The sequence below is a fragment of the bacterium genome, assembly GCA_040755755.1.
Lineage (GTDB): Bacteria > SZUA-182 > SZUA-182 > DTGQ01 > DTGQ01 > DTGQ01.
Window position 1 is genome coordinate 1 of record JBFLZW010000042.1, and the last position, 57,671, is coordinate 57,671.

Genomic DNA, 57,671 nt, shown 5'->3' on the forward strand with positions numbered 1-57,671 from the left:
CCATAAAGTATCTCGACCTTATCTCAATCTTGGCTTATGGTATAAATTTACCAAACATATCGTAGCTATAGCAAATTTTCATCTTCGGGGGCGGCCAAATCCTAACCCTGGCCATGAATGTTTAGTTTATCTACCATACAGATAGGTAAGAATAATTCTGTGCTCTTGCCCTTAACCTATAATTCTATTCCTTAGCTAACTTTATTTTTACCTCAACCTTTGGCTATTTTATTGTTTAGATCAGGTGTAAAAATATTTTTCAAGATTACAATATCTCCTGCTATTCTTGTATCCAATCTGTTTCGGGGTTTTCATTTCGTAACTCCTTATCTGATAAGGGTTATTTTCTAAACTGCGAAATGAAAACCCTGATTTATCACAAAAATCCCTTCAATCAAAGCAAAATAATCCGAAAAATTTCTTGAGAATGTTTTTCTATCTCCTCAATATTGCTATGTTTTTACCCCTATTTTTCCTCACTCTGAATTGCTGTCCGAATGGCAGGTAATTTAAACTGCAAGGCCATTGTGCCTGCGCCAAGTATCAGTGCTTATACCGGCTGTGATCCAGCTCCAGCCCGCCCAGCCCCATATCCCTCATGGCCAGGTCAAGGTCTGACAGGATGCGCATGGTCATGTTTTCGATTGTGCTCACTGTTTCTTCATTGTGAGGCAGGTAACTGATTCTTTCAAACTCCGCTTTTATGCTTTCCAATTCATCCAGAAAATCCTGATGGTGGATAATTTCCGCCCATATCTGGCAGCCGTAGAGGAAAAGCTCAAGAGCGCTCTGAATTCTTTCGTTCAGGTGGTCCATATTCATCAGTCTCCCTTTTCAGAATGAGATGCTGCTGTGGCCGCTTCCAATTGAAATCTGCTCGATCTTCCCGCGTGTATAATCTGCACGATATCTCCTGCCCGCTACCTTATAACTTTCCTCCTTACGATAAAGATATCGGTTTATGCCTTTCTCAGAGCCGGAAACCTGAAGGGGAAAAGTGCCTGACGAAATGAGAAAATGTTTGTCAGACAGGCCGGGTTTTAGTATGATATGAGCACAAAGAGCAGCTTTGTCCGTAAGATAGATACATGATGAGAGGAGTAAAAGAAACCAGAGGAATATGATGAAAACGATTATTCACTTCCTGTTCGAAGCAGGAATGCTCAAAAAAACCCCCAGGACCGGCTATCAGTTTCTCGGCTCAGGGGAAGAGTCCGTGGCCGAGCACACTTTCCGGGTAACCTGCATAGGGTATGTGCTGGCCAGGCTGGCTCAACAGCCGGTCGATGAGATGCGCCTGCTCAAGATGTGCCTTTTCCACGATCTTCCCGAAGCCCGGACCGGAGATCATAACTACGTCAATAAAAAGTATGTGTCCATTGACGAGGAAAAGGCCATTCGTGACATGACCGACCCGCTCCCCTTCGGGGATGAGATGGCTGACCTGATCCGGGAATTTAACGGCCAGGAAACCCTGGAGGCAAAGTATGCCTCCGATGCGGACCAGCTCGATTTTCTGCTTCAGCTCAAGGAATCGGGCGATCTGGGAAACAGGTATGCCGAAGACTGGATCCGGGCGGTTTTCAAGCGGCTGCAAACCGAGGAGGCCAAAGGCCTGGCCAAGGAGATCGTGGTAACCGATTCAAATGCCTGGTGGTTCCAGGACAAGGAAGATCCCTGGTGGGTCAGAGGAGGGAAATAGCTGCTGTGACCTTTTCGAATCTGAAAGAATTTATCGCTGATCTTGAACACCGGGGTGAACTTATCCGGATCAGGGAAGAGGTAAGCGCGGATCTTGAGATTACCGAGATCACCGACCGGGTGTCCAAACGCTCTGGCCCGGCACTGCTCTTTGAGCGGGTCACCGGGCATACGGTGCCGGTACTCATGAACGCTTTTGGCTCCATGAGCCGGGTGGCCAGGGCACTTGGCCTGAAAGGTGAGGAAGAGTTCGGGCAGGTGTTCAGGGAACTGACGGATATCCAGGTGCCCGCAGGCTGGCTGGACAGATTGAGGCTTTTGCCCAAACTGAAGCGGTTTCTTTCCATCGCCCCGAAAATCGTCAAAAATCCTGCCTGCCAGCAGGTCATCTACCGGCAGGAGGAAGCATCGCTTGCCCGCCTGCCGGTTTTGCTGTGCTGGCCCGCAGATGGAGGCCGGTTCATCACCCTGCCCACGGTTTTTACCCGGCATCCGGTCACCGGCAAGCGAAATGTGGGCATGTACCGGATGCACGTTTACGACGAGCGCACCACCGGCATGCACTGGCACACCCATAAGGGAGGGGCGGAGCACTACCGACAGGCAGAAAGCTTGAACCGGCGGCTTGAAGTGGCGGTGGCCATCGGTCCGGACCCGGCAGTCACCTATGCGGCTACGGCCCCGGTTCCTCCCGATATCGATGAAATCCAGTTTGCCTCTTTCCTGCAAAATGCACCCGTTGAAATGGCCAGGTGCCTGACGATCGATCAGGAGGTTCCGGCCAATGCCCAGTTCGTTCTGGAAGGATACGTGGATCCGGGGGAGCGGCGCATTGAAGGCCCCTTTGGCGATCACACCGGCTACTACTCACCGGCGGATTCCTATCCGGTCTTCCATGTGACCTGCCTCACCCATCAGAAAGACCCGGTCTATCCGGCTACCATCGTGGGCAAGCCTCCGATGGAAGACTGCTTTCTGGCCAAGGCCACCGAGCGGATATTTTTGCCCCTGATTCAGGCACAGCTCCCGGAGGTCGTTGAGTTTAACCTGCCCATCGAGGGAGTGTTTCACAACCTGGCCCTGGTTTCCATCCGCAAGACCTATCCGGGGCAGGCCAAAAAAGTGATGTCCGCTCTCTGGGGAATGGGCCAGATGATGTTCACCAAAATCATTATCGTGTTTGAAAGCGATGTGGATGTTCATAACCTTTCCGATGTGCTCTGGAGGCTCGGTAACGATATCGATCCCCGGCGGGATGTGGTCTTTTTCGAGGGGCCGGTGGATGCCCTGGATCATGCCGCCTCAAACCCGCATCTTGGGTCCAAAATGGGCATCGATGCCACCCGCAAAATGCCGGAAGAAGGATACTCCCGCACCTGGCCCGATGTGATCCGGATGGATCCCAAGGTTGTGGAGAAAATAAACCAGTTGTGGCCAATGCTGGGAATTGATTAATCTTCAAGGAAAAAACAAATCAATGGCAACTAAAGACCAAGTACACGACATGTTTCAGACGATTTCGCCCACCTACGACCTTTTAAATTCCCTTCTGAGCTTTAATATCGACAAGTACTGGAGAAAAAAAACCATAGCCGCTCTCAGAGCCCAGTGTCAGCGGCAGGAAAAGCAGGTCATTCTGGATCTGTGCAGCGGCACGCTCGATCTGGCTCTTCAGCTCCTGAAGGAGAGCGGGCCGAAGACCAAAGTGCTCGCTCTGGATTTCAGCTCAAAGATGCTCACCGAAGGAAAGAAAAAGATCCCGCCGGAATATCGGGACAGGATCAGCCTGGTCTGTGCCGATATCGAGCATCTGCCGCTGCGGGATACTGCGGCGGAAGGTGCGGTCATGGGCTTTGGCCTGCGAAACCTGATTGACCGCCGCCAGGGCCTGCGGGAAATCAACCGGGTGCTGAAGCCTTCGGCCAGACTGGCCATTCTGGAATTCTCTCATCCCAGGTCCAGATTTTTCCGGGCCATCTATTATTTTTACTCCCTGCATGTCCTGCCGCTCATTGGCGGGCTGATTTCCGGCAATATCCATGCCTACCGCTACCTGCCCGACTCGGTGCTGAAATTCTATACCCCGGCACAGCTCCAGGAGATCATGCAGGAAGTCGGCTACCGGAAGGTCCGGTTTTCCCTTTTGACCGCCGGTATTGTAGCCCTTCACGTAGGAGAAAAGGACTATGCCCGCTGACCACCCTGCCCCTGTGCCCGCTCCACATCCTGCCGAGCGCATCGTTCTGGCCATGACCGGCGCAAGCGGCATGGTGTATGCCCAAAGGCTTCTGACCCGGCTGCTGGCGTCGGGAGTCGATGTCCATCTGATTATTTCCCGGCAGGGGGCTGCGGTCGCACACGAGGAGCTTGGCCTTGGGCCGGAGTATTTTCGGCAGCTTCCGGTGACCTGCCCGGTCACCTGCCATGATTATCAGGATTTTTCCTCCCCTCTGGCCAGCGGCTCGTTCCACACTCAAGGCATGGTAATTATCCCCTGCTCCATGAACAGCCTGGCAGCCATAGCCCGGGGGCTTTCGATCGATCTCATCCACCGGGCCGCTTCCGTTCACCTCAAGGAGCGGCGAAAGCTCATTGTGGTCCCCCGGGAAAGCCCGGTGAGCAGTGTTCATCTTGAGAATATGCTGATCCTCTCCCGCGAAGGGGCGGTCATTATGCCTGCCATGCCAGCCTTTTACCATCACCCGCAAAACCTCGATGACCTGGTGGAGCATTTCGTCAGCAGAATTCTGGACCAGATCGGCCAGGTATCCCCCCGTGTCGAAGCCTGCGCCAGGGAAAGGAGGAAGGAATATGGCCAGGGTGATTGACCGGACAAAGACTATCCTGGAGATGATCAAGTTCGAGCATACTATCTTTGCCCTCCCCTTTGCCCTCCTGGCCGCTTTTCTGGCTGCCCGCGGGTGGCCAGCACCCCGGCAGATATTCTGGATCCTGGTGGCCATGGTGGGGGCACGCAGCGCTGCCATGAGCTTCAACCGGCTGGTGGATGCTCCCATTGATGCCCAAAATCCCCGCACCCGCGACCGGGCCATCCCTGCGGGGAAAATCAGGCGGGGGGAGGTAATTCTTTTCCTTCTGATCTCCTCGGTTCTCTTCTTTTTTGCTGCCTATAGCCTCAACAGGCTCTGTCTGCTGCTTTCTCCTCTGATATTAGCCATTTTGCTCCTGTATTCGTACACCAAGCGGTTCACCGCCGGTGCCCATCTGGTCCTGGGGCTCTGCCTTGGGCTGTCTCCTCTGGGAGGCTGGATAGCTGTGGCCGGTCGGGCCGACTGGCTGCCGGTAGTGCTTGGGGCCGGCGTGCTGCTGTGGGTAAGCGGGTTTGATATCATTTACGCCTGCCTGGATCATGACTTTGACCGGAAGGCAAAGCTTCACTCCATTCCCTGCACATTCGGCATCCGCGCAGGATTATGGATTTCCATACTCTTTCACCTCGGTGCGGCTGTCTGCTTCCTGGTGCTTTTTCGGATGGCCGGATTAGGTCCTGCCTATTTGACCGGCTATGCGATAACGGTCTTTTTTCTCTTCTACCAGCACTGGATCGTCCGCCCCGATGACCTGTCCAGAGCCAATTTCTCCTTTTTTATCGCCAATGGGATAATCAGTATGGTGCTCTGTGGTTCGGCAATTATCGATATTCTGATTATGGGAAAATAAAGCAACCGCGCCCTGCGGTAAAGTTGCCCTTCGGCCAAAAGTTCAACCCTCTCCCTTCCGAAGAGATAGAAAAGGACTACTGAACCATAATAAAGGAGATATCATGTTTTGGGAAGGGCCAGAGAACAGGAAATCTACCCGTATTCGCTCTAAGATCTTTGTCCGCTATCATCGAGTAATCGACAGTCCGATGCCCCCCGAATTCCGGAAATCCTTTACCAGGGATATCAGCACTTGCGGTCTTTCACTGGAAACCGATGAGCTTCTTCCCGTCGGGTCGGAGGTGAAACTGCATTTTACCCTTCCCGGCCTGAACAAAGAGATTACTGCCTGGGGAAGAGTAGCCCACATTGAAGAGCTGGATTTCAATTCCCGATACCGGATCGGCCTTTCCTTCCAAAAACTGGAAGGGGTCGATCAGGAAGAGATCCACAAGCGAATCGAGATGATGGATATCCTGCGACTGCTGCATCTGGCTCATGAAAACAAGGCTTCGGATCTCCATCTGACCTACGGACGCCCCCCGATCCTGCGGGTATTCGGACGGCTTCAGCCCCTGGAGATGGAGGAACTTGGATCAGAAGACCTGCAGACGCTGATTTACAGCATCCTCAGTGAGGAACAGATCCGGCGCTTTGAAAAGTGGAAAGAGCTGGATTTCGCCTTCTCGCCCAATCCTCATGTCCGCTTCCGGGTCAATGTCCACTTTCAGCGGGGGAACGTCGAAGCGGTCTTTCGGACCATCAGGCCCGATATCAGGTCCATCAATGAGCTTGGCCTGCCCGGCGTTGTGGCTGACCTGGCTGAAAAGCGAAAAGGCATCGTTATTATCGCCGGTCCGACCGGATCAGGGAAAACCACCACCCTGGCCGCTATGGTTGACAAGATCAACCGGGAACGGGAAGCGGTGATCATCTGCCTGGAAAACCCGATCGAATGCCTCCACAAGAATGTCAAATCCATCGTCAAGCAAAGGGAAATCGGCACCGATACCATTTCCTTCTCCATGGCCCTTCGCTGCGCCCTGCGTCAGGACCCGGATGTTATCCTGATCGGTGAGCTTCAGGATGCGGAATCAGCCAGTGTGGCTATTACCGCTGCCGAAACCGGCCACCTGGTGTTGACTTCCATGCATGCTCCGGATTGTGTTCAGGTGCTGGACCGGCTGGTGGGCATGTTCCCCTCCCATCAGCGCACGCAAATCTCCATGCAGTTGTCAAACTGCCTGCTGGGAATTGTCGCCCAGGCCCTTTTGCCCCGAAAGCACGGAGATGAACAGGTGGTGGCCACCGAAGCCCTGATTATTACCGAGGCAGCCAGAAGCATTATCCGGGAAAATAACACCGTCCAACTGCGCTCGATCATCGAGACCGGCGGCAGATACAAGATGCATACCATGCAGGATTCTGTCCGCAAGTTGTACAGCCGGGGCATTATCTCGCTGGAAGCAGCCAGAGAATTTTGCAGCGATCTGGATCTCATGCCTGAATATGCTGATGCGGTCGCTTCCCGAAGAGCCTAGTGATAAGAAGGCAGGAGGCAGGAGGCAGGAGACAGGAGACAGGAGACAGGAGTCAGAATAAAGAATGGTCAATGGCCGGAAAAGCACTGGCCACTGATCACTGACCACTGGTTCGCATCACGTCCCAGGGGAGAATTTCCCGCTCATCGCGCGGCCTTGTGGCATAGAATTCCGGATTGAGATTGACGGCCTGGAACGCTTGTTTCCAGTTCCCTCCGTTTGCATGAGCATGGTTGAGGATTTCTCCAACCCTGCGGTCTGCACGGGCCAGCATTCCCTGAATAAAGGCCCACTTGGGTACATCGGTCAGGACCTGGACATTAGGCATGCTCTTCAGGCGGCCAGCCAGAAACTTCAGCTTGGACTGTAAAACCGAAACCGGCTCCATCGCGCAGCGTTCGAACCGGCTGAGCGGCTTGGGTACAAAGCAGTTCACGTTGACGGTAATCCTGCCCGACAAAACTTTCTGGCCGGCGGTTTGCAGCTCAACATGTCTGATTCTTTTGACCAGTGACAGAATGGCTTCCACATCAGCTTCGGTCTCCGAAGGCAGGCCGATCATGAAATAGAGCTTCAGGTTCGGGATGCCGCGGGCAACGATCTTGTGAACCCGGTCAAAGATAAGCTCATCCGGCATGGCCTTGCCAAGATGCCTGCGCAGCCTTTCGCTGCCAGCCTCCGGGGCCAGGGTGATGGTCTTGTGTCCACTGGCCACCAGGCAATCGAGCATTTCCGGCGTGATCGACTCGGCTCTCAGGGAGCTGACCGAAACCTTCCCTCCTTCAGCCATAACCTGAGAGCAGATTTCCAGAATCCGGGGATGGTCCGTGGTTGAGGCACTGACCAGGCCGATGCGGTCGCGGAAAGAGAGCCCGCGCCGGATGGACGGCAGCAGCGCCTCCGGGCTTCGGGTGCGGTACGGCTTATAAAGGTTGGTCATGAGACAGAAGCTGCAACTGCGTCGACACCCCCGGCTGATTTCGACAAGAAACATGTCACCGAATTCGGTATTCGGGGTCACGATGCGCGTTGTGGTTTCATAGGCGTCAAGATCGGGAACGAGTGCCTGGGAAACCCGGGGCAAAGCGCCTTCGGCAGCCGAAATCCCGGCTATGGTGCCATCGTCATGATAATCCACCCGGTAAGACCGGGGGACATAAAATCCCGCCCGGCCAGCCAGAACCTTGAGCAACTCCTCCCGGCAGCTCCTGCTCCCCTTCCAGGACAGATAAAGGTCGATGAATTCGGGGACAATTATCTCTCCCTCGCCGACCACAAAAAAATCGGCAAAGCGGGCCAGCGGCTCGGCATTGAACCCGGCGCAGGCACCGCCGATCATTACCAGAGGGTCCTGCGGTGTTCTCTCGTTCGCCTCCAGGGGAATCCTGGCCATCTCAAGGACTTTCAGGATGTTCAGATAGTCGTTCTCATACGAGACTGAAAAAGCAACGATGTCGAATTCGTGCAGCATGCGCTGAGTCTCCAGCGAAACCAGAGACTCCTGGGGAGGCAAGGGCTTATCCGGAATAAATACCCGCTCACAGACCGTATCTTCCCGGTCGTTGAGCAGGGCGTAAATGGTCTGGAATCCGAGGTTGGACATGCCGACGTGATAGAGGTTCGGATAGACCAGGGCCACCGAGACCTTACCGCCGGGATCTTTGATAATACTGCCCTGCTCCTGAGAAATCAGGGCCTTGGCCTGCTCTTTCTGCCGCCAGGAAACCAAGATGCTTCAACCGCTCCTTTCAGTCAAGTACTGATATTATGCAAAAATATAAGTTTTACTTGGCATGTAACTCCTGATTAATCCTTTCTGCCAGGAATATCTTCAGAAGGGATTGATAGGGGACATCTCTCTTGTTGGCCAGCATCTTGAGTTCTTCAAGCAGATATTCAGGCAGTCTGATGGATATGGTCTTGGTAGAGGGTTTTAATTTTGGGAAAATTGCTCTCTTTGCCTCTGAATAGTCTAAATATTCAGTAAAATCGTGAGTTGACCAAAATTCAAACTCTTCTTCTTCAGTGTTAAACTTTGGTATTTCTTTCGACTTTCGCATATGTCTGGCTCTCTTTCCGGGTCATATCTCTTGCCATGATAACCCTTATCTTGTTATTTCTTATGGTGAATGCTAAGGATAACAACCGATTATTATTGGTTTTACCTGAAACAAAGTAACGGGTTTCCATCTGTGAGTGCTTCTCGTCTTTCCTGATTATCAATGGCTCATTTAAAAATATCTCCTCGCATTCAAAGTGACTGACCCTATGCTTTTCCCAATTCTTTGTTATATTCCATTCATCCCATTCAAACCCTTCAACCTGAAATACTATATCCATCATTTCTTCACCCTTATATTATCCCGTATATGTCAAATATATACATATTGACTGTTCATGTCAATACGGTAAAGATGATATCTTTATATCATAGACTGGGAATCGCCGATATGATAATCTCATGTCCTGGGGGATACAGAAGATAACTATGAGAAAGGGTTGAGAATATGAAACTTCCTATCTATCAGATCGATGCTTTTACCAGCAAAGTTTTTTCCGGCAATCCGGCAGCGGTATGTCCGCTTGAGCAATGGATTGACGACACCCTGATGCAGGCCATTGCGGAGGAGAACAACTTGTCTGAAACAGCCTTCTTTGTTCCGGCAGAAGGAGGATATCACATCCGCTGGTTTACTCCGGTGGCCGAGATCGGCCTGTGCGGTCATGCGACTTTGGCGGCGGCCTTCGTTATTTTCACCTTTTTTGACCTGCCGGGTCAGGGTAATGAAATTGTCTTTTTCTCCCGAAGTGGCGAGCTTAAGGTCACGCAGCAGAGCCAGGGGATGCTGGCGATGGATTTTCCTTCCCTGGTACCCGCACTGTGCAGCGCCATACCGCAGGATTTGCTGGAAGGGCTTGGCAAAGAGCCCCGGGAAGTGCTCTGCACAGAAGACTTTATGGCCGTCTTTCCCTGTGAAAGTGATATCGGGGAACTCAAGCCTGATATGGAAAAGCTCCGCAAACTTGGCCTGCGGGGGGTTATCATAACCGCACAAGGAGACGAGGCTGATTTTGTATCACGGTTTTTTGCCCCCAGATTCGGTATCGATGAAGATGCCGTCACCGGCTCTGCTCATTGCTCACTTATTCCTTTTTGGGCCAGGAGGTTGAATAAGAAAAGTCTGTATGCCCGGCAGTTGTCACGCCGGGGCGGAGAACTGTACTGCATGGACCGGGGAGACAGGGTCATCATATCGGGACGGGCCGTGAAGTATATGGAAGGAACAATTACGATTTGAAAGAGCCGTGGGCATCCATAAACGAAGCACACTCTCTGCTCTGCCCCACACATCTTGCTGCGGGTTTAGATTGCGGGAGGTGTGATTATAGTTTGACTAATCCAATGGATAGAATGTCTTAAGGCTTGCCAGGACATCATGCGCCCGGATATTTCCCGCTATCCCCATTTCCGCTAAAAGGTCTATGGTCTCGGACAGTGTCAATTTCAGCAAGTTCGAGGCGTCTCTGAGAGTAATCTTCCCTTCCCGGTATGATTGAGCAACATAATATTCAAATCCCATCCGGGCCAATTTCCTCAGCGATTGGGTTTTTTCGATTTTCTCTATTTTAGACACATATTCTATCGCCTGGTCGAGGTCTTCCGGTATTCGCATAGATTTGACTTTCATGGCATCTTCTCCATCAGCAATCTTACTGTGCTGTATTCGTCCTCACTGACAAACTCGGCTCATTGCTCTAATGCCCAAAGAGCAATTTTTTTTTCGATTATCTCATCCCGCAGGAGATGATAGATAATAAGACCAGGCAAAACATATGGGACGCTGTTTATCCTCAGCAGGCGTATGAGCTTTGCATCATCAGTTGGCGACCGCATCGTACTTTCCCTTTCGGAAAAAGGGCAATAAGAGCATCGTCTCCCTTTGTGTATCTTGAGGAATTTTTCAACTACCGTGATCATGTCAGCCGTAATGTTTTTTTCCACGATGAATGCATCGGGGCATTCTTTCTCTTTACCAGCATCAACAACCTCCCTTTGAACTACTTCAGGTATAAATATACTCTCCCTCCTCCCGACAAAATCCTTCAATCCGGCTTTTGTCAGTTTGACGAGACAATCGGCATCCATCAAGAGTTTCATAAAGTTATTGTAGCCAACAGCCTTGGCTGTGTCAATGCAAAACCAGTAATAGATTCATACCCCTGAGTGGTTTTTCGGAGTTTGTTCCAATAGGTACCTGCTCATCTCTCCCAGCCAGGGCTCGATTTCGCCGGGTAATTTTTGCGGATTGGGGTCTTCTATTTTGTCAGGAGTGGTTTTTTCAGGACCGGTCTCTTCTGTCTCATCACCAATATTTTCTCTTCCCTCATGGATGTTTTTTATGGATTCCTGGGCATTGGTGACAAGGCGCGGGGTGAGCAGGACGACCAGTTCTTTCCTCTGATTTTGCGTGGATGCCCTGGAGAAAAGGAGGGTTCCCAGGAGGGGAATACGCCCCAGGACAGGCAGGCGCTCTCTCGCTTTTATTTCCGAGCTCCGGATCAGTCCGCCGATAAAAACGGTTTCTCCCGCCTTGACCATGATTGATGTAGTGACCGAGGTGGTTGTCTTTGTCGGCAGCCCGCTGCTGAGAGAACCGTCACTTACTTCCGGATGGATATCCATGAGGATATTGCCGTCTTCCGTAATATGAGGAGTCAACTGGAGTTGTATGCCGATATCCAGGAATTCGACACTTTGCAGGGTGCTGGTTTCTGTCGATGTCGTCAGGTAATAGCCCAGTTTGCCGCCGATGAGAATCTGAGCGGACTTGCCATCCAGAACCATGATGCGCGGTTTGGCAAGGGTTTTTACATCGTCCTTTTTTTCCAGGGCACTCAGTTTGAGGTAAAAATGGGGCCTGGCAATGCCGAAGAGAAACTGTGAAGAGGTATCTCCGGCCTTGGGGGCTGCAGAGCCCCATGAGCCCGGTGAATTGAATCGGCCATCGGTATTTTGCCCCTGAGAAAAAGTACCGCCCCAGTCGATCCCATAGCTCTGATCCTTGCCGAGGTTGATTTCCAGAATCTGGGCTTCGATCAGGGCCTGTTTGGGGGGAACATCCAGCGAGTGAATCAGGTGCTCCACTGCAGGCAGTTCCTTCTCGGTGCTCTCGACCAGAAGCATCCCTTCCTGGGGATAGGCGGTGATTCTGGCCTTTTCAAAAGACCATTGAACCACTTTGGTTATTTCTTTAAGGTCAGCATAATTGATCCGAAAAACCTTGACCGATTTGGGAGGCTCTTCTTTTTTCTGTGCATCTTCCTTTCCCTGTGCATCTTGCTGGCTGCCCTGCTGATTGCTCTGGCCGCTTTTTTCCTGGCTTGCCTGTACGCTCTTATCCGGACTGAGAATGTAAATCGTGCCTTCTTTGGTCCATACCAGTCCCATAATTCTGGCAATGGCAGTCAGGGTATCCTCCAGGCTGGCCCGCTTAAGATTCAGGCTGATGCGGCCGCTCACTTCAGGGGTGTTCACGATATTGACGTTATACTTGATTGCCAGTGCCTTGAGCAGGGTATTGATATCCATGTCTCGAATAGAGAGGGCAGAATCTTCCCCCTCACCTGCCCCTCTCCCCTGGGGAGGGTGGGTCGGAGCGACTGGGGTGATTTCTCCCTCTTCCGCAGCCCTGCCCGACTCAGGCCCCGTGGTGCACAGAATGATCATGGGCAGGATGATCGTGGGCAGTAGAAGACTGAATCCTTTTTTTATACTCCGCACTCCAATGCTCATCGTTCCTCCTGATCGAGGGTCAGGATGATATCCTGTCCATTCCTCGATAGCAGTGCCTGTTTATCCCGTACCTCCCGCAAGTAGTAGCCCATGATGCTCTGGCCGGGCTTCAGGGGCTGATTGTTGATCACTGCCAGGGGTGAGCCGCCGGTCAAGGTGGCCTCAAGCTTAAGGCCGGGAGGATTTTCACGCGATGCGGCCGATTCCGATTCCGGTTTCCTGGGCGGTCCTTCAGCCGCGGCATTAGTGGCTGTCTGCCGGAGGTTGCCGGCTGGCTGAAACCTGAAGATGTCCCGCTCAACGGTAGCCGGCAACTCCTGATTCGCCTTGAGAATTTTTTCCAGGGGGGGGATGTTGAGCTTTTCACTGAGTATCCGGCTGATCTCGCTCATCGGGGAACCGTTCTCCTCCCGCCCGGCACTGGAAGTATTTTGCACCTTCGTTCCCTGAAGCCGCATTCGCCAGGCGGAAATCCTGTTTTTGATCCTGCCGTTCAATATCAGGACCACGAGCAAGACAGCTCCAAGGACAGCGACCTTGATTCCCTGTGATTTTGAAATTCCTGTTTCCATGATGATCCTGTGGCTCTCCTTTATGAAGGTGGCATGGTAATAAGATCGAACTGGACTTCTTCCAGGTACTGGCTATCGCCAGGCTGGGCTTCGCCAGCCCGCATTTCACCCGGACAGCCTTCGGCCTGCTGAGCCTCCATCGCCAGCGCTTCAGCAGGCTGGGGGGCGGCGGGCCGGGCTTCGATTTTCAGGGAACTGGTTCTGATGCCGGGAACGGACTTTTCAAACATGGCCAGAAATCGATAGAAGGAAAGAAAATCGCCGCTGAGCCTGACCAGGAGTGCGCCCTGCTGGTATTGGTCGGTTTCCGATTTCGTCTGGGGATGCACCAGAATGACCGTGAGCCCGGCTTCCTCAGCCATTCTGCTCAGGCTTTGCATCAGGTCCCAGAGGGGATCGGCCTGAAAATAGCGGACCCTTAAGGCATCGATCTCCTGACTGAGTCTGGCTTTTTCCTCATTGAGCAGGTTCAGCTTCGATTTCAGGGCTTCTGCGGAAAGGTCGCTCACCGAAATGGTTCTGATTTCGGAGCGCAGGGCTTTGAGCCTTCTATTAACCGGCCTCTGAAACAGGAGAACATAGCCGATAATAATCACCGTCCCTGCGGCCGCAAAGACAATATCTATCTGGTGCTGGTTCAGTCGCATACAAGGCCTTCCGAGTAGTTACCTCAGTCTCATGTTTGCTCTATCTCACGATAGGTTAATGCTATTTCAAAGCCGACGAGGGAGCGGTCCTTCTCATCCATATCCGATTTAATCAGCCTGATCTGCTGAAAGGATTTATTCTGTTGAAGGTGGAGGAGGAAATTGCTCAGGCTCTGGTAGGAGCGGCTTATGCCCGATAATTTCAGGATATAGTAATTATGGGTTACTCCACCACCCCCGGTGCTTTCTCTATCGATGGCCTTTCCTCTCTCGACCCAGAGCCCGACAAGTCTGGTTTTCGGGTCCATAGCCTCGGCCAGACTCAGCAGAACCGGAGTCAGGCGCTGGTTATGCACCATACCCAGCAGCGATTCCCTTTTCTGCGCGAGATCCCTGACGTTCTCATAGGCCAGGACCAGTCTGCTCTCTCCCTCTTTTATTTCACGGCTGCTGCGGCGAAGCATGTTTGCCCGGCTTTCCAGCCTCCTGAGATAGCCATAAAAAAAGATGCCCAGAAGGCAAAAGCAGATGACCTGGCAGGTGATAAGAATTGACCATTTCCTGATTCTCAGCCGGTTCATCCGCTCTTCGAGGATTTCGGGTGGAATCAGGTTGATTTGGTGAATATCTGCCATCTTAAGCTCCTCCAGGGCATGCCGCCGGCCGGCCGGGCAGACGATTTTTCATGCCGCGCAGGGTGAGCCCCAGCGCAACTTCAAAAAATGCGGGTACTTCAGCTAATTCATTCAGGATCGATACCCCCGGCCAGGTCGAAACCTGAATTCCGGTTCTCTGCTGAACGAAGCGGTCCAGAAATCGGATCCTTGCTCCCTCACCGAGCAGAAGCGCCCGGTCAATCACCCGCTGCTGGACCAGGGAAACACAATAGGAGAGAACTTTCTGGATTTCCTGGCACAGGTCTTCGAGAATCGGGCTGAGTACCTCGGAGATTACCTGGCGAAGCTCCCGGTCATCGAGAAGAAAGGATGCGGCTTTCTCCTGGCTGAAATCCTGCGGATTTCCAGGATCCACTCCATACTGCTGGAGAATTCTGTCAACCTTTTTTCCTGACAGTCCCAGTGCCTTTCCCACCTTTTCCCGAATGGTATTTACTCCCCAGGCCACCTCCCGTACCACCAGGATCTGCTCATCCACGATAACCATGAGCATGGTAAGATTTTCTTCCATCGAGAAGATAAACTGATCTTTCAGGGGTTCTCCCTGCCGGGCCCATTGGATTGTCCGAAACAGTGAGCAGTAGCGAGGCTCGATGACTGAAGCATCGAGGCCCGCCTGTTTGAAAAGATCGAGGCAATTTACGATATCTTCTCTTTTGCTGGCTATCAGGAGGGCGGCTTTTGATGACCTTTGGTCCGATAAGGGAAGATTGAGGTAGTCTATTACGCCCTTCTCAAGGGGAAAGGAAAGGTAGTTATGGGCCTCCCGAAGGATGGCCTGCTCTATTCCTTCTCCTTCCTTGAGCGAAAATCGAATCGGGATCGTAGTAACCATATGACCCGGCAAGGCAGCCATAACATGGTTTCCCTTCAGTTTTCTCCCGGATAAAACCTTTCGCAGGGCATCGAGAAGCCCCATCCCTTCCTTTCCTTTCCCCTTGACTTCAGCCTGAGCCGCCTCATGGATCGAGAGAAGTTCTCCCTGACATTTCAGTTGCAGGAGCCGTACCCTGTCCGGGAGCATATCGAGGCCGATGGCTGAAAAAACCGTTCTTGTGATCATCAGGGCCTCCTTGAATCCAGATAGTAGACGGTCAATTTGGGGCGAAGGGTGGGATTGTCTGAATAACTGCTGCTGCGGAATGTATATTCATTATTTCCTTCCCGGATGTCCGTCTCCAAAATAAAGCCATAATTTTGGGCCGGATACTTCATCCAGTAGCGGGTCAGGCCGGTAGTCCGCCACTTTTGCCAGCCAAGAGCGGTAAAGATTTTACTGTCTTCATAGCCAGGATCAAAGGCACCTCCAGGGGTTGACCATACAAGGTGTGTATTTTTATTTCGCTCCTTCCAGGTTGTTTCATGGGGCACCCAATCCTGGGTAACCCGGTGAATGCGATAGACATCGGGGATAAAACCACCATCCGGCGGGTCATACAGATACATTGAGAAGAAGCTGGATACAATACGGGCATCCGGAGGTATTGAGCGCTTGCTGAAATTAAATCGAACCAGTGTCCGACATCTTTTTCCCCCCGCTGCCTCGCTGTCCAGGAGAAGTTCAGCTTTGTCGTCATATACACTATCCGGGCTCCCCTCTTTAAGGTAAGTATCGGCCTCTTGGGTATCGCTGGTATATGGCGGCTGGATCGTCAGCCAGTAAACAGTTCTTTGGGCAGATGACCTGGTCTCGCTGATTGCGGCCTGGCTGGTGACAAGTATCTTCTGATGAGGAGCATCCTCGCTCAGGGAAACCGTGTAAGTGCCACCACCCAATGGGATGTTCGTCATTTGCGTTCTCCAGTCCGGATCTTTCTGTAATTGCCACAATCCGTGGGCAAGACCTGCTTGGGCAAGATACAACGACTTCAGCTTTTGGGTCCGGTTAAAGGCAATTGTCGTCTGCACGCCCCGGACCTGGGCCAGAAAAAAACAAATAAGCTCCAGAATAAGCACCGTAACCATGACCATGACCAGGGCAAAGCCGGACTTGTTTCTTACAAGATAACTTTTTTTCTTTTTCAATGGGTAATGCCCTTTAAATAGACCATGGTCCTGAGCCGGACATCCTCTCCATCGGGAGTGGATACACCCAGAACCAGACTGAAACCAGACCTGCCGCTGCCTGATTCCGTTCGGCTGACCTCAAAAGCGGTTACCCGCTCAAGAAGAACCACGGGCTGCCCGCCCCCTCCATATCTTTCCACCAGGCTGCTATTGGGATCAAGGTAATAAACCCAGTACTCGACGGGGTCCTCGTTTATCTGGCCATCTTCATCATCATCCCGGTAATCTCCCTCATCAATCGACCCATCACCGTCATCGTCCTTGCCGGCTATGCCTGGATAGCCGTCATCGTTGATATCTGAAGGGGGATCCTCATCGATAAAGCCATCTCCATTATTGTCCACTCCATCCATACAATCCTCATTCACCTGCCACCACCAGAAAAAGTAAAACCCGTCCTCATCATCGTCATTGGCAGTGCTCTCGTCAACGCTGCCGTCGGCATCGTCATCAACGCCCAAAATCCCCGCTGCCCCGTCGGCAGTGATATCCGCACCCTGATCCTCGTCGACCAGCCCATCTCCATCAGTGTCAATCATGGCCGAGAAAGCCAATACCTCCGGAGGATGGTTGGGGTCCGCACCCCGGAAAGGAAGCAGGAGCCGGTTTGAGGCTCTGGCCCGGCTTGTGATGTGATCCAGAGCCCAGCATGCACTGTGTATCGCTTCACTCTGGTGCCGGCTGTAATCCCATGCCTCCAGGGCTGTCATCAGAACGCGGGAAGTTACTCCGGCCAGAATCGAGATAATGCTCATGGCCATGAGCAATTCCAGCAAGGTCAACCCTGAGTTATCCTTTCCCCTGTGCATGGTCCTTAGTATCCAGCCCCTAGAGCATCCTGAACCGCAAGGTCTCCAGCCTTACGTCTCCAACCTGGAGGGAGATATACTTCAAATCCGGATCCGGATTGGAGTCCCCGTCTCCATCGTGGAGAGAGACCGTCACCTGCCAGGTAATACTCACTCCCAGAATCTGGGTACCACTGGCACTGGCCATGAGATCGAAGTCCTGGGCCAGAATCTCCTCCATCTTGGCCTGAGCAAGGCAGCAATTCTGAGCTGCCGACTTGCCATCGAAACCGATTTTCAGGCTCCCGGAAAGGTTCTGGGCTATGGGGACCATAGCCAGAGACACAATGGCCATGGCCAGAACCACCTCCAGGAGTGAAAAACCCTGTTCCCGACAGGGACATTGGCTGCTCATATACTCATAATGCCTGGCTATTCAAAAGTTAACCTGCCAATCTGGCTGACGGTAATGGCATGGGAGGAACCGGCTCCGGCCAGGGTGATTCGTCCCTGGCTGTTTGGCTCTCCCAGAGAGTTAAACTCTACCCAATGGTTTCCACCAAAGTCAGCCTCTGTCAGCCGCATATCGCCCGAAGGCTCTCCCTGATCTACCGCGATCAGGTAGAATTTTTTCGTTACCGGGTTTCTGAGCACGTTATTCGGATCAAGAATGGGCTGCCCGTAAGCATCATAACCAATGTTCCGGTAGCAGGTAACTTCCTGATGTCCCGCAGTCAGATCGAACGAGAGGCCAAAGGTGGCATTCCGGTTTACCGCCTGCTGCTGTACATACGCCAGGGCCATATATATCTCACGGGCTTTATTTTCCAATCCCATCTGGGATAGGGCTCCTGAGAAATGCGGCACTATCGCCGATAACAGAATAGCCAGAATGGACAATACCCACAGCAGTTCCAAAAGGGTAAAGCCATATGGATCCGATTTATGCATCATCAGATCGGTACATCCTTCAGGCACTCTCAATACTGGTCATAATCGGGATGATTGGCAATAAATTCACCGGTCTGGGCTACATACTTCCAGCCGGGACCATCAGCGGCCGCAGTTGCCGTCACTGTGCCGATGGTTGCGGTATCCTTATCAATCAGAACCTGATCAGCCTTGGTCGGATCCTGGGGAAAGGGATTTTGGGGAAATCCCTGCTTGAGATAGGGGCCATATTTATAGGTGCTGTCCTTAGTCGCGCTTACGTTTCCATTTTGATCCGTGTACTGCGTCAGGGTGGTCACAAAGTTATTGGGATCAGGATACTTGCCGCTATGCTGGACCTGGTAGAGCTCCAATGCTCCCCGGATAGTGTTCAGGTTGGATTTTAAGGCGGATATCTTGGCGTCATCACTTGAAGATGAAAATTGAGGGATAACCACGGCTGCCAGAATACCCAGAATAATGACTACCATCAACAGCTCGATCAAAGTAAAGCCATCATCGCTTCGCCAGAATCTGTTCCCTGAAGGCTTATCCTTCCTCATCATTATATTCCTCCTTAGGTATAATTAGGTTCACCTTACTGATTCTCTATTGCTCCACGTGGGCCTACAACATTGTGTGACTTCTTTCAGCAACCAAGCAGGTAATTGATGCTCACCTCCTCAATGTGCGCCGCTCGACAGGCGAAAGATAGGAATGATAATTGATAAGACAATAATTCCGACAATAATTCCCATAAAGATGATAATAATCGGTTCCAGGATCGCACAAAATGCCTCCATCCCTTTCCGGAATTCACGGGCATAATGCTCTCCGAGGCGAATGATGACCTGGTTCAGGCTGCCGGTTTCCTCTGCTGTCTGAATCATTTCCCTGACTGTTATGGGTAAAAATGACTGCTTTCGAAAGGGGGCGGAAAAACCCTTGCCCTTCTCCACGCTTTCGATCAGTTCTCTGATAAACTTCTGGTACAGGGTAGTGCGGACCAGGGACCTGGTGATCAAAAGTCCCTCCAGGAGCGGCACTCCGGCGTTCATGAGAAACCCGAGAGTTGACAGGAAATGGGAAGTATAGAACTCGATCAGCATCCGGTTGATAATCGGTATCCTCAGCCGCAGGCTCTCAAGAGAGGCCACCGCCTTTTGATTCTTCCACAGGGCACTGATCGCCAAAACAATCGCTGCCAGCCCAAGGACCAGGAGATACCAGTGCTCTTTCAGTGCATGGCTCAACCCCATAAGGAAGCGGGTACTCCAGGGCAGAAGGGCCTCCTTCCCCTCCAGGAATATGGCCAGCTTAGGGAAAACATAGGCAATGACGAAAAAAACAACCAGAACTGAAAAGGCTATCAGAACCAGAGGATAAGTCAGGGCCTTGCGGATGGCACTGATATACTCCTCTCTCTGCTGATAATAATCAGCCAGTTGTTTCATCATCTGTTTTAAAAAACCGCCGCTTTCTCCAGCCCTGATCATGCTGACAAAGAGCGGGGAAAAGACATGCGGATATTTCGACAGGGAATCGGAAAAAAGCTGGCCTGATTCGATCTGTTCCAGGATTTTTTCGATAACCTCCTTGAAGTAGGGGTTCTGAACCTGCGGTGCCATGACTCCCAGCGCGCGGTTCAAGGGATTGCCCGTTTCCAGCATGAGCGACATCTGAGAAGTAAAGAGCATCAGCTCCTTGCCTTTCACTTTCTTCCCCCAGGAAAAATACGCAAGAAGGTCTTTGGGCTTTTCCTGGTTCTTGTCCTTGATTTTGAGCTTTGGCTGGGTGATACTTACCGCCATGATTAATCTCCGATCAATACCGCCCGGTTAACCTCTTCTATGGTGCTGACTCCCTCTTTAACTTTTTTTAATCCTTCATCCTTCAGGGTTCTTTCGTTCTTTTTGGCCATCATATCCCTGAACTGGTTAATTCCTGCCCCTTCGAGGATGAGACGCTGATAATCGGCATCGATTTCAAGAAGCTCATAGATGCCTATCCGTCCCTTGTAGCCGGAATCGTAACAGGCCGGACATCCTTCTCCCCTGGCCAGTTGCAGGCCCTTCTCATCTCCCCAGCCAAGGGATTGGAGAATATTTTTATGAGGATAATACAGAGTCCGGCATTCAGGGCAAACCCTGCGGATTAACCTCTGGGCCAGAACAGCGGTGAGGGATGAGGAAATCAGACATGATTCAATGCCCATATTGATCAGCCGGGTAATGGCACCGGGGCTGTCGTTGGTATGGAGGGTCGATAAAACCAGATGCCCGGTCAGCGATGCCTGGATGGCAATTTCTGCCGTTTCCCGGTCTCTGATTTCCCCTACCATGATGATATCGGGGTCCTGGCGCAGGGTGTGCTTCAGAATGCGGGCAAAGGTCAGGTTAATGGCCTCATTGGTCTGGTTCTGGTTGATAATCTCCATGTGATATTCAACGGGGTCTTCTATAGTGATGATATTTTTCTCCATGGTGTTGAGAAAGTTGAGCCCGGAATAGAGGGTTGTGGTCTTGCCGCTGCCTGTCGGGCCGGTAACCAGAATCAGGCCGAAGGTGTTTTTGAGTACTTTCTTGAACCGGCTGAGTTGATCGGGATCAAAACCGAGCTTATTGATATCCAGGATAGCCCTCTTTCTGTCCAGGATGCGAAGGACGACCTTCTCGCCGAGAATGCCCGGCAGCGAGGAGAAGCGAAGGTCGATCATTCTTCCGTCGGCCTTGATCTGGATGCGGCCATCCTGCGGCTGCCTGCGCTCGGCAATGTCCAGGTTGGCCATGATTTTCAGCCGGGAGATGACCGCTGGGAAGAGGTCTGCCCGCGGGGTCATAACCTGATACAGCACGCCGTCGATGCGGTAGCGCACCCGGAACTTGTTTCGCTCCGGCTCAAGGTGAATGTCACTGGCTCCATCCTGGACCGCCTTGAGGATAATCATGTTAACCAGGTTGATAATCGGGCTGTCCTCGGCCTGGGCTGATATACTCTGATAATCCCTGTCCAGGGGGTTTTCCACGAGCTGGAGGTCAGCCTCTTCGAGATCAGCCAGAAAGTCATCCACCTGGACATTTTCCCGTTCCTGATAATACTCCTCGATGGCTGACAGGATATCGTCGGCCCGGCAAACCACAGGATTGATTTCACATCCTGTCATTCTGGCCAGAGTATCGAAAATGAAAATGGCCTGAGGATCAGCCGTGGCAACGGTAAGCGTGTTCCTGACCTTGAACATGGGAATAATCTGGTAAAGCCTGGCTTTGTCCTGGGGAACGATATGGACAATTTTCGGGTCCACCAGCCCCTTGCGCAGCCATACATGGGGTATGCCCAGTTGCTCGCTGAGAACCGTATCCAGAGCTTCCTCGGAAATAAGTTTTTTTTCAAGGAGTATCCGGCCAAGCCTTTTGCCGGTTTCCTTTTGGATCTTCAGGGCGTCATCCAACTGGTCCTTACTGATCAGGCCGGAATCGACCAGACATTCACCCAGTTTTTTCCTTCGCAGCCCGTTGATTACGGTCATAGGAAACTCCGGTAAGCTTTTTCCTGGTCCGAAAAGATTTCAAAAGCATTGGTCATCCGGGTAGCCAGAAAAATATCCATAATCAGGGGATTGGCGTTAACCAGTTTTAAGCTGCCGTTCACTTTCCGAAATTTCATGAGGGCATCCCATAAGAGCTCCAAGCCTGCACTGTCAATGAGAGTGACCTCTTTAAGATCAACAAGGATGCGAAGATCGCCGGCATTGAGGCATTGCTCCAGCCTCTCCTTCAGGATGCCTGCATGCTCCTCGATTATCGGGCCGACCAGAGCCAGAATGGAAACCAGGCCCAATTTGGTTTCTTTAATCTTCATCCTGAATCTCCTCCGGCTTACTCTCCAGCTTGAGCAACTGCTCCTGCCTGGATTCAGCCAATTCCAGAAATGCCTGAACAATATCAGGGTCCAATTGGGTTCCGGCGACTCTCCTGATTTCGTCCACAGCCTCCTGATGAGAGCGCCCATGCCGGTAGGCACGATTGCTGGTGATGGCATCATAGGTGTCACCGACAGCAATAATGCGGGCGTTTAAGGGAATCTCCTTCCCCTTCAGACCCAGTGGATATCCCTTGCCATCATACCGTTCCTGGTGAAACCGCACCCCGTCCAGTGATGACTGAAACCCCTGAATAGGCTTGAGGATAATATAGCCGCGTTCCGGGTGCTTCTTGATCTCCGCATACTCCTCATTGGTCAGACTGTCCGGCTTGGTCAGAATATTCTCCGGAATGCCGATCTTGCCGATATCGTGCAAGATCGAAGCCCAATCCAGGCTTTCCCTGGCACTGTGAGGCAGATTCATATGATCGGCAATCAGCATTGAAATCCGGTTGACACGTTCCGAGTGACCACGGGTATACATATCCTTGGCCTCTATGGCCGAGACAAGGCACTTGACCACGGTAACCAGAAAGGTCTTCAGGTTGTGGTAAAGCTCGGTATTACTGAGCAGAATGGAAATAACCTCGGCCATGGACTGGAGCAGACGGACATCACCGGCAGTAAACATCTTCCAGCGGGGCTCATACTGAAAAAAAGCCCCAAGAACCCCCTGACGCTGGCTGTTCATACTGATCGGAACGGTAATGAGACTCACCGGCGAGGGAAAATGCAGCCGTAATACTTCATGGGTGTGAGCCTGATTGCAGATGAGAAAATCATCATTGGCCAGGATGTTCAGTAAATCATTTCCTAACTGCTTAAGATGATCGAGCTTGCCATAGTCATTGTCCCAGCTTTCGAAGGACCCGCTTATGGCAAAGATTTGTTTTGCTGGAAGCGTGATAAAGCTATGATCGACCTCCAGGGTTTCACTGATCTTGTCAATGATTAACTGAACGCTCTTATCCGCTTCCTGAACCCCCCTCAGCCACTCTCCCACGCCATAGAACAGGTTAAGCTCTTCATAGCGGCTGGCCAATTCCTCCGAGAGGCTCATGATTTCAAGTTGCGTGCTGCACTCTTTGACAATGAGATCGGCCAGGTCCTGATAGAACTTCAGGTCATTATCTATCGTCCATTGACCGCAGGATTGTGAGCCGGCTTCCTGATGCTCACCGATGAGCAAAGCTGCGAAAAAGGAATCCTCTTTCATGATCGGTACCCCGACCAGATACCGGCTCTGATCAATCGCCGCCTGCTGTATTTCTCCTCTCATCAGTCCACTTTGAATAAGACTCCGGTACTTTTGACCCGTGAGCAGAGGGACCCTGGATTTTGGGCAGGACAGCACAATCTCTCCCTTTGAATCCCGCAGCTCGAGGCTTCGGTTCGGTGATTTCTGCCCGCGCTTGAGCAGATTGGATAGAGGACCAAGATCCAGCCGTGAAAATGTCTCTTCAGATAATTTGAGTTTTTCCATAGTATCAGCTGCAGTATTGGCCGATGATTTTCAGCAATTCCTTCGGACTGAAGGGTTTTTCAAGGAATACGGTTTTATCCATTGATTGGACCCAGTCGCGATCAGCTTTATCAATGCTTGAGGTAATGACAATGGTGAGAAAGTCCCGCTCCTGCTTGAAGGGAATAGCCCGCAGGCACAGTTCCCTGCCGCCCAGCTTGGGCATATTGACATCGCTGATCACCACGTCAGGCTTCAGGGATTCAATCTTCTCGAGGGCCTCCAGCCCATTGGAGGCAGTAAATACCTCATAGCCGGCATTGATCAACTTCAGCTTTACAACCCGAATAACGTACGGTTCATCGTCAACAATCAGCACCTTCTTCTTTTCTGCTTCCATTGGAAACTCCTTGCTCAGATATACACTTCCTCCTTAGGCAGGATAATGGTAAAAGAGCTGCCGCTTCCCCATTTACTTTCCACTCTGATATCGCCTTTATGCAATTGAACAATATTCATGGCCAGGGACAGCCCTAAACCGGTTCCCGGCTCTTTTTTAACCTCCTCTTTGCTGGACCGGAAGAACTTATCAAAGATATGGTTGATCTCATCTTCGGGAATGCCATACCCGGAATCGGTAACCCTGATCAGAACGCTCTCTTCTTCAACGATCCCCTGCAGGGTGACTTCCCCCATAGCAGGAGTATACTTGATGGCATTGGTGAGCAGATTCAGGATAGCTACCTCGATAAGGTCTTTATCTAACAGCAGGTTGGGCATTTTATCAGCCATATCCACCGTAAAGTTGATCCCTTTGCTCAATGCCTGGGCCCGCACGGTCTGGAAACAATCCCGCAGCAGTTTATCCACCTTGATGAGAGTCCGGTTGATCTTCAGGCACCCCATTTCGATCTTCGATATATTGAGCAGGTTGTTGATGAGCCGCGAGAGCCGAATAGCTTCTTCATTAATGTTGTTGAAAAATTCGCGCTTGGTCTGCTCATCGTTGACTTCACCATCAAGGAGCATCTCACTATACGACACAAGGGTATTGAGCGGAGTTTTTAACTCATGGGCTACATGATTTACAAACTCATACTTCGATAGTTCCGACTGCTTTTGCGAGGTGATATCAGTAATCATCCAGAGAAAACCGAGCGGTTTGTCCTCTGCATTCAGGAGATACGAGAAGGTGTGGTGAAATATTGCGGGATTGTCTCCCTCGGTTTTTTGTATTTCCAGAGAGTCATGACCGTAGATATTTCCCTTGTCATAAAACTTGGTAAATAACTGGACCAGATCCGGCTCATGGTCCTGGAGAAAATCCTTCCAGGGTTTGCCCAGGTAATCCTGAAGCTCTCCTTTCAGGAAATGACCGGCAAGCTTATTGGCCATAATGCATCTTCCTGTGGAATCGATCACGATAATACCCGCTTTCAGGTTGTCGAGAATCGCCCTCATCCGGATCTTTTCATAGAGCAGGACCTTGTTCGATATTTCCAGCTCAGCGTTAATCTCTTCCTGCTTCTGGCTTTTCTTTTTCTGGGTGAGCAGAAGCTGATTCATTCGCCGGGCAAGCTGCCCGACCTCCCCGTGAAAAGAAACCTCGATTTTCGGAAATTCCTGCTCCTCTTTGATTATCTGCCTCAGGTGATAGTTCATCTGATACAGCGGGGAAAAAAGCCTCTTCAGCAGGTAATAAAAGAGAAATACCAGCCCGAAGATCGAAAGAGCAATGCCCCCTGCCAGATAGTTGGTTTCCTGAGTAAGGTAAACATAATCGGACAAAGCCAGGCCGATTTTAACCAGGCCGGCTCTTTTCCCCTCAAGGTAAATCGGCTTCGAGAACTCGTAGATAACCTCGCCATTTTGGCTTTCCAGCCGCTTTTGGGTTAACAGGTGTTCAATCTTCTCACTGTCCCCCGTGGGTTTGAAACCTTCTTCAGGCGCCTGCCTCCCCAGGCGGACAAGAGGTACTCCGTCGTTGTTTATGGCCAGGCAATAAACTATGCCCTTCTCCCGGACAACATAGTCGAGCAGGTTGAGATCCCGGGGCTGGTTATCAACCAGAACCTCCTGCCGGACCAGATCGGCAATCAGGCTGCACAGGGTAAAGCCATCCCTGGCCAGTTGCTTCTCTCCGGTTCTTTTTTCATAGCGGTAGAAGAGAAACAGTATCAGCGAGACAGTAATGGCTGCAACGCCTATGATCAATAAACCGAACCGATTGACGATTTTTGAATTATCCTGGCCTTTATTATCCTCTTCCGGTAACGTCCAGGAAATACCGGGATTGTGCTGCCTCTTCAGTATAGTCATTATATCTTACTACCAAATCTTTCCTGGTCGAGCATGGTTATATAATTGCTGAGGCTCCACTGTATCATGTTGAAATTAATAGCTGTTAAGGCTATCCAATAAGCCTTTGCCTTCTGTTTTTTTATCGGTGAAATCAACTCAAACTATCGGGGCAGGCAGTTATGAGCGGCTGCTTATCTGAGAATACCCTTGATCCAGGCGGAATACGCAAGGGTGAAAAGGGTACAGTTGGCCAGAATATGGATGCTGATCGGAGTCAGAAGATTAGCGGAATATTCAAAGGCCAGAGTAAATAAGAGGCCGCCGATAAGTTGAGTAACCGGAATACCCCGAACGCTGTGGAGCAGGGCAAAAAGGATGGATATGCCGAGAATGGACCAGAGAGGGGAGAGTTTTCTCCGCAGGGAGTTATACAGGCAGCCGACGAAAAAAGAATCCTCGACGATGGGTGCAAAGATTCCTCCAATCGCCATGATTAACCAGAAGTGGGCCGGGGTGGAAGAGGAGATCAGGAACTGAAGGAGATTGATGTGAAATGCAAAGAATACCACAGCCCAGGTTAATAAAACAATCAGGCCGAATCCAAAACTCCACTCCAGCCCCTTGATAATTCCCTTCAGCCACTCTGTCGGTCTGATGCCGATGGCAGATATCCCCTGACCGGATTGGCAGGCAAAGAACAGAATCAGGCAAAAATCCAGAAGCCGAAGGAGTGCCGTGACCCACAGCGCTTCTCTATCGCCCGCTTTTGGCAGGAAATGGGAAAAAAGGCAGCCTCCCCCGATCTCGATCAGGACGATCAGAATGAGCAGGCACAGGGCAGAGCTCATGGGCAGGGCTGGCCGGCTGGGGGATTCTGCTGAACTCACTGGCACTGATACTTCCGGGCTCATTGGTGCCAGCCAGCCTCTTTGAGGGCATGGTAGACCTTCATCTTGAGATACCAGGGCTGGTTTGTGCGCAGGATTTCATCCAGCTTTGCCCTGGCCCTCTGGCCGGGCAATTCGCAAAGGGACTCGGCAGCCGTATAGACGACATTGATATTTGAATCCTCAAGTAACGAAAGCAGCAGCGGGAAAGCCATGGCTTCATCGGATGCGGCCATTTTACCGATGAGCCTGGCGGCAAACCTGCGCACCACCGGATTCGGATCCCTGGCCAGAAGGATAATATCTCCCTGATGGGCCATGCAAGTTTGCGGATCCAGGGTTTCATCAAGCCGCTTGAGAGCGCCGATCCGGTCTCCCGGCTCCTCTGTCTTGGCTATTTGCCATAATCCGAAACGGGACTCAGGCAGGCGGGTTTTCATCCAGAGAGGGCGGGTAATGAGCGCAAGGAACAAAATAAGGATGATTCCCAGAGTAATCACGGTCTCTTTCAGCCTTCCCAGGTTGCTCCGGTCAAGTGAAAGCCCTTTCCGGATTAACCAGACACATAGGGTAAACAGGAAAAAAGCCACGGCCAGAGGGAGGATGAAAAACAGGCAAATTCCGCATCCTGTACGCAGCAGCGTATAGGGATCAGCAGCCAGGCTGTATTCCTCAAGGTGTTTTGCGGGATCGTTCATGAATTCCTGACACAGGACGCGGTAGACAGGTGCAGCCTCCCGCATCCAGCCGTCTTTTCCGGGCTGCTGCCCATTGCGCCAGTAAAATAGAATCTCATCCGAAGCCCCGTTGCAGCCAAGAGCAGCCTGAAAATGACCGCCAGGATCAGCGGAAACCGCGAACCAGTCGTTGCGCCTCAAGCTATCCTGAATCGCTGTCAGCCGCTGTTGAGGAAAACTGTGTGCATCGATAACCACCACATTCTGAAGCCGGTAGCAGAGGGGCTGCACCAGACGCGCCGGATAGAGCGTGTAGCGATAGTAGAACTCATCGATCTGACGCCCCGCCTCGGTCGGTAAAAGAACACGGTCCCGGATTTCGATAAAATCCAGTTGCCGGAAGGTTATGACCAGAAGGACGGAAAAGCACACGAAAATAAATCCGTATGTCCCGACATCGGCCAGCGGGACCCGTGCCTTTGAGAGCACAGGGAACGATACAGCATAGATGAGCAGCGGGAAAGACAGAAGGAAAAGAAGCACACTCCTGTCCGTGCCTCTTCCCTGCCAGATCAGAATGGCAGACAGGATGATAATGGGGAGAAGGCGGACATACGGGTACCATTTCCTGCGATAAAGAGAGAATATCCACAGGATGAGCCCCCAGAAAAATCCATAGCCAAGCCCGATGGACAGGGCAAAGAAAATCCCTCCGGCCAGATAGGTGGAGAAGGCTTTCATTTCGGAAGTCAGAAAATGGCCGGGAACAGCCAGAAACCCGAGCCGGGCAATGGCCTCCTGCTCGAACCAGAGCTGATGGTTGCTGGTGGCTACCAGAAATGTTCCCAGGAGTTGCCCTGCAAAAATGCCGAGCAGGGTGGAGAGGAAGAGGAAGAAAATCACTCTGGGTATGCCTTTTGGTTTTTCTTCGGCTATAGTCATAGGCAGGTCTTCTTCTCAATGCCGAAATGCTCATACGCCAGGGCAGTGGCTACTCTGCCGCGGGGGGTTTTCTGCAGGTATCCTTCCTGGAGAAGGTAGGGCTCATAGACATCCTCGATGGTATCCTTCTCTTCATTAATGATTGCCGACAGGGTCTCGACGCCCACCGGGCCGCCGGCGAATTTTTCAATAATGGCCAGGAGGAGCAGCCGGTCCATTTTATCAAATCCGGCCTGATCGATTTCGAGCATCTGCAGGGCCTGATCTGCTATTTCTCGGGTGATCCGGCCATCCGCCTTGACTTGGGCATAGTCCCGCACCCGCTTGAGGATCCGGTTGGCAATCCGGGGGGTTCCCCGGGACCGTCTGGCGATTTCCATCGCCCCGTCAGGATCGATCTGAATGTTCAGTATCCTTGCTGACCGGAACACGATGGCCTGCAGCTCGGAGGGAGAGTAAAACTCCAGGCGGCTGATGACCCCGAACCTGTCCCGGAGGGGAGAGGTAAGCAGTCCTGCCCGTGTAGTGGCAGCCACCAGGGTAAACCGGGGCAGGTCGATCTTGATCGACCGGGCGCTTGGCCCCTGCCCGATGATAATGTCCAGTTTATAGTCTTCCATGGCCGGGTATAAAATTTCTTCAACCGCTGCCGGAAGCCGGTGTATCTCATCGATAAACAGGACATCGAGGTCCTTGAGATTGGTGAGAATTGCCGCCAGGTCTCCGGCCCGCTCGATGACCGGCCCTGCGGTTGTCCGCAGGCTGGTTCCCATTTCCCGCGAGATGATATAAGCCAGCGATGTCTTGCCCATGCCCGGCGGCCCGTAGAAAAGGCAATGATCCAGGGCCTCGGAGCGTTTTTTTGCGGCCTGGATGAAGATTTGCAGGTTCTCCTTGACCCTTTTTTGCCCCAGGTATTCCTGAAAGTTCTGGGGCCGCAGGCTCAGGTCAAGCGACAGGTCTTCACCGGTCGGTTGCGGGCTGATCAGACGTTTTTCAAATTGTTCTTTATTGTTCATAGTATTGAATATAACCTGGTATTCCTTTGATTTTTTACCCCGCCAGCCGGTTAAGGGCTTTTTTGATAAGTTCTTCGATCGAAAGGTGTTCCTCTCTCAGGAGTATCTGGTTGACTGCCCGCTCGGCCTGGAGCCGGTTATATCCCAGGCTGAGCAGGGCATCGACCGCATCGCTCTCCATCCGGTCGCCACTGCTTTGCACCGCCTGTTCCTCAGCCTGAGTGGCTGCCGAAGGCGGCTCCCCTGCCCGCGCCGCCTCCCCCTTCCCTTTGGGGGATACTTTATCTTTCAATTCCAGGATGAGCCTTCGGGCGGTCTTGTCCCCGATTCCGGGGATAGCCTGCATCCGGCTTACATCCTGGGCACGAATGGCGGACCTGAACTCTTCGGGAGAGATATGGGAGAGGATACTCCTGGCCAGTTTGGGGCCGATCTTGGATACTCCCAGCATAATCTCGAACAGCTCCTTTTCTTCTATAGTCCAGAATCCGAATAACTGCCAGGAAGTCTCGCGGATGAAGGTGGTAATAAACAGCCTGACCTCTTCCCCTGCATCAGGCAGCTTGTAAAAAGTGGAGAGCGGGATGGAAACCAGATACCCGATGCCATGAATATCGATGATAATCTGCTCGGCGTTCTTGGTCTGAAGTTTTCCGTGAAGATAGGCGATCATGAAATCAAGGGTCCTCCGGGCAGGCCAGCATTACCGTGGGAATCGCTGCCCGATAATAACCGGCTCAATCGTGAGGCATGAAAGTGGCAGACAGCTATGGCCAGAGCATCCGAGGCATCGTCGTGGACCTTCAGGTCCTTCAGGTTGAGCAGGGTCTGGACCATCTTTCTGACCTGGTCCTTGGTAGCCCTCCCGTAGCCGACAATGGCCTCTTTGACCTGTAAGGGAGAGTATTCATAGACCGCTACCTTCGCTCTGCTGGCTACATAGACAGCCACCCCCCTGGCCTGCCCCAGTTTCAGGGCCAGTCGCGGGCTGGCGGCGATAAATATATCCTCAACCGCAGCTTCAGCAGGATGATGTTTTTCAATCAGCTCTTCCAGTGAAACACCGATTCTTTGTAATCGCTCGGCAAAATGAATGCCGGAAGGTGTCTTGATGATGCCGACATCACACAGAGCCACCTCCTGGCTTTGACCCTCAATCACCGCATAGCCGGTATGGGCAATGCCCGGGTCAATACCCATAATCCGCATGCATGCCCTCCCTGCCACGGAAGTGTTTTCCAGAAGTTATTCCCCAAGCCGCTCCATGATTTCATCCGGGATGTCAAAATTGGCAAAGACATGCTGCACATCATCATGGTCTTCCAGTTGTTCCATGAGCTTGATCATCTGCTCTGCTGATTTGCCCTCCAGTTTAACCGTGGTTTTGGGAATCCGGCTGACCGCAGCGCTCGAGATCTCGATCCCCTGCCTTTCAATCTCCTCCCGCACCGTTTGCAGATCCTCCGGCAGAGTAGTGATTTCAAACACGTCATCATTTCGCTGCATGTCTTCGGCCCCGGCATTCAAGGCGATTTCCATCAATTTGTCTTCATCGGCCTTGTCCGCATCGACGACAATCAGTCCCTTCTTGTCAAACATCCAGGCCACGCAGCCTGTCTCACCGAGGTTACCGTTATGCTTGGAGAGAATATGACGCATTTCCGCTACCGTCCGGTTTTTGTTATCGGTCATGATCTCGACCATCATAGCCACCCCGCCGGGTCCGTATCCCTCATAGGTTAATTCTTCATAGGATACACCGGGCAGTTCTCCGGTCCCCTTCTTGATGGCTCTGATAACATTCTCCTGGGGCATATTCACGGCTTTGGCGTTGGCAATGGCTGCCCGCAGCCGGGCATTGCCGGCGGGATCGCCGCCTCCCATTCTGGCTGCGACGGTAATTTCCTTGATGACCGCAGTAAAGGCTTTGCCTCTTTTGGCATCAAGCGCAGCTTTTTTATGTTTGATCGAACTCCACTTTGAATGTCCTGACATCGACTATTTCTCCTCTTCGTTATCGTTATTCTGCCTCTTTTTCCTTTTTAGCTTCAGCAACAATCTTTTCTATGAGATGAGCAGGCACTTCATCATAATGAGAAAATTCCATGGTAAAGCTCCCTCGGCCACCAGTCATCGATATCAGGTCCGGTGCGTATTTCAGCATTTCGGACATGGGAACCTCCGCCCGGATAATTTGATATCTTCCTTTGGTATCAATGCCCTGTATCCGGCCCCTTCTCGAGTTGAGATCACCCATGATATCTCCCATGGACTCTTCCGGGACGACAACGGCAACCTTCATAACCGGCTCAAGAAGTGTAGGCTTGCATTCCATAAATCCCTTCTTGAATCCCATGGAGCCTGCAATCTTGAAAGCCATTTCCGAGGAGTCTACTGCATGAAAGGAGCCATCATAGAGCGTTACCTTGACGTCCGTAACCGGATAACCGGCCAGGATTCCTTCTTCCATGGCTCCCACGATCCCCTTTTCCACAGCCGGAATATATTGTCTGGGGATGACTCCCCCTACAATCTTATCGACAAATTCAAATCCGCCACCCTTGGGAAGCGGCTCGATTTCTATCCACGTGTCGCCATATTGCCCTCTTCCGCCTGACTGTCTCTTGTATTTTCCCTGTACTTTGGTCGAACCCTTGATGGTTTCCTTATAGGGGATGGTCGGAGTTTTCAGCAGGACCTCTGTTCCGAATTTTCTCTTCATCCGGTCAACGATCACCTCGACATGGATCTGGCCCATGCCGGAAATGATAAACTCCTTGGTCTGGGAATCGCGGGAAATCTGGAGGGTTGGATCTTCTTCCTTAAGCCGTTGCAGTGCGTTGCTGACTTTGTCCTCATCACCCTTGGACTTGGGTTCGATGGCAAAAGAGATAATCGGAGTGGGAAAGACCAGGGGCGGGAAAATGATCGGATTATGTTCATCACTCAAAGTATCGCCGGTGGTGGTTTCCTTCAGTTTGACAAAAGCGGCGATATCCCCCGCCTTGACCCGGTCATGGTTCTGATGGTTCTTCCCCATCAGGGCAAATATCTGGCCGACCTTCTCTTTACAATCTCTGGTTGTATTGTAAACCGTCGAGTCTGAACTCAAGGACCCGGAAAAAACCCGGAAGATGGTCAACTTGCCCGAATACGGATCAGCAATGGTTTTAAAAACGAAGGCGGAGAAAGGCTGATCCTCCGCTGCCTTTCGGGTAATTTCCTCTCCGGCCTTATTTTTGCCGACAACATCGGGCCGGTCAACAGGTGAGGGGAGAAAGTCAACAATCATATCCATGAGCGGCTGAACCCCGATATTTTTGCTGGCTGAGCCGCAGAGAACCGGGGTGAATTTCATGCTCTGAATTCCCTTGCGGAGGCCGGATTGGAGCTCCTCCTGGTTCAGTTCCCCGCCCTCCAGGTATTTTTCCAGCAGGCTGTCGTCCGCCTCGGCAATAGTCTCGATCATTTTCTGGCGAAACTCCGCTACCCGCTCCTGCTCACCGGCGGGGATACTTTCCTCCCGGTATTCACCGCTGTCATCTCCCTGATAAATATACGCTTTCTGGTTAAAAAGGTCAATAATGCCCTTGAAGTTCTGTTCGGTGCCGATCGGAAGCTGCAGAACCACAGGGTTGATATCGAGGGAATTGGGAAGGTCCTCCAGGGTGCGGTAAAAGTCAGCCCGCTCTCGGTCCAGCTTATTGATGAACACCAGGGCCGGGATTTTTAATTCTCTGGCCTGAGACCAGAAATTTTCTGTCTGCACCTTCACCCCGGAAACAGCGCTGATAACCAGAACAGCCCCGTCAATGACCCGCAGGGCTCCGATGGCGTCGCCGGTAAAGTTGATATCGCCGGGGATATCGATCAGATTGATTTTATTTTTCTTCCATTCGGCAAAAGCTATACTGGAGTTTATGGTTAATTTTCTGGAAATTTCATCAGGCTCATAGTCCAGGTTGGATGATCCATCGTCAACCTTTCCCAACCTGTTCACCATCCTGGCATCAAAGAGCATAGCCTCGGCCAGCGAGGTCTTTCCCTCATCCCCGTGAGACAGTAATCCTATGTTCCTTATTTTATCGATCTGGTATTCCTTTACACTCATTGAACATCTCCTTTCAAGTGTGGATACTCACCAACCTAGGCTTCTTCGATCGTTTCCATAGGCCTGATTTTCATACGGTAACAAAAAAAATCCTTACTGTCAAGCAATACAACGCTCATGATAACAAATAATTACCGGCAGAGCTCCTGTAACCTTCTTACCTCCTCAGCCGTAAGGAACCGGCAATCTCCCGGCTGTAACCCCCTGAGACTCAGGAAAGCGAACCTGATGCGTTTTAATTTTACAACAGGATGGCCGAGGGCCTCGAATATCCTTCTGACCTCTCTGTTTTTGCCTTCGTGAATGACGAGCGAAAGCCAGGAGTTTTTCGATGTGCTCTTGATCAGAAAGACCGAATCAACCGTCAGGTGATCCTGACCGTAGTGAATCCCTTCCTTTTTCAACTGGCTGACGATCTTTTTTTCCTCAAGGACCCCTCTCACCTTGACCAGATAACCTTTGGGAACCCGGTTCCGGGGATGTGTCAGTGCATGCGCCAATTCACCATCATTGGTCAAAAGGAGCAATCCTTCGGTGTTATAGTCCAGCCTGCCGACGGGAAAAACCCTCTGAGGCATGAGCGGCAGGAGATTCATGACCGTAGGCCGATCTTCCTCATCGTGCAGGGAAGTGATGAACCCGCGGGGTTTGTAGAGCAGGATATAGACCTTCGGCACCTGCGATGGTGAAGGAAGCCGCCTGCCCTCATAGGTGACAACATCTTCCGGCGTGGTTACTTTGGTTCCAAGCTCAGTTACAACCTTACCGTTGACCCGCACCTTTCCTTCGAGGATTAACTGCTCACATTTTCTCCGTGAGCCAAGGCCAGCCTGTGCCAATACTTTCTGTAATCGCATGGTATTGGAGGAGGGAATCATCGTTCTTCCATAACTCGATTAACTTCGTGAAGCGGTGGCAATTCGGAAAGATCGCTGAGCCCGAAATAGGTCAGAAAATCTTCAGTGGTCCGATATAAGATAGGGCGGCCTGGTACATTTTTCCTCCCCCCCATTTTGATAAACCGGGATTCCAGGAGGCTCCGGATCACCCCGCCACTTTCAACTCCCCGCAGCGCTTCAATTTCCACTTTGGTGATCGGCTGCTTATAAGCGATAATTGAGAGGGTTTCCAGAGCGGGTTTTGACATTTTTTTACTTCTGGAACGGACCAGGAGCTTTTGAATATACTCTTCATACTGTTTCTTGGTACACATCTGGAAACCATTCGCAATTTCAATAACCTGTATCCCCCTATGGTCCGCCTGGTATTCCAGCATCAATTCGGACAGGATGGTTCGAATTTCCCCTTTTTCCAGTTCCGGAATGACCTCCTCGATCTTTTCCACGGTCAGGGGCTTGTCCTGAGTAAATAACAGGGATTCGATAATGGGTTTTGTCTTCTCTCTGATGGTCATTGTCCCGCTCATCATAACTACAGAGTAATATTAGCATAAAATGCTAACTTGTTCAATCATATATCGTGGGAGAGCAGGCAGGATACCAGAGAGAAGATAATTTCATCAGGCCGATGCTGCTCAAGGTTCTATCGGCGCTGAGGTTTGAACGCGGTTAAGGGCGCGTTTTCCGATATCTGTGCGGTAGTGCATGCCTTCGAAGCTGATTCTGGCCGCAGCCTCGTAAGCCCGTGAGATGGATTCGGCAATGGTCTCACCCAGGGCGGTCACACCGAGGACCCTTCCTCCGCTGCTCAGCAGTTTACTCCCCTGTCTGGCAGTCCCGGCATGAAAGAGAACGACCTGCGGAACCTGGGCGGCCTCCTGCAATCCCCTGATCTCTTTCCCTTTTGGGTAGGAGTCAGGATAGCCTGCCGAGGCCAGAACCACACAGGTAGATGCATCCGGACGCCAGTGCAGGCTTACCTCGTGGAGCTTGTTGTGGATTGCCTTCTGGATAACCGATAGCAGATCTGTGTCAAGCCGCCTGATAATGGCCTGGGTTTCAGGATCTCCGAATCGGGCGTTAAATTCCAGGAGCATGGGTTCGTTGTTCCGGATCATCAGGCCCGCATAGAGGACACCCCGGTAAGTAATCCCAAGCCGGGCAAGTCCCTCGATGGCCGGTACCATGATCCTGGACATGATCTTCTGGTGCATCTCTTCGGTGATGACCGGTGCCGGAGAGTAGGCACCCATGCCCCCGGTGTTCGGCCCCCGGTCATTGTCGAAAACGGTTTTATGGTCCTGCGATGAGGCCAGGGGAAGAATCGTATGCCCATCGGTGAGAGCGAGAAAGGAAGCCTCTTCACCCTGCAGGAACTCTTCGATGATAATCCGCTGACCTGCCTGACCGAATGTCTGGTTGACCAGGATAAGCTCAATGGCCCGGAGGGCGTCGCCGGGCTGCTGACAGACCATGACTCCCTTACCGGCTGCAAGACCATCGGCCTTGATCACCACAGGACGGTCAAGGCTGCGGACATATTCTCCGGCTTTTTGGGGATCGGAAAATACCTCATAGGAGGCCGTAGGGATATTATTTTCTTTCATCAGCCGTTTGGCAAAAACCTTGCTTGATTCAACTGCCGCCGCCTCCCGCACCGGGCCGAAAGCCGTGAGCCCCTGCCGTTCGAATTCATCGACTATGCCGAGTGAGAGCGGCAATTCCGGGCCTACAATGGTCAGATCGATCTCTTTTTCTCTGGACAGTCTGGCCAGTCCGGCGATATCGGACACATCGAGAGGAAAACACTCGGCGATGTCTGCTATACCTGCATTTCCCGGAACGGCATAGATTGCCGATACTTCGTTATTCTGGTGAATCTTCCAGGCCAGGGCATGTTCCCTGCCCCCGCCTCCGACTATTAATACCTTCATGCGGTTTTGCTCCTTGTTATGGTTGTCTGTCTTTCTGCATTGTGCCCTATTGCGGTGGGGCGGGAGGATAATCCGTCAGGTTCCTGCGATTGAGGCCCTTGCGTTTTTGATCATGTTCCTGGAAGTACCTTTTGAGTTGGTACTTCTCGATTTTATCATAAAGAGTGCGCCGGCTGATACCCATGAATTTAGCTGCATGCGTACAATTGAAGTTTACCATCTTGAGGACCTGAAGGATAAACTCTCTTTCCGCTTTTTCAATGGCCTCGCTTAAGGTATTTTGCTTATCGGGCAGACTGGTATTGTCGATGAAGCTGTCGGTCAGGGATCGATGGTCAAGAATCAGATGCGGGATGTCGATTGGACCATCTCCGGAGATAAGAAGAGCCCGCTCGATCGTATTCTCCAACTCCCGGACATTCCCCGGCCAGTTATACTGGCTGAGATAAAGCAGGGCCTGGCGGGTAATGCTTTTCGTCTGTTTTTGGTTGATCGTACTATGTTTCTCAATAAAGTGAGCCGCCAGGATGGGGATATCCTCCTTTCTCTCCCGAAGTGATGGAATACGCATGGGAATAACAGCGAGCCGATAGAAGAGGTCTTCGCGGAAATCTCCCTTTTTTACCATCTCGCGCAAGTTCTTGTTGGTGGCCGTGATAATCCGGACATCGACCTTAATGGTTTTATCGCTGCCCAGAGGGCGTATTTCCCGTGTCTGAATCACCCGCAGAAGCTTTGATTGGACAGACAGGGGGATATCGCCTACTTCATCAAGAAAAATCGTTCCTCCCGAAGCTGTAACAAAGAGGCCGCGCCGGTCCTTATCGGCACCGGTAAAAGCACCCTTGACGTGTCCGAACAATTGACTTTCGAGAAATATTTCTGATAAGTTCGTGCAATCAACAGCTTCAAAGGGGAAATTCTTCCGCGAGCTGTGATAATGGATGGCCCGGGCGAGCAGATCTTTCCCGGTTCCGCTCTCTCCCTCGATCAACACGGTTGCCATACTGTCAGCAACCTGTTCGACCAGCCTGAATACATTCCACATGCATTTGCTTTTGGCGATAATATTGTTGAAGGAATATTTGTTTTGGACCTCTTTTTCCAATCGATTCAGCCTTTGAAGGAGCTCGCCGTACTCCAGGGCTCTCTTTACCGCAGTGCGGATTGTATCCAATTCGAACGGTTTTTGAATGAAATCGTAGGCCCCTTTCTGTACAGCCTCAACAGCCAGCGGGATAGTCCCATGTCCGGTAATGAAAATAGTCGGTAAATTGGGATGCGACTTGTGGAACCATTCCATTAAGGCAATACCGTCGATCTCGGGCAGGGCCAGATCGACGATCAGAAGATCGAATTCCATATCTTTTCCAATGGCAATGGCCTCCCGGCTGGTTAGGGAGGTGGTAACCTGATACTCTCCGCTCGTAAGGACGCTCTCTAGGGTAGTGAGGTAATTCGGTTCATCGTCCACGATGAGGATATTTTTCATAACCGCTCCTTCTCAAAAGGTAATTCAATAAATTACCAAAGATGCAAGGCATACTTTCTGGATGCATATCACTATCGATGCCCCTGATCACGAAACGGATCAACCCATCGTCAACAACGAGAATCTTCTTCATAATTGTTCTCCTGTGGCAGAGGTACCTCCAGTATTACCCGGGTACCCTGTCCCACTTCGCTTTCTACATATATCGTCCCTTCGTTGGCTTCAATAATTCTTTTAGTTATGGGCAATCCCAAACCTGTTCCCTTTTCACCTTTTCCATCTTTTCCACCTTTTTTGGTGGTGAAAAACGGCTTAAAGATAAGGGGAAAATCCTCAGGGAGTATACCTCCACCGGTGTCCTCAATCACGAGCCGGGTCAACCCATCGGGATGCTGGGGGTGGTGAGTTTGAATCGATACCGATATGCGCAACTCTCCTCCCTTCGGCATAGCCTGAATGGCATTTAAAAAGATATTCAGTAAAACCTGCTTAAACTGATGGGGATCAATATCGATCCTTGACTCAGGATCCACATTCAATCTCACTTGAATCCCTTGTTTATCTATCTGGAATTCAAGGAACTTGAAGCAGCTGCCAATGATCTCTTCCATCTTTTCACGGTTAAGAAGGCTTTTGCGGGGAATATCAGGACGGGCAAAGTCCATAAAATTCCTGATGATTTTCCGGCATCGAATACATTCCTCCTCGCAGATTTTCAGCGCCTTATAATTCATGTTGGTTTCAGTAATCTTCTCCAGCAATACCTGGGTGTTTATGAGAATAATACCGATAGGATTATTGATTTCATGGGCTACACAGGTAGCGAGCTCCCCTATCGTGGCCAATAGCTCGGCATGGCGTATTTGCTCCTCCAGGTTCCGCATTTCAGTGATATCCCGGAGAACCTCGATGACCTGTTCCACCTGACCCTCTTTATTCTTGATAGGTGCGTAAATAATATCCATGAAAATATTCTCATTATTCCCCTTGGGGAAGGAATTTTCTTTCCTGTTCTTTTTCCCGGTAGTAAAGACGTTTTCGACCGTCTCCCTCCGGAAGGGAGATGCAATTTCCGAATACGGCCTGCCGATCAGGTCCTCCGGGGCATATCCTAGGGTGGTGGCCTGCTTGCGGTTGATGGCTGCAATCTTTTTGCCATGATCGACGACAATTATCCCGTCATCCATACCATCGAAGATGGATTCGAGCTTGCGCTTGTTTTCCAGATTGGTTTCCTCCAGTTTTTTTCGCTCGTTGATATTGGTGATGCTGCCGATAATACTGGCTTTCCCCTCCATCTCCCAGTTGCGGCAACTGATAACTACATGGTTTTGAGCCCCCTCCGGCGTGTGCAGGGTGGTTTCCCTGGTCGCGATTTCCCCGCAAGAGCAGCATAACTTGCAGGTGCCTTCACCCATGCAGATGAGATCAAGGCACCGTCGTCCGATAACCTCATTGTGAGTCAGGCCGAGAAGATTCAGGGCGAAGGTGTTGATATCGGCAATCTCCAGTCCCTCGGTCACCCGGAACATCCCGGCAGGAACAATTTCGAAAAGAGTCCGGTATTTTTTTTCATTTTTCACCAGTTGTTCTGTTTTGCTTTCAATCAGCTTCTCCAGGTTTTTGTTGTAGTCTGTAATGATTTTCTCCCGGTCCCGGTATATCGTGCCGGTGGCGCCAAGAGTAGGGTAGAGGGCGGCGGCAGCGATTCCGAAGGCAAAATCAATTATCATCTGGAACTGGGGGATACTATGTATGGTTCCCAACAGCAGAAGCACCGTACACCACAGAAGTGCCCATCGGGCTGAAAGGTTGGATCTGGGATCGTAGGTAAAATTATCTTTGAAGGATTTTATGAATTCCTTCATCAGCTCTTTGTTTTTGGACATGCTTTTAACTCCGGTCGATCTTAAGTGCGTGGGAGAATAAATAATTAGGCCTATGGAATTATTTTACTGGTTATTAATATTATAATTTATCATACATGGTTAAACAATTCAATTTTACCTTTCCTTCAAACGAGAGATATGCTATTATTTTCATTATAACCCAACTACTCCTGGAAAAAACGGTAAGGTGAATTGTAAAGCTGTTGAGCTGTACGAACAGGAGCATAGGCCATAAGGATGGAGCAATGAGGAAAGAGAGCATTTTGACTGTGGGGAGTATTTTGTGCCTGTGGCTGCTTCTTTTTTGTCTTCCCGCAGCGGAAGCGGCGGTTGCTGAATATCTGAAAGAGAGTATCAGTCCTGTCCTGGTCATCAATCAATTCAATAATCAACTCCCCCTGGGACAGCCTGTTGATGTATATGTTGACGGGCCGGGCAACCTTTATGTGGTTGACTCCTCAAGCCGGGCTGTTCTTATTTTCGATAACCACTATCAACCCGTGAGCAGGCTGGATATGGGGAACGGTTTGCAGTCACCGAATGCGGTAGCGGTTGGTCAGAAGGGGCATATCTATGTGGCCGATGCGGAGCAGGGGATCCTGGTTTTTAACTCGATCGGCAAGATAATCAAAAAGATAGACCTGAATAAACTGGCCGAAGGCAGGGTTCGCTGTGCACAGGATATGGTTATCGATCACCAGACGGATTGCCTTTATCTGGCTACCGGAACCGAGCAGGGAGTGCTGGTTATAGACCCCGAGGGCAAGCTCAGGGCAGCTATTACTCCAAAGGAATCGCGCAAGGAGGGGATGCCTCCGACGCCGGTAGCCGTAAACCGGGTCACTCTGGATTCCCGCGGAAGAATTTATTGTGTCAGTGAAGAGATGGGCAGAATCTATGTTTATGAGAATCCGGAGACTTTCCTGTTTCAGTTCGGACAGAAGGGAGGATCTTTCGGCAAATTAAGCCGTCCGGTGGGAATTGCGGCTGACTGCGCACAGGAATTAATCTTTGTCATAGACTATATGCGGCATACTTTATCCATGTATAATTTAAACGGCGTGTTCCTCCAGGAATATGGAGGCCAGGGGGAGAAAGTCGGCTGGTTCAGTCATCCCGACCATATCTGCCTGGACAGGGAAAATCGGCTGATCGTGGCAGACTCGTTCAATCACCGTCTGCAGGTCCTGGCCATTCATTCACCATAGAGAAGCTGAAAAAAGCCTTCGATGGGTAGTATATTTTTTATAAAAATACCGAAATACTAAATAGAGGCATAACAATTGGAGCAGCGAATTGCTCAAGAACAGCAAGAGGAATTAAGAATAACCTCGGTTAGGAGTGAATCTTGGAAAGGGGGCGCTTAAACGTGAAAAGAAGAGAATTTTTCCGGAATCTCTGTGTAGTGGCACTTATCAGCGGGTTGGTTTTTATCCAGAGTCTATCCAGTGAGGCAGGGGTAAAGGGGCCCTGTTCCGAGTGTCATACCATGCACAACAGCCAGGATGGAGCGGTGGTTAATGAGGTTAACGGCCAGGAATTGGAGGCTCAGTCGTTTTTGATCAAGGGAGCCAATCTGAATCTGGGAAATCCCTGCCTTGGCTGCCATAAAAGAAATGCGAGCGGCCAATATTTTAAGGATCCGGCGAAGGAGAATCCGGAGACGAAGGAAAATACCGATGCCCCTCAGGTCAATGTCAATCTCGAATCGACCGATGGTAAAATGTCGGCTGCGGGGACCTATTACTATGTAGCGAAAGACAAAACCGAGAGGGATGGGAAATCCTGCCGCAAGGGGCATAATGTCGCGGGCATGGAGGACGATAACAGCGGCAATGAAGATGAGCTGCTGGGAGTCATTCCTCCCGGCGGAACGGAAGATTGCATCAGGAGCGATGTCAGTAATCAGTTGACCTGCGCGGGAGCGTCCGGCTGTCACGGGAACAGGAATATATCGGATCCGCTGGCTTCGATCAAGGGCGGGCATCACAGTCCGGCCACTAATAGCTATGAGGGCCGGTATCGGGATGGAAACACGGTAGCCAGCAGTTATCGCATGCTCTATCATGTCAGGGGAAGAGTTGCCAGTAACTGGGAATATGGGGACCATGCTGATAAATTCCTCGAGCAGATCGATCTGAGTGGCGAAGATGTAAATATTTATCAGGGAACTGATAAGGGGGTCCAGGGTGATAAAAGAGACCCCGGCCCGGACCGCTCGATTAACGGCTTTTGTGGTGAGTGTCATGGATGTGCCAGCGATACGACCGGAAATGGTTTTCACAGCCTTGAAGGTTTGAAGGGATCCAGCCAAAGCGAAATGAGCTCTCCCTGGAAACGGCATCCGACCGATATCGTCATGAAGCAAAATACTGCCTATTGGAACTATCCGGGTGTCGATGGCAAGGACTATTCACAGGAAGTGCCGGTTGGTTTTGCCAAGATCACTAAGACCGGCTCGGTGAATGAACTCCAGAAATCAGAACGGGTTGTCCTCTGCGTATCCTGTCATAGGGCACACGGATCACAGTATGATGATTCTCTGCGATGGGACTACAATGAGATGCGAACCACTTCAACCAAGGGGGATGGCTGTTTCCGGTGTCATACGGATAAGTATAACAGGCAGGATTAATACATTTCCTTCGGCAGGATTTTTCGGATACTATTTTATACTTAGTAGTGCTCAAGAAGTAGAGATGGATGAGAAATTTGTACCTAAGAAGGCAGTATGTAAGAGTATTATTTACATTCTTATGTGCTGTGTGGGATTTCCCTCCTTTGCTGTCGCCGGGGGGGGGGCAGGTATCAGGACGGAGTGGCTTTTCGATGTGCGGGGAATCCAGAAAGGTCACTCCTTCAATCATCCTCTGGGAATATTCCTGGATAACTCTCAAAAGAAGATTTATATTGCAGATACAGATAACCGGGAGGTGGCCGTATTCTCCCTTTCGGGAGAACCATTAGGCATACTCCGGACTGAGCGTCCGCTTTCCCGCCCGCTGGGGGTGTTGAGCGATGCGGAGGGGAAAATTTATATCAGCTATCGGGATAAAGAATGCCTGGAGATTTTCGATGCCGGGGGAAAATTTCTCTCCTCCCTTCCCTCCCCTGAATTGCTGAAGGATCATGGATTTTCAGCAGGAAAGTTCGTGCTGGGTCCGGGAGGCAGGATATATGCAGTCAATCGAAAAACCGGCGAAATCTGGGTGTTTGAGCGGAATGGATCTTTAGCCTTCCGCTTTGGCGGCAGAGGATCGGGGAAAGGCAAATTTCAGCTTATCACCGACATCTTCTTTCGGGAAGGAAAGATTTACCTGAGCGATTCTCAGGGGATTCCCGTGCAGGTATTCAGTCTGGAAGGCAAGTATCTCGGCTCCTTCGGAAGGCATGGTCAGCACGAGGAAGACTTTTCTTTTCCCCAGAGCATTTGTGTAGACCGACATCAGAGGATATGGGTAGTGGATGCTTTCCGCCACCGGATCAAGGTATATGATCAGGAGGGTAACTATTTATCCGGCTTTGGCACTTATGGAACGGAAGCGGGGAAATTTTGTTTTCCCGTCGATCTTGACTTTGATGATCAGGACAGGATATATATATTAGAAAAAAGCAGCAATAGATTTCAGGTATTTCAGATTGAGGGAAAACAGGGATTAGAGACAGGGCAAGGAGAGAAGACGAAACATGTAGATAAAAGATAAGAGAAAACATGGCGTGCTGTTGGAAGAAGTAGTAGGTGATGGATAATTAGCAAGTTAGGTAAGAGTGCTCCCCCTAAATTAATGGCATATATTGCTCTTTTGGAATTAGACGTGAAGAAAGCGGTCTCTATCATTGTATTCTGCGGTATTTGTATAATTTTCCCTCTTTCTCTTGCTCGCGCAGGGAACTACCATATCAAAGGCCAGAACCTGAACTGTTATGACTGTCATACTCTCCATTTCAGTCAGGATGGCGCTACTCCACAGGTTCCTGACGGAGCGCGGCCCTGGGGAGAAGGACCGCAGGATTACCTTTTAAAAAATACCACTTCCGAAATGTGTCTCATGTGCCACGATGGTTATAACCTCGAGGCACCGAATGTCATGTATTCCACCTCCCGCGATTACCAAAGCTCAGCCGGTTATCTCGGTGAAGAGAAAAACGCCGACAGCGGAGTCTTCGGCCACACCCTGAACAGTCCCAACCCTCCCCCCGGGTATCAGGGAACATGGAACAGGACCCTGTCCTGTACTTCCTGTCACGATCCTCATGGCAATTCATATTATCGGAATCTTCGGCCAAAACCTTTAGCTGATTCTGCAAATTCTCCAGTGACGTATTTTATCGGCACGTCGGTGAGTGGAAATGAAGACAAGGGTATTCAGATCGCGGTTGATAGTGCCGATGCTTCCTCCTCACCCTATGATTTGACAAAAATCATTTACCGGCAGGAAGGAGAGGCAGGAGAGGATACGGTGGGGCTTTCCTTCTGGTGTGCCGGATGCCATCCGGCTTTCAATCAGCGGGGTGATGTCCAGGGGACAAGAACACTCCATCCGACCTATGGTATCACCATGTCCCAGGCCAAGCCCTCCATCAGCCAGTGGTGGTCAGCTACTGCCTCCGGGCCCCCGACCCGGCCTCCGACCGTAACGTCATCATCAGATACGGACCGGGGATCGGACCGCCCCTTTTGCGGGAGCTGTCATAAGGCTCATGGATCAACCCACCGCTACGGGCTGCTGTGGGAAAACCCTGCCAGTCCCGATCGAGAGGGGGGGCAGTATATGCGGGATACCTGTCAGGCCTGCCACCATATCGGGAACGGGCACTATGAATCCAGTCCGCACGCTGATCCAAATTTCGGGGTCTATCGGGTACCGGAATTCGGCAGGGGTGAGTGCGAGCAATGCCACCGGCAGCATGGCACCGCGAACAACCCTCAGGGCAATGCTCATAACCTGTTCGCCGAGAGCAATAAATCTTTTTGCCTGACTCCCGGATGTCACTGGGAAGTCCCGGCATCCTATCCGCTTTCGGAAGAAAAACTGCCGCAGGGGGCCAAAGCCCGGATCAGCCTGACGGTAGATGCCGGCAATGATCGGGCCTTTCTCGGCTACTTTGAGCTGAATTCTGAAATCAACAATACAGCGGTACGGCTCGGCGGCCTCCAATACCGGGGTAGGTGGCCGGGAGCTTTGGCCTACAATAACGAGCAATATTCTCCTCACGGCAGGGAAAACGGGGCCATGCCCAACGAGGGTTCCTGCATGAACTGCCACAGCCCTCATGGTACCGAGAGCCGGTTTGATATGCTCCAGTTGCCCTATGAAGGAACCTCAGGATCAGGCATTGCAGGGGCGGACAATTATGAGCTGTGCCTGAGCTGCCATAGTGAGAATGGGCCGAGCGGCATGAGGCCGGAAACGAAAAGAATCGCTGACTACTACAGCCAGGATGACCTGTACTCAGGCCATAAGATCAAAAGTGACGGCGGTTTCGCCAGACCAGGGGATAAACTGGCCTGCTCAAACTGCCATAACCCGCATGGTTCAATGGGCAATAACCAAAGCGGACCAAACCTCCATCTTCTTTCCGACGAGCGGCCGGGCTGGCGGGAGCTCGACACCCTGAATGATCCGAATTCTTCCCGCAGGTTCTGCTTTGGCTGCCATGTTCCCTCGAATAAGCCTGAAGTCAAGTCCGTCGTGGAAGGGATTACCATGAAGCCGATTCCCGACTTCGCTGAGCACCGGGATGGAGAGGGATCGACAGAGAGTTGTCACAGTTGTCATGGCAGCAGCTACGATGCCCCTGATTCGGAAAACGTTCATCATCTCTCACCAGGCAGTTGTGATAAATGCCATGCGGATCAGGGAGCCTGGCAGGCCAAAAAGTACAGCGGCCCCCATGCCTATCATACGGATAAATACGCCTTTGCCTGTGAGGTTTGCCATGCACGAATGAACCATACAGCCGGCAAGGCCATTCATGGCAATGGCAAAGCGCCCGGATCGAATTGCCAATATGCGCAAGTTTGCTTCCACGACGGGTCTGATTCAATCGAGTGGAAAAATCAGATTCTCCACCAAAAAACCTACCGATACCGATCGTTGTATCACAATCCATATCTCGACAATGCCGGGATTACGCCAGGTTATGATGCCTCAACCTATGACCTGCCCGATACCTGCAAGGAGGATCCCATTGATCCCAATCGGGTTTTCTGGACCGATCAGAGCACCTTCAGCGGGCATAATTCGTGCAGTACTGTCTGGTGCCACAGTAATGCCAATCCGCTCAGTCTGCCGAACCATCCGCGGGAGAACAGCTATCAGGCTAACCCGTCTTTCGCCCTGACCTGGGACGATCACAACGCAAATCGGTGCAATAATTGTCATGGCTTTATTGATCTCGATCAGCCAGCTGACACCTGGCAGCTTTCCTCGTACCATCGAAAGCATATCGTAGTCACTACCCCGAATAAAGACACAACCGGCATGGCCAAGATCCTGTGCACCAAGTGTCATGCCGGAACCTGCACGGATAACGAAAACACCATCCGGGAAGATATCGGGTATGCGAACCACGTCAATGGGAAAAAAGACATAATTTTTGCCGATCCCAATGGAAAATATGCCGCTGATCGCACCTGTAGTGTAAATTGCCACAGCCGTGACGGGAGGCTCCTTTCCGTTTCCTGGGAAGAGCAGAATCCCGAATCGGTCTGCGGCACCTGTCACGATGTTTTCGGTCCCGGCAGGACGATTTCCAAGGACGGGCATGCTGTTCACCTGATTTCCGACCGGGGACCCGGTCCCCATTCACCGGAGCAGTGCAATGACTGTCATACCTCGCACGACGATCCGGCCCATTGCAACGGGGTGCCAGACTTCAAGGATGGCCAGACCCTGGCTCAGACCTCGGTGTGCGATAAGTGCCATAGCCCTGGAGGCGACTATGATGGAGTGAACGATCCTTCCATCGGGGCCAAAGCCAATTGGAAATCCGGCGGTGTATATGTCCAGGCTCCTGACGGGAAACTGGAGCTTAGGGGGGGCAGGGAGAAATGGTGTGTCGGCTGCCATGATAAGGAGCCTGCCGCCAGCCGCAGCGACGGTTCCGGCGTGAGTGCACCGAACGTGGCCGGAGATGAAACCGCTCTTACTCAATACGGGAGAGGGTATGGCTATTTCGTAACCGGTCATGGTCTGGAAGAAGGCAAGTCCTATCCGGGCTCGGAGGAAAGAGGTGCCGGGGCTTCCTGCACGGATTGTCATGATGCCCGCCTTGGCCATATCGACCATGCTCACCGGACATATTCAGCCAGCAGGAACAATTACCAGGCCGGCTACCGCCTTAAAGCCTCTGCCCTGGCGAATGATCCGGCCCGGCCGATGGATATCCCCAGAACAGCGAGCACCGGCCCGAACAATAATCCTCAGCAATACTGGCAGGACTTTGCTCTCTGCTTCCAGTGCCACGACCGCTTTGCACTTTTGGGGAATGGAGTGAGCTCTGATCAAAGATACCTGAAAGATCCTCTGCAAACGAATTTTTATAACAGCAGCTATCTCTATGAAAACAGCGATAAGAGTGTCAATCTGCACCTTTCCCACTTGTCCGGAAGAGGCGGCGGGGGCAACAATCCCGATTGGACATCCAGTTGGAACAGCACGGGGGATTCTGCCATGAGCTGTCCTGCCTGCCATAATGTCCACGGCTCCCCAACTCCCCGGATGATGCGTCATGGTGAGCTTATCAGCACTCCGGGTACTTCGGATAAGGTTCCGGGCCTGAATTTCCGGTATCAGCCATCGGGTTCGACTCTGCCCGGAAGCACGGGAGGGGAGATTTTCAGCCAGTTCAGCGCGGGAAGAGGTACAATTTCACAGAACAGGATTTGTGAGACCTGCCATCCAGCCTATGTGAAATATACCCGGACACCGTATATCAACCCTGACAATATCAATCCTCAAATCGAGAGTGTTGTGGCCTGGAATGGTCCCACCGGCGGCAGGGGAATCGACGATGGAGATCAATTGGTTATTACCTTTACCACGGCCACCAATGGCCCGCAAGTGATCAAGCTGCCGGAAGATGTGAAATTCGGCATCAAGATTTATGGAGACAGTAACTGCACCCTGGAAAAAGCATGGAGCACCCCCGCCAATATTGAATGGTCGTCAGCAGGCGGCCGTTCCAATGATACTTTGCGCCTGATCCTGCGGAAGGAGGGTACGGACATTGCCATTGGCGATTATCTGAGAGTGCTTCCGGGAAATCTCGAGGGAATTGTCGGCGGCATTAGCCGTCAGATTGACTCGTCGAGGGAGATGACGGGGACATTCGATTGTGCCCTGGTCAGGGTCTGTGCAGAAAATCAATCTCAGAGTGAGGAGCCGGGAATTCAGGAGGGAGATCAGGTAACTGTTTACTTTTCAGGGTCCATCGATGTCGGCAGTGGAGGCACTTCGCTGACTGCGGCCAATATTGATCAGGCCCTGCGGCTGAGCAGCGGCCATACCTGGGGGCAGGTAAAGGAGATCAGGTGGAATGCTCCTGCCAATGATACTCTGACCATAATCCTTGGCAATGAACAGCCTGCGGCCACAATTGCAGTTGGAGACAGTATCACCCTGGGGGATATCATCCGCGATCAATCTGCAAATATCTTAAGCGGCTCAGCCATACTTGAAGGATCGTTTGATTCTTATCCCCTGCTCAGCCCGCTGGCTGTATACAGCTCTAATATTCCGGGTCCGCCCTGGGGTAATACTATGAAATCGATCGATGGAGACCCCAATACCCTCTGGTTCCTTGGCCCTTCGGCGGAAGGAAAGATCAGTTACGATCTGGGAACAATGTACCGAGTTTCCAGGGTTTGGATTTCCAGCGGTGGCAGTGGAGGAAATGCTTCGGCAAAAGTCTGGGTTACCGCCGGTCCGGAGTATGACGAAACAGCTCCGACTCTTGACTCCTGGCAGATACCGGTAACTCAAGGGTGGCATTCCAGTCCCCAATTCGATGCCGTAGGCCGGTATTTACGGATCGAGGCCAGGAAAATCGGGAACGGTCCTCTCGGTGAGTTGTTTCATGAAGTGGCATTCCAGGGAACGACCGCGCTTCCCCATGTCAATCCCCGAATCCTTGGTGTAGAGGCTCGGAACAATGCCTCAGGCGGTGCGGGAGTTGATGACGGGGATCAGGTGGTTATTACCTTCAATGTATCCACCAACGGCCCTGAGGTGATCAGGGGGCCGGCTGACGTGGAATCGGTCCTGAGTGTGTATGGAGATGCCAACCACAAGGTTGAAACCCGCAAGAGCTGGGGTACCCCCGGCAGTATCGAGTGGTCCGCTGCGGGCGGGCAGGCCAATGATACCCTCACCATAATCCTGAAAAAGGAAGGGGCTACCCTCGCTGCCGGAGATCATGTTGAGGTATCCTCCCTCAAGCTGAAGGCACGGGCAGGAGGGTTTGAACTTCCGATTATCTCATCCCGGGTGATTACCGGAACCTTCGACTGCTCTCTGGCCAGGGCCGTTGCCGGAAATCAGTCACAGAGCCCGGAGCCGGGAATCCAGGAGGGCGATCAGGTGATCATCTCCTTTGCCGGGAAGACCTTTGGCAATGCGATAACCGCAGAGACGATCAACACGGCCTTGCAGGTAAATAACGGTCATTCCTGGGGTCAGGTCAAGGCCATCGAATGGAACGCCCCTGCCAATGATACCCTGAAGATAACCTTTGGCTCCGGCGCTCCGGTTCCCACAATCGCTGTTGGCGATACTATTACCCTGGGCGATATTATCTGCGATCAATCCCAGCACCCGATCATAGGGTCGGTTACTCTCACAGGATCATTTGATCCGCCGGTGGCCACCTGGCGGACACCAGAGGCCATCCACAGCTTCAGCCCGACCTGGGGCGGGAATACCAATGCCGCAAGATCGATCGACAGCGATCCGAACACCATGTGGACTGTTCTGGACGGGACAGCGCGTATTACCTATGATCTGAAAACGCAGCATCAGGTCTCCAGCATCCGGTTCTTCAGCACTAGTGGTGGGGTAAAAGTTTCGGTCAAGACCTGGGTCACCGATGAGCCGGTTTATGATCCCAACAATCCAACAACCGGCCCCTTCGAGATATCAGGAGTTTCAGGGTGGGCTGCAAGTCCGTATCAATTTTATTCCAAAGGCCGCTATCTCACCCTGGAGGTCAAAAAGCTGACTCCCGGACCTCTCAGCAGTTACATCGCCGAAGTGCAATACCAGGATGGTGAGATTCCGTTACCTGATATCAGTCCGCAGATTCTCAAGGCTGAAGCCTTGAACAGCATCTCCGGCGGCACGGGAGTTGATGACGGGGACCAGATGGTCATTACCTTCAATGTATCCACCAACGGCCCTGAGGTGATCAGGGGGCCGGCTGACGTGGAATCGGTCCTGAGTGTGTATGGAGATGCCAACCACAAGGTTGAAACCCGCAAGAGCTGGGGTACCCCCGGCAGTATCGAGTGGTCCGCTGCGGGCGGGCAGGCCAATGATACCCTCACCATAATCCTGAAAAAGGAAGGGGCTACCCTCGCTGCCGGAGATCATGTTGAGGTATCCTCCCTCAAGCTGAAGGCACGGGCAGGAGGGTTTGAACTTCCGATTATCTCATCCCGGGTGATTACCGGAACCTTCGACTGCTCTCTGGCCAGGGCCGTTGCCGGAAATCAGTCACAGAGCCCGGAGCCGGGAATCCAGGAGGGCGATCAGGTGATCATCTCCTTTGCCGGGAAGACCTTTGGCAATGCGATAACCGCAGAGACGATCAACACGGCCTTGCAGGTAAATAACGGTCATTCCTGGGGTCAGGTCAAGGCCATCGAATGGAACGCCCCTGCCAATGATACCCTGAAGATAACCTTTGGCTCCGGCGCTCCGGTTCCCACAATCGCTGTTGGCGATACTATTACCCTGGGCGATATTATCTGCGATCAATCCCAGCACCCGATCATAGGGTCGGTTACTCTCACAGGATCATTTGATCCGCCGGTGGCCACCTGGCGGACACCAGAGGCCATCCACAGCTTCAGCCCGACCTGGGGCGGGAATACCAATGCCGCAAGATCAATCGACAGCGATCCGAATACCCCCTGGTCCGTCCTGGACGGGACAGCACGAATTACCTATGATCTTGAACCGGAATATCAGACACAATATCAGGTTTCCCGCATTCGGCTCTTCAGCCGTGACAGCAGGGGGAAAGCTTCGGTAAAGGTCTGGGTTACCCCTGACCCGGTATACGATCCGGAAGCTCCAACATATGGCCCTTATGAGATATCACAGGTTGCGGGGTGGGCCATAAGCCCTGAGTTTGACGCCAGAGGCCGGTATCTCACCCTGGATGTCAGGAAGCTGCTTCCCGGGCCTCTTGGCAACTGGATTGGCGAAATACAATTTTTCGGTATGGCTCCTCCTGCTTCTCCCTGAAAAAAACAAAAGACAGAGGGAAGTCCAGAGAAAAGCAGAGGAGTGGGAGTGAGTGAAAACCGGTATAAGGTTAAAGAGAAAAATATCAGATTATGGCAGGTTATTCTCTCCGGTTAACGGGCGAGCAGGTGGAATGGATATGAGCAGGAATCTTCTGGTAACTATCATAAGTATGGTGATCGTGAGCGGAATAGTATTGGCAGATCAGGGAATTGGTCTTGCCAAAATCATGGTGGATTATCAAAAGGGCGGTGTGGAGCTTTCCTGGACTGAGCCTACTCAGCGAATCACCGAGGAGCGGCTGTTGTCTTCAGAAATCGCCGGCTATAATATCTTCCGGAGTCTGATCGGTGAGAATGACTATCGGAAAATCAACCAGGAATTGATCAGGCAGACCAGATATCTTGATCGGCACATCGAGTGGGGGAAGTGCTATTCCTATGCCCTGACCACAGTTGATTACCGGGGACTCGAAAGTCCCCGTTCCCCAATTGTGCAGGCAGTTGCACCGCTTGCTCCTCCGGCGAAGGTCGAGGCATTCGGCCAGAAGCGAAGCGTCAGGCTGAGCTGGGAGAAGAGTAATAATCCACAGATCCGGGGCTATAATATCTACCGGTCGGAGATATCCGGGCAGAATTACCAGGTGATCGCCTCTGTGCTCGATACAGATGATGAATACCTCGATCAGAAGGTAGAGGTTGGGAAAAACTATTACTATCTGCTGAGTACAGTCGATCTTTCCTGGCAGGAGAGTGCTTTTTCCCCGGAGGTTGGAGCTACACCCCTGGTGATCAGCCAGGAAGAGCTGTCCACTCTGGAAAAGATCGATGGTTTCAGGGCTGACATCGATCATGAAGGGGAGAGCCTGGCGGTCATTCTCCACTGGGAGCCGGTCACTCTGGAAAATCTGGCTGGTTATAGCGTTTACCGCCGGTTAAACACGGACATGGGAAAGGGGCCGGCCTCATATCAGCGGCTCAATAAAGAGCTTATCCGGGTGACGAATTTCCGTGACGAAGAGGTCGTCCCTCAGCAAAGCTATTTCTACCTTATCGCCGCTGTGGATAAAGATAACAATGAGGCCCGGTTTCCCAGGGAAATCTCAATAACCGTAGCTGAGCTTGCCATCAATTCTCTGACTGACGATTCCTCCGGGCGTCCATTGAAAGGGGGAAAGCTGCTGACCATTACCCTGACCGGCACGCCGGGAAAGAAAGCCTCTGCCTCTCTTGAGGGGCTGGCTCAGGATATCCCGTTGCAGGAAACCGATCAGGAAGGTGTTTACTATGGCCAGTATAGTATACCGGAAGGTATCAGCAAGGCAAATATCGCCTTGACCGGCACCATCGAGGACGATCGCGGGGAGAAAATCGGCTTTGTGTCTTCCGGCACGGTTACGATCGATAACACTCCCCCGGCCGGCATTCTTGCAGCGACGGCGGAATTGGTCAGCGATGCTGTTCACCTGAGCTGGGAGCTTCCTGATGGAAGTGACGACGTTGTGGCAGTAAGGGTTTTTCGCTCCCTGGCGGACAATGAGGGGAATGATAGCTTTGGAAAGGCGGAGGATTGTGCCCGGAAGCGGCCCGGAGAGGCGGTCAGCGGAGAAATCAGCCCCCGCATCCGGTCGTTTGATGACCGCTCGTTTCGCCCTCATCAGGGATATTATTATTACCTGATCACCTATGATCAGGCAGGGAACGAATCCTGGTCGCAAGATTGTCTTGCGGTTATCACCCCGGTAGACTCCACTCCCCCGAAAATACATTCGGTCGAAGAGCTCAGCGCACCCGGCACCAAACGACTTGGGGATGTTATTCGGATCCAGATGCTTGGCGAACCCCGGGCAGAGGGCCGATTTTCCATCGGTCCACGGATCCGGCAGCCGTTTCAGGAAGTCAGTCCGGGAAAATATCAGGGAGAGTATACTGTCCAGGCGGGTGATGATCTGGAAAATGAACCGGTCATGGCAGAGTTGACCGATGCTTCGGAAAACCGGAGCACGATGACCGGAAACTTCAAAATTTCGATCGATACCAGAACAGAAGCTGGCAAACCGCCTCAAATCGCGGTCGTAGAGCATAATGCTTTTTCCGTGGCAGGCATGGATCCTCTGGTGGCTGGAGACTCGTTCCGTATTTCGGTCCAGGGTGATCCAGGCTGCACTGCCTATGTGGACATAGGAGCACTGGTTACCCGGTCCGGTCCGGAGGCTGATGTTGAGCTCAGTTGGGAACACGATAACAGCTCATCCGCACGAGGGGAAGGTTTTGTAACTTCGTACCGGATTTACAGCCAACCGGAATTTTCATCTTCACTCATCTTTCTGCCGGGCTCGCAGCCATCCTCAGCCCGGCTGGTAAAAGAGCTGCCTCCGGGGGCCACCTGCTGCCGGATCGAGGATTATCATGGAGGATATCTATCCGTTACCGCCAGGAAAAATACGGGTGATGAGCAGATAATTCTTACCCCGAAAATGCATATTCCCTTAACGGAGGTACAGCCCGGCCTGTACGAAGGCACATACAAAATCCAGCCGGGAGACCGTGTCCGGGAGGGAAAACTGACTGCCTATCTTGTCAATCGGCAGGGAGAAGTTTCTCTTCCCCATGAAGCCGAAGACGCGGTTAGCATCGATACCTCGGTGGCCGTAACCGTAACTCCACGGGAAAAGTGCCTGAAGGCTGACGGCAAATCCAAAACCGAGGTTCGGATTGAAGTCAGCAATGCCAGACAGGTTGGTGTTGCAGATCGGGAAATTGTCATCGAATTATTCACTACTGACGAATACACCGGAATTGCCGGTGTCGGCCGGTTTGATGAGGATAAATACGGGTATGTGGATAATTCCTACCAACTGGTCACCGATCCTGGAGGGATGGCCGATATCCCCTATGTTTCGGGGCTGGCAGCCAAGACCGTGATCATTCGGGCCAAAGATGTGGCTACCGGCTGTGTGGGCCTGAGCTATATCACTTCCTACATCGAAGGTCTGATCAATATTCAGCTTATCGATCCGCCTGCCCGTCAGCGCCTGCGCGCTCTTCAGAGCGGGCCAAGTCTGACCGTATGGGCGGATAATGAATGGCTGACAGCGGATGGCGGGCACAGCAGGACGATCGTTCATGCCAGGGTTTTGGATGCGGAGGGAAATCCTCTGGGAGGGCACCGGCTGAGCTTCGCCATTACTTCGGGAGAGGGCCGGATCGAGGAGATACAGCCCATCACCACCGGCTCCGGTGAAGCCCTGGCCAGATATTTTGCCGGTAAGCATGTCGGCACGGTGGAAATCACGGCGGTTGATACCGTCACCGGAATGAGCAGGAAGGTTTATATTATCCTGAAAAGTGATGCACCGGCCAAAATAGTGTTCGAGGGAACTCCGTTGTCAATTTACGCCGATGGGGCCAGCACCTCAGACCTGACCATTCAGGTCGCGGATATGAATGACAATCCCAGCAGGGGTATCCCATTGGAAGTTGATATTATCCAGGGAAAGGGGAGATTGATCGCTCTGGATAAAGAACTGGTTACCGATTTCCAGGGCGAATGCCGGTTAAAATATCTGGCCGGAACCAAACCGGAAACTGTAACTATTCGGGCAAGGGCTCTATCGGCAGTCCCTGACCCGCAAACCATGCAAAAAGCCAGGATTGCAGAAAAAGGGATGAATTGAGTTGCTTATCGGGGAGATGTGTGACTAGAAGAGGACAGGTATTACTCGCGGTACTCATCATCGTTTCACTTTCTTTCGCCAGTTCCGGCTATAGCCAGCAGATCAGGCTGGGGGCAGACTACCTTTTCGAGAAAGTGCAGGAACCCGATAACAAGGATGAATATAATTTTATTCAGACCTATGATCTCATTCTGGAAAAGCCCCTGCGTCCGCTGTATGATCTCAAGTTTAAACTTCAATTGCGATCCGAGTCGGCAGACCGGGATACCGCTGAGGCGGAAAATAAAAACCGGGGCTGGGAGAGTAAGTATCTGCCATCCTTTTCCCTCCATCTGGGAAACGATGTCATGGGGCTGGATTCAGGGTTCAGTAAAGACAGTATTCATGAGCAGGATATGGATTATGATCTGACCAGGAAACACGCGACTTTTGTCTGGAGCCCTTTTCGCCTGCCGAGGTTCACTGTCCAATACCAGAAAGAGGATAGAGATCTGAGTGACGAAGAAGGCAGTGGCATGCAAAAAGGAGTGACCCTCCGAGAAGATTATGAATTGGTTCTGGGAATCTTCACCCTGAGCCATAGTTACGCAGTGGAGAGAGAAAGGGTTATAGAAGAGGGTGACGATGCAGGCAGTCTGCACAAGGAAGATGACAGCGGGCCGGATTACCATAACTATGATCTCCATAACCGGGGCCAGATAGGGTATCAGTTCTCTGCTTTCGATTCCCGGCTGCAACTGAATTCCAATTATGAATTGTCTCATCATGATAAAAAGGATGAGGAGGCAAACAACAGCTACCGCCTGCTGGAGCAGAAGGCGAATTTCCGCTTTACCGGCCTGCCGGGCAAGAATACAGCCCTGCACTATAACCTGGTTTTGGGAGAGACCCGGAAATGGTCGGAGCAGGACCGGGAAAGAACCCTGGGGAACAATTTGAGGATCGATGTTCTCCCCCATGAGCATCTGCGAAGCATGCTGGAGGTCAGCCATGATAACCGCTGGGAAGCGAAAGAGGATGAGCGCAACAGCGAATTGACCTACGGGCTGCGGATCGAACCGGAAATTCCGGGTTTATTGCTGGACCCCAATGTACCCATGCCGCCTTTGAAGACATCGCTGCTTTTGAGCAGCTCCTTAACCAAGGATAACGGAAGACTTGAATACCGGACAAATTCGGCCCTGCTGAAAGGCTCAACGGAAGTTTATCGGGGAGTCGAGATCCGTACCGATTTTGAGGTGATCAATACGAAAGATTTTCAGGATCAGGATAAAAAATGGGAAGAAAATATTAAAATTGACACCAGCTTCGCCCTGAGGGAGGATCTTAAGTATTATCTTCGGAACGAAAACAGGTGGATCCGTCAGGACCAGGGGGAGGAATTATCTTCTGTCCGCACCTTTGAAGGTGAAGTCTGGCATATGATTACCTACCGTCCGGCGGATCAGCTTTTTCTGACACTTGATAATAATATCGAATACGGCGATATTGATGAGAGATTGTACGGCTTGCGGATCGGATGGCTTCCCGTGCCCAAGGTGCGCCTCGAAGCACGGTATCAGACTGCCGAGACAGAAGAAGACGAGTACTTTTCGAGCGAGATGAATATCAATATGACTAAGACGTTAAAGTTCAGGATTAAATATACCTATCCGTCAGACGATCAGGTAATCTCTTTCCGATTTACCCTGAAAACTTAATACTAAGGAGGGCATTGTCAGTGTCTGTGAGAAAATTATCAAGAGGCGGATCGATTGCCATCAGTATTATGACGTTCGTTTTATGTATTACCGGATGTTCCGGGGTTAAATCAAAGGTTTACGTGAACCCGAACACGAATTTCGGCTTTATCAAGCGGGTTGCCGTACTTCCTTTCGAGAATCTTACTTCCGATCGTTTTGCAGACAAGAAGGTGCGGGATGTTTTCGTCACCTCACTGCTGTCTACAGAATTGATTGATGTACCGGAACTGGGAGAGGTTCTCAAGGCACTGGAGTCTCAGGGTATTGCCTCCCCGGAGGCGGTAACCGGAGATGTAGCCAAGTCCCTCGGTCAGATACTGGGAGTTCAGGGACTGGTGCTGGGGACAGTCGAAGAATACTCGGTCAACCGGACCATGGCCGGATCCTTCCCCGAAATCGCTGTTTCCCTGCGGATGATCGATGCCAAGACCGGAAATATTATCTGGTCTATCAGCCATACGGAAAAAGGAGGACGGCTCCTTCCCACGGTGTTCGGTATCGGCGAGGATACGTTAAGTGAAGTCACCGTCAAGGCTTCCAAGAGAATCGTGGACACTCTTGTATACGAATAACCGGAAACGACGATGAGTAATAAAAAGCTCAAGCTCTACCTCTGCCTTCTGGTCATTCTGCTTGCCGGGGGAATCCTTGTGGGGAATGGGGGGCAGCTTGTGGCTGCAACCGGATCCGAAACAAAGGCTGCTCTTCCCGCTATAGCCGTTCTGCCGTTTGAGAACCTGAGCGGTCAGTTCGGCGCGAGCGAAGAGGTTATGGCAGGGCTGAAAGGCTTATTGCAGAAAGAGTTTTCCCTGGTTTCCGACAAGCAGGTCGAGGCAGTTCTTGCCGAATTGCAGGTAAGGCATACA

Annotated in this window: 49 protein-coding genes (1 of these 49 running past the window's edge); 15 read left to right on the plus strand and 34 right to left on the minus strand. The window is 51.6% G+C overall.

The annotated features are described in order from the left end of the window. Window positions 1-543: 543 nt before the first annotated feature. Window positions 544-816, minus strand: a complete 273-nt coding sequence (locus AB1611_13445) for a hypothetical protein (GenBank protein MEW6380593.1) — start codon at window positions 814-816, stop codon at window positions 544-546. A 304-nt stretch (window positions 817-1,120) separates the two neighbouring features. On the opposite strand from AB1611_13445, the gene AB1611_13450 reads away from it, so the two are divergent. From AB1611_13450 to AB1611_13475, 6 genes are all read left to right on the plus strand, one after another. Further along, complete coding sequence (locus tag AB1611_13450; protein MEW6380594.1) at window positions 1,121-1,702, plus strand: HD domain-containing protein; 582 nt, start codon at window positions 1,121-1,123, stop codon at window positions 1,700-1,702. 5 nt (window positions 1,703-1,707) lie between these two features. After that, window positions 1,708-3,156 carry a menaquinone biosynthesis decarboxylase gene (locus AB1611_13455; GenBank protein ID MEW6380595.1) on the plus strand — a complete coding sequence of 483 codons (1,449 nt, stop codon included), beginning with the start codon at window positions 1,708-1,710 and terminating at the stop codon, window positions 3,154-3,156. 22 nt (window positions 3,157-3,178) lie between these two features. Then, complete coding sequence (gene ubiE / locus AB1611_13460) at window positions 3,179-3,898, plus strand: bifunctional demethylmenaquinone methyltransferase/2-methoxy-6-polyprenyl-1,4-benzoquinol methylase UbiE (GenBank protein ID MEW6380596.1); 720 nt, start codon at window positions 3,179-3,181, stop codon at window positions 3,896-3,898. Next, window positions 3,888-4,529: a flavin prenyltransferase UbiX gene (locus AB1611_13465; protein MEW6380597.1), complete on the plus strand. Its 642-nt coding sequence runs from the start codon at window positions 3,888-3,890 to the stop codon at window positions 4,527-4,529. The genes ubiE and AB1611_13465 overlap by 11 nt, the downstream gene beginning before the upstream one ends. Beyond that, on the plus strand, window positions 4,513-5,382 hold the full coding sequence (locus tag AB1611_13470; GenBank protein MEW6380598.1) for a UbiA-like polyprenyltransferase: 870 nt from the start codon (window positions 4,513-4,515) through the stop codon (window positions 5,380-5,382). Before AB1611_13465 ends, AB1611_13470 begins: the two co-directional genes overlap by 17 nt. A gap of 103 nt (window positions 5,383-5,485) precedes the next feature. Further along, window positions 5,486-6,904, plus strand: coding sequence for a PilT/PilU family type 4a pilus ATPase (locus tag AB1611_13475; GenBank protein MEW6380599.1), 1,419 nt, complete (start codon window positions 5,486-5,488; stop codon window positions 6,902-6,904). A gap of 97 nt (window positions 6,905-7,001) precedes the next feature. Here the strand turns inward: AB1611_13475 and AB1611_13480 are convergent, their stop codons facing one another. Genes AB1611_13480 through AB1611_13490 form a run of 3 tightly spaced genes read right to left on the minus strand, consistent with a single transcriptional unit; the run spans window position 7,002 to window position 9,247 of the window. Further along, entirely contained in the window at window positions 7,002-8,633 is a 1,632-nt protein-coding gene (locus AB1611_13480; GenBank protein ID MEW6380600.1) for a radical SAM protein, read from the minus strand. Window positions 8,634-8,688: 55 nt separating this feature from the next. Then, window positions 8,689-8,964 (minus strand): BrnA antitoxin family protein, encoded by a 276-nt coding sequence (locus AB1611_13485; protein MEW6380601.1) that lies wholly within the window; start codon window positions 8,962-8,964, stop codon window positions 8,689-8,691. After that, entirely contained in the window at window positions 8,933-9,247 is a 315-nt protein-coding gene (locus tag AB1611_13490) for a BrnT family toxin (GenBank protein MEW6380602.1), read from the minus strand. Before AB1611_13490 ends, AB1611_13485 begins: the two co-directional genes overlap by 32 nt. 164 nt (window positions 9,248-9,411) lie before the next feature. On the opposite strand from AB1611_13490, the gene AB1611_13495 reads away from it, so the two are divergent. Beyond that, window positions 9,412-10,203, plus strand: a complete 792-nt coding sequence (locus tag AB1611_13495; GenBank protein ID MEW6380603.1) for a PhzF family phenazine biosynthesis protein — start codon at window positions 9,412-9,414, stop codon at window positions 10,201-10,203. Window positions 10,204-10,299: 96 nt separating this feature from the next. On the opposite strand, the gene AB1611_13500 is transcribed toward AB1611_13495, so the two are convergent. The 30 genes from AB1611_13500 to AB1611_13645 all read right to left on the minus strand — a co-directional run bounded on the left by AB1611_13500 (window position 10,300) and on the right by AB1611_13645 (window position 39,916). Further along, window positions 10,300-10,593, minus strand: coding sequence for a hypothetical protein (locus tag AB1611_13500; protein ID MEW6380604.1), 294 nt, complete (start codon window positions 10,591-10,593; stop codon window positions 10,300-10,302). A 59-nt stretch (window positions 10,594-10,652) separates the two neighbouring features. After that, window positions 10,653-11,012, minus strand: coding sequence for a hypothetical protein (locus tag AB1611_13505; GenBank protein ID MEW6380605.1), 360 nt, complete (start codon window positions 11,010-11,012; stop codon window positions 10,653-10,655). A 105-nt stretch (window positions 11,013-11,117) separates the two neighbouring features. Next, window positions 11,118-12,698, minus strand: a complete 1,581-nt coding sequence (locus tag AB1611_13510) for a secretin N-terminal domain-containing protein (GenBank protein ID MEW6380606.1) — start codon at window positions 12,696-12,698, stop codon at window positions 11,118-11,120. After that, window positions 12,695-13,270, minus strand: coding sequence for a hypothetical protein (locus AB1611_13515; protein ID MEW6380607.1), 576 nt, complete (start codon window positions 13,268-13,270; stop codon window positions 12,695-12,697). The genes AB1611_13510 and AB1611_13515 overlap by 4 nt, the downstream gene beginning before the upstream one ends. A 20-nt stretch (window positions 13,271-13,290) precedes the next feature. After that, on the minus strand, window positions 13,291-13,917 hold the full coding sequence (pilO, locus tag AB1611_13520) for a type 4a pilus biogenesis protein PilO (protein MEW6380608.1): 627 nt from the start codon (window positions 13,915-13,917) through the stop codon (window positions 13,291-13,293). A 29-nt stretch (window positions 13,918-13,946) separates the two neighbouring features. Further along, a complete protein-coding gene (locus AB1611_13525; GenBank protein ID MEW6380609.1) occupies window positions 13,947-14,552 on the minus strand; it encodes a PilN domain-containing protein in 606 nt (201 codons plus the stop codon). Between the two features lies 1 nt (window position 14,553). Then, the gene (pilM, locus tag AB1611_13530; GenBank protein ID MEW6380610.1) at window positions 14,554-15,657 is read right to left on the minus strand and encodes a pilus assembly protein PilM; all 1,104 of its coding nucleotides are present in this window, start codon (window positions 15,655-15,657) and stop codon (window positions 14,554-14,556) included. Next, window positions 15,657-16,619, minus strand: coding sequence for a DNRLRE domain-containing protein (locus AB1611_13535; protein MEW6380611.1), 963 nt, complete (start codon window positions 16,617-16,619; stop codon window positions 15,657-15,659). The genes pilM and AB1611_13535 overlap by 1 nt, the downstream gene beginning before the upstream one ends. Further along, the gene (locus AB1611_13540; GenBank protein ID MEW6380612.1) at window positions 16,616-17,470 is read right to left on the minus strand and encodes a prepilin-type N-terminal cleavage/methylation domain-containing protein; all 855 of its coding nucleotides are present in this window, start codon (window positions 17,468-17,470) and stop codon (window positions 16,616-16,618) included. Before AB1611_13540 ends, AB1611_13535 begins: the two co-directional genes overlap by 4 nt. A gap of 19 nt (window positions 17,471-17,489) precedes the next feature. Beyond that, window positions 17,490-17,864 carry a prepilin-type N-terminal cleavage/methylation domain-containing protein gene (locus tag AB1611_13545; GenBank protein ID MEW6380613.1) on the minus strand — a complete coding sequence of 125 codons (375 nt, stop codon included), beginning with the start codon at window positions 17,862-17,864 and terminating at the stop codon, window positions 17,490-17,492. Window positions 17,865-17,881: 17 nt separating this feature from the next. Beyond that, window positions 17,882-18,403: a GspH/FimT family pseudopilin gene (locus tag AB1611_13550; GenBank protein MEW6380614.1), complete on the minus strand. Its 522-nt coding sequence runs from the start codon at window positions 18,401-18,403 to the stop codon at window positions 17,882-17,884. Between the two features lie 26 nt (window positions 18,404-18,429). Then, entirely contained in the window at window positions 18,430-18,945 is a 516-nt protein-coding gene (locus AB1611_13555) for a type II secretion system protein (protein MEW6380615.1), read from the minus strand. A 117-nt stretch (window positions 18,946-19,062) separates the two neighbouring features. Beyond that, on the minus strand, window positions 19,063-20,190 hold the full coding sequence (locus AB1611_13560; GenBank protein ID MEW6380616.1) for a type II secretion system F family protein: 1,128 nt from the start codon (window positions 20,188-20,190) through the stop codon (window positions 19,063-19,065). Between the two features lie 2 nt (window positions 20,191-20,192). Beyond that, the gene (locus tag AB1611_13565) at window positions 20,193-21,908 is read right to left on the minus strand and encodes an ATPase, T2SS/T4P/T4SS family (protein MEW6380617.1); all 1,716 of its coding nucleotides are present in this window, start codon (window positions 21,906-21,908) and stop codon (window positions 20,193-20,195) included. After that, entirely contained in the window at window positions 21,905-22,240 is a 336-nt protein-coding gene (locus AB1611_13570; protein MEW6380618.1) for an STAS domain-containing protein, read from the minus strand. Before AB1611_13570 ends, AB1611_13565 begins: the two co-directional genes overlap by 4 nt. Then, entirely contained in the window at window positions 22,230-23,786 is a 1,557-nt protein-coding gene (locus AB1611_13575; GenBank protein MEW6380619.1) for an HD domain-containing phosphohydrolase, read from the minus strand. The genes AB1611_13570 and AB1611_13575 overlap by 11 nt, the downstream gene beginning before the upstream one ends. A 4-nt stretch (window positions 23,787-23,790) precedes the next feature. Further along, complete coding sequence (locus AB1611_13580; GenBank protein MEW6380620.1) at window positions 23,791-24,165, minus strand: response regulator; 375 nt, start codon at window positions 24,163-24,165, stop codon at window positions 23,791-23,793. A gap of 14 nt (window positions 24,166-24,179) precedes the next feature. Next, window positions 24,180-26,084, minus strand: coding sequence for an ATP-binding protein (locus AB1611_13585; GenBank protein MEW6380621.1), 1,905 nt, complete (start codon window positions 26,082-26,084; stop codon window positions 24,180-24,182). A gap of 173 nt (window positions 26,085-26,257) precedes the next feature. Next, the gene (locus AB1611_13590; GenBank protein MEW6380622.1) at window positions 26,258-26,953 is read right to left on the minus strand and encodes a CPBP family intramembrane glutamic endopeptidase; all 696 of its coding nucleotides are present in this window, start codon (window positions 26,951-26,953) and stop codon (window positions 26,258-26,260) included. A gap of 20 nt (window positions 26,954-26,973) precedes the next feature. Beyond that, complete coding sequence (locus AB1611_13595; GenBank protein MEW6380623.1) at window positions 26,974-28,572, minus strand: HEAT repeat domain-containing protein; 1,599 nt, start codon at window positions 28,570-28,572, stop codon at window positions 26,974-26,976. Continuing rightward, window positions 28,569-29,591, minus strand: coding sequence for a Holliday junction branch migration DNA helicase RuvB (ruvB, locus tag AB1611_13600; GenBank protein ID MEW6380624.1), 1,023 nt, complete (start codon window positions 29,589-29,591; stop codon window positions 28,569-28,571). The genes AB1611_13595 and ruvB overlap by 4 nt, the downstream gene beginning before the upstream one ends. A gap of 34 nt (window positions 29,592-29,625) precedes the next feature. Next, on the minus strand, window positions 29,626-30,264 hold the full coding sequence (gene ruvA / locus AB1611_13605) for a Holliday junction branch migration protein RuvA (GenBank protein MEW6380625.1): 639 nt from the start codon (window positions 30,262-30,264) through the stop codon (window positions 29,626-29,628). Continuing rightward, the gene (ruvC, locus tag AB1611_13610; GenBank protein ID MEW6380626.1) at window positions 30,261-30,800 is read right to left on the minus strand and encodes a crossover junction endodeoxyribonuclease RuvC; all 540 of its coding nucleotides are present in this window, start codon (window positions 30,798-30,800) and stop codon (window positions 30,261-30,263) included. Before ruvC ends, ruvA begins: the two co-directional genes overlap by 4 nt. Window positions 30,801-30,836: 36 nt before the next feature. Further along, window positions 30,837-31,586, minus strand: coding sequence for a YebC/PmpR family DNA-binding transcriptional regulator (locus tag AB1611_13615; protein MEW6380627.1), 750 nt, complete (start codon window positions 31,584-31,586; stop codon window positions 30,837-30,839). Window positions 31,587-31,611: 25 nt separating this feature from the next. Continuing rightward, window positions 31,612-33,702, minus strand: coding sequence for an elongation factor G (gene fusA, locus AB1611_13620; GenBank protein ID MEW6380628.1), 2,091 nt, complete (start codon window positions 33,700-33,702; stop codon window positions 31,612-31,614). 131 nt (window positions 33,703-33,833) lie between these two features. Further along, the gene (locus tag AB1611_13625; protein MEW6380629.1) at window positions 33,834-34,559 is read right to left on the minus strand and encodes a pseudouridine synthase; all 726 of its coding nucleotides are present in this window, start codon (window positions 34,557-34,559) and stop codon (window positions 33,834-33,836) included. A gap of 17 nt (window positions 34,560-34,576) precedes the next feature. Then, complete coding sequence (gene scpB, locus AB1611_13630; protein ID MEW6380630.1) at window positions 34,577-35,116, minus strand: SMC-Scp complex subunit ScpB; 540 nt, start codon at window positions 35,114-35,116, stop codon at window positions 34,577-34,579. A gap of 120 nt (window positions 35,117-35,236) precedes the next feature. Next, window positions 35,237-36,535: a phosphoribosylamine--glycine ligase gene (gene purD / locus AB1611_13635; protein ID MEW6380631.1), complete on the minus strand. Its 1,299-nt coding sequence runs from the start codon at window positions 36,533-36,535 to the stop codon at window positions 35,237-35,239. Window positions 36,536-36,581: 46 nt separating this feature from the next. After that, on the minus strand, window positions 36,582-38,027 hold the full coding sequence (locus AB1611_13640; protein ID MEW6380632.1) for a sigma-54 dependent transcriptional regulator: 1,446 nt from the start codon (window positions 38,025-38,027) through the stop codon (window positions 36,582-36,584). A 110-nt stretch (window positions 38,028-38,137) separates the two neighbouring features. After that, window positions 38,138-39,916, minus strand: coding sequence for a PAS domain S-box protein (locus tag AB1611_13645; protein ID MEW6380633.1), 1,779 nt, complete (start codon window positions 39,914-39,916; stop codon window positions 38,138-38,140). A 203-nt stretch (window positions 39,917-40,119) separates the two neighbouring features. Between AB1611_13645 and AB1611_13650 the strand changes: the two genes are divergently transcribed. The 8 genes from AB1611_13650 to AB1611_13685 all read left to right on the plus strand — a co-directional run. Then, window positions 40,120-41,124, plus strand: a complete 1,005-nt coding sequence (locus tag AB1611_13650) for a hypothetical protein (protein ID MEW6380634.1) — start codon at window positions 40,120-40,122, stop codon at window positions 41,122-41,124. Window positions 41,125-41,285: 161 nt separating this feature from the next. Further along, complete coding sequence (locus AB1611_13655) at window positions 41,286-42,551, plus strand: cytochrome c3 family protein (GenBank protein ID MEW6380635.1); 1,266 nt, start codon at window positions 41,286-41,288, stop codon at window positions 42,549-42,551. Window positions 42,552-42,672: 121 nt separating this feature from the next. Next, window positions 42,673-43,620 carry a 6-bladed beta-propeller gene (locus AB1611_13660; GenBank protein MEW6380636.1) on the plus strand — a complete coding sequence of 316 codons (948 nt, stop codon included), beginning with the start codon at window positions 42,673-42,675 and terminating at the stop codon, window positions 43,618-43,620. Between the two features lie 99 nt (window positions 43,621-43,719). Then, on the plus strand, window positions 43,720-51,387 hold the full coding sequence (locus AB1611_13665; GenBank protein ID MEW6380637.1) for a cytochrome c3 family protein: 7,668 nt from the start codon (window positions 43,720-43,722) through the stop codon (window positions 51,385-51,387). Between the two features lie 139 nt (window positions 51,388-51,526). Further along, window positions 51,527-55,063, plus strand: coding sequence for a hypothetical protein (locus AB1611_13670; protein MEW6380638.1), 3,537 nt, complete (start codon window positions 51,527-51,529; stop codon window positions 55,061-55,063). 20 nt (window positions 55,064-55,083) lie between these two features. Beyond that, window positions 55,084-56,763, plus strand: coding sequence for a hypothetical protein (locus AB1611_13675; GenBank protein MEW6380639.1), 1,680 nt, complete (start codon window positions 55,084-55,086; stop codon window positions 56,761-56,763). Window positions 56,764-56,783: 20 nt separating this feature from the next. Next, window positions 56,784-57,377, plus strand: coding sequence for a hypothetical protein (locus tag AB1611_13680; GenBank protein ID MEW6380640.1), 594 nt, complete (start codon window positions 56,784-56,786; stop codon window positions 57,375-57,377). 12 nt (window positions 57,378-57,389) lie between these two features. After that, a protein-coding gene (locus AB1611_13685; GenBank protein MEW6380641.1) for a hypothetical protein crosses the window boundary here: on the plus strand, window positions 57,390-57,671 show its start. 297 nt of this gene lie beyond the right edge of the window; only the first 282 of its 579 coding nucleotides appear in the window; it begins with the start codon at window positions 57,390-57,392; the stop codon falls past the right edge of the window.

Coding starts and splice junctions, on each gene's coding strand:
- AB1611_13445 (MEW6380593.1), bottom strand. CDS start 816: ATGGACCACCTGAACGAAAGAATTCAGAGCGCTCTTGAGCTTTTCCTC.
- AB1611_13450 (MEW6380594.1), top strand. CDS start 1,121: ATGATGAAAACGATTATTCACTTCCTGTTCGAAGCAGGAATGCTCAAA.
- ubiE (MEW6380596.1), top strand. CDS start 3,179: ATGGCAACTAAAGACCAAGTACACGACATGTTTCAGACGATTTCGCCC.
- AB1611_13465 (MEW6380597.1), top strand. CDS start 3,888: ATGCCCGCTGACCACCCTGCCCCTGTGCCCGCTCCACATCCTGCCGAG.
- AB1611_13470 (MEW6380598.1), top strand. CDS start 4,513: ATGGCCAGGGTGATTGACCGGACAAAGACTATCCTGGAGATGATCAAG.
- AB1611_13475 (MEW6380599.1), top strand. CDS start 5,486: ATGTTTTGGGAAGGGCCAGAGAACAGGAAATCTACCCGTATTCGCTCT.
- AB1611_13485 (MEW6380601.1), bottom strand. CDS start 8,964: ATGCGAAAGTCGAAAGAAATACCAAAGTTTAACACTGAAGAAGAAGAG.
- AB1611_13490 (MEW6380602.1), bottom strand. CDS start 9,247: ATGATGGATATAGTATTTCAGGTTGAAGGGTTTGAATGGGATGAATGG.
- AB1611_13495 (MEW6380603.1), top strand. CDS start 9,412: ATGAAACTTCCTATCTATCAGATCGATGCTTTTACCAGCAAAGTTTTT.
- AB1611_13500 (MEW6380604.1), bottom strand. CDS start 10,593: ATGAAAGTCAAATCTATGCGAATACCGGAAGACCTCGACCAGGCGATA.
- AB1611_13510 (MEW6380606.1), bottom strand. CDS start 12,698: ATGAGCATTGGAGTGCGGAGTATAAAAAAAGGATTCAGTCTTCTACTG.
- AB1611_13515 (MEW6380607.1), bottom strand. CDS start 13,270: ATGGAAACAGGAATTTCAAAATCACAGGGAATCAAGGTCGCTGTCCTT.
- pilO (MEW6380608.1), bottom strand. CDS start 13,917: ATGCGACTGAACCAGCACCAGATAGATATTGTCTTTGCGGCCGCAGGG.
- AB1611_13525 (MEW6380609.1), bottom strand. CDS start 14,552: ATGGCAGATATTCACCAAATCAACCTGATTCCACCCGAAATCCTCGAA.
- pilM (MEW6380610.1), bottom strand. CDS start 15,657: ATGATCACAAGAACGGTTTTTTCAGCCATCGGCCTCGATATGCTCCCG.
- AB1611_13540 (MEW6380612.1), bottom strand. CDS start 17,470: ATGCACAGGGGAAAGGATAACTCAGGGTTGACCTTGCTGGAATTGCTC.
- AB1611_13545 (MEW6380613.1), bottom strand. CDS start 17,864: ATGAGCAGCCAATGTCCCTGTCGGGAACAGGGTTTTTCACTCCTGGAG.
- AB1611_13550 (MEW6380614.1), bottom strand. CDS start 18,403: ATGATGCATAAATCGGATCCATATGGCTTTACCCTTTTGGAACTGCTG.
- AB1611_13555 (MEW6380615.1), bottom strand. CDS start 18,945: ATGATGAGGAAGGATAAGCCTTCAGGGAACAGATTCTGGCGAAGCGAT.
- AB1611_13560 (MEW6380616.1), bottom strand. CDS start 20,190: ATGGCGGTAAGTATCACCCAGCCAAAGCTCAAAATCAAGGACAAGAAC.
- AB1611_13565 (MEW6380617.1), bottom strand. CDS start 21,908: ATGACCGTAATCAACGGGCTGCGAAGGAAAAAACTGGGTGAATGTCTG.
- AB1611_13570 (MEW6380618.1), bottom strand. CDS start 22,240: ATGAAGATTAAAGAAACCAAATTGGGCCTGGTTTCCATTCTGGCTCTG.
- AB1611_13575 (MEW6380619.1), bottom strand. CDS start 23,786: ATGGAAAAACTCAAATTATCTGAAGAGACATTTTCACGGCTGGATCTT.
- AB1611_13580 (MEW6380620.1), bottom strand. CDS start 24,165: ATGGAAGCAGAAAAGAAGAAGGTGCTGATTGTTGACGATGAACCGTAC.
- AB1611_13585 (MEW6380621.1), bottom strand. CDS start 26,084: ATGACTATACTGAAGAGGCAGCACAATCCCGGTATTTCCTGGACGTTA.
- AB1611_13595 (MEW6380623.1), bottom strand. CDS start 28,572: ATGACTATAGCCGAAGAAAAACCAAAAGGCATACCCAGAGTGATTTTC.
- ruvB (MEW6380624.1), bottom strand. CDS start 29,591: ATGAACAATAAAGAACAATTTGAAAAACGTCTGATCAGCCCGCAACCG.
- ruvA (MEW6380625.1), bottom strand. CDS start 30,264: ATGATCGCCTATCTTCACGGAAAACTTCAGACCAAGAACGCCGAGCAG.
- ruvC (MEW6380626.1), bottom strand. CDS start 30,800: ATGCGGATTATGGGTATTGACCCGGGCATTGCCCATACCGGCTATGCG.
- AB1611_13615 (MEW6380627.1), bottom strand. CDS start 31,586: ATGTCAGGACATTCAAAGTGGAGTTCGATCAAACATAAAAAAGCTGCG.
- fusA (MEW6380628.1), bottom strand. CDS start 33,702: ATGAGTGTAAAGGAATACCAGATCGATAAAATAAGGAACATAGGATTA.
- AB1611_13625 (MEW6380629.1), bottom strand. CDS start 34,559: ATGCGATTACAGAAAGTATTGGCACAGGCTGGCCTTGGCTCACGGAGA.
- scpB (MEW6380630.1), bottom strand. CDS start 35,116: ATGACCATCAGAGAGAAGACAAAACCCATTATCGAATCCCTGTTATTT.
- purD (MEW6380631.1), bottom strand. CDS start 36,535: ATGAAGGTATTAATAGTCGGAGGCGGGGGCAGGGAACATGCCCTGGCC.
- AB1611_13640 (MEW6380632.1), bottom strand. CDS start 38,027: ATGAAAAATATCCTCATCGTGGACGATGAACCGAATTACCTCACTACC.
- AB1611_13645 (MEW6380633.1), bottom strand. CDS start 39,916: ATGTCCAAAAACAAAGAGCTGATGAAGGAATTCATAAAATCCTTCAAA.
- AB1611_13660 (MEW6380636.1), top strand. CDS start 42,673: ATGTGCTGTGTGGGATTTCCCTCCTTTGCTGTCGCCGGGGGGGGGGCA.
- AB1611_13670 (MEW6380638.1), top strand. CDS start 51,527: ATGAGCAGGAATCTTCTGGTAACTATCATAAGTATGGTGATCGTGAGC.